Annotated in this window: 61 protein-coding genes (1 of these 61 running past the window's edge); 27 read left to right on the top strand and 34 right to left on the bottom strand. The window is 63.2% G+C overall.

From position 1 onward, the window contains the following. A protein-coding gene (gene sufA, locus FJ946_RS24410; RefSeq protein WP_006206001.1) for a Fe-S cluster assembly scaffold SufA crosses the window boundary here: on the top strand, window positions 1-148 show its 3' end. Its footprint begins 233 nt before the window's first position; the window shows 148 of its 381 coding nt (coding positions 234-381); its start codon lies beyond the left edge, outside the window; its stop codon occupies window positions 146-148. A 161-nt stretch (window positions 149-309) separates the two neighbouring features. Here sufA and FJ946_RS24405 read toward each other — a convergent pair whose 3' ends face one another. Next, the gene (locus FJ946_RS24405; RefSeq protein WP_140493869.1) at window positions 310-807 is read right to left on the bottom strand and encodes a GFA family protein; all 498 of its coding nucleotides are present in this window, start codon (window positions 805-807) and stop codon (window positions 310-312) included. A 91-nt stretch (window positions 808-898) separates the two neighbouring features. Between FJ946_RS24405 and FJ946_RS24400 the strand changes: the two genes are divergently transcribed. After that, window positions 899-1222, top strand: a complete 324-nt coding sequence (locus FJ946_RS24400) for a TfoX/Sxy family protein (protein ID WP_140560978.1) — start codon at window positions 899-901, stop codon at window positions 1220-1222. A 126-nt stretch (window positions 1223-1348) separates the two neighbouring features. Here the strand turns inward: FJ946_RS24400 and FJ946_RS24395 are convergent, their stop codons facing one another. After that, entirely contained in the window at window positions 1349-2266 is a 918-nt protein-coding gene (locus FJ946_RS24395; RefSeq protein ID WP_140518331.1) for a pseudouridine-5'-phosphate glycosidase, read from the bottom strand. Between the two features lie 46 nt (window positions 2267-2312). Next, window positions 2313-3257 (bottom strand): carbohydrate kinase family protein, encoded by a 945-nt coding sequence (locus FJ946_RS24390; RefSeq protein WP_140518330.1) that lies wholly within the window; start codon window positions 3255-3257, stop codon window positions 2313-2315. Window positions 3258-3539: 282 nt separating this feature from the next. Here FJ946_RS24390 and recA point away from each other — a divergent pair, with 282 nt between their 5' ends. Both recA and alaS read left to right on the top strand, forming a co-directional pair. Further along, window positions 3540-4637, top strand: coding sequence for a recombinase RecA (gene recA, locus FJ946_RS24385; protein WP_010909075.1), 1098 nt, complete (start codon window positions 3540-3542; stop codon window positions 4635-4637). 303 nt (window positions 4638-4940) lie between these two features. Beyond that, the gene (gene alaS, locus FJ946_RS24380; RefSeq protein ID WP_140564705.1) at window positions 4941-7607 is read left to right on the top strand and encodes an alanine--tRNA ligase; all 2667 of its coding nucleotides are present in this window, start codon (window positions 4941-4943) and stop codon (window positions 7605-7607) included. Between the two features lie 153 nt (window positions 7608-7760). Here alaS and FJ946_RS24375 read toward each other — a convergent pair whose 3' ends face one another. After that, complete coding sequence (locus FJ946_RS24375; RefSeq protein ID WP_140564703.1) at window positions 7761-8387, bottom strand: glutathione S-transferase N-terminal domain-containing protein; 627 nt, start codon at window positions 8385-8387, stop codon at window positions 7761-7763. Between the two features lie 86 nt (window positions 8388-8473). Then, window positions 8474-9685 carry an NADP-dependent isocitrate dehydrogenase gene (locus tag FJ946_RS24370; RefSeq protein WP_140493857.1) on the bottom strand — a complete coding sequence of 404 codons (1212 nt, stop codon included), beginning with the start codon at window positions 9683-9685 and terminating at the stop codon, window positions 8474-8476. Window positions 9686-9898: 213 nt separating this feature from the next. On the opposite strand from FJ946_RS24370, the gene FJ946_RS24365 reads away from it, so the two are divergent. The 3 genes from FJ946_RS24365 to FJ946_RS24355 are packed head-to-tail and all read left to right on the top strand — an operon-like array spanning window position 9899 to window position 11848. After that, window positions 9899-10822, top strand: coding sequence for an RNA methyltransferase (locus tag FJ946_RS24365; RefSeq protein ID WP_140493855.1), 924 nt, complete (start codon window positions 9899-9901; stop codon window positions 10820-10822). Beyond that, the gene (gene murI, locus FJ946_RS24360) at window positions 10815-11603 is read left to right on the top strand and encodes a glutamate racemase (RefSeq protein ID WP_140493853.1); all 789 of its coding nucleotides are present in this window, start codon (window positions 10815-10817) and stop codon (window positions 11601-11603) included. Before FJ946_RS24365 ends, murI begins: the two co-directional genes overlap by 8 nt. Before the next feature lie 59 nt (window positions 11604-11662). Next, window positions 11663-11848, top strand: coding sequence for a DUF3008 family protein (locus FJ946_RS24355; RefSeq protein WP_140493851.1), 186 nt, complete (start codon window positions 11663-11665; stop codon window positions 11846-11848). 150 nt (window positions 11849-11998) lie between these two features. Here FJ946_RS24355 and FJ946_RS24350 read toward each other — a convergent pair whose 3' ends face one another. Next, window positions 11999-12205 (bottom strand): hypothetical protein, encoded by a 207-nt coding sequence (locus FJ946_RS24350; RefSeq protein ID WP_140522046.1) that lies wholly within the window; start codon window positions 12203-12205, stop codon window positions 11999-12001. 482 nt (window positions 12206-12687) lie between these two features. On the opposite strand from FJ946_RS24350, the gene rpsD reads away from it, so the two are divergent. The 3 genes from rpsD to FJ946_RS24335 all read left to right on the top strand — a co-directional run bounded on the left by rpsD (window position 12688) and on the right by FJ946_RS24335 (window position 15145). Further along, window positions 12688-13305: a 30S ribosomal protein S4 gene (gene rpsD, locus FJ946_RS24345; protein WP_140493847.1), complete on the top strand. Its 618-nt coding sequence runs from the start codon at window positions 12688-12690 to the stop codon at window positions 13303-13305. Window positions 13306-13434: 129 nt separating this feature from the next. Continuing rightward, a complete protein-coding gene (ttcA, locus tag FJ946_RS24340) occupies window positions 13435-14328 on the top strand; it encodes a tRNA 2-thiocytidine(32) synthetase TtcA (protein WP_140493845.1) in 894 nt (297 codons plus the stop codon). Further along, window positions 14318-15145, top strand: coding sequence for an inositol monophosphatase family protein (locus FJ946_RS24335; protein WP_140522050.1), 828 nt, complete (start codon window positions 14318-14320; stop codon window positions 15143-15145). The genes ttcA and FJ946_RS24335 overlap by 11 nt, the downstream gene beginning before the upstream one ends. 47 nt (window positions 15146-15192) lie before the next feature. Here FJ946_RS24335 and FJ946_RS24330 read toward each other — a convergent pair whose 3' ends face one another. The 6 genes from FJ946_RS24330 to FJ946_RS24305 all read right to left on the bottom strand — a co-directional run bounded on the left by FJ946_RS24330 (window position 15193) and on the right by FJ946_RS24305 (window position 21881). Next, entirely contained in the window at window positions 15193-16461 is a 1269-nt protein-coding gene (locus FJ946_RS24330; protein WP_140493841.1) for a multidrug effflux MFS transporter, read from the bottom strand. Window positions 16462-16602: 141 nt separating this feature from the next. Then, the gene (grxD, locus tag FJ946_RS24325; protein WP_013532137.1) at window positions 16603-16938 is read right to left on the bottom strand and encodes a Grx4 family monothiol glutaredoxin; all 336 of its coding nucleotides are present in this window, start codon (window positions 16936-16938) and stop codon (window positions 16603-16605) included. A gap of 153 nt (window positions 16939-17091) precedes the next feature. After that, entirely contained in the window at window positions 17092-17325 is a 234-nt protein-coding gene (locus tag FJ946_RS24320; protein WP_140493839.1) for a BolA family transcriptional regulator, read from the bottom strand. Window positions 17326-17447: 122 nt separating this feature from the next. Continuing rightward, window positions 17448-17981: a hypothetical protein gene (locus FJ946_RS24315; RefSeq protein ID WP_140558548.1), complete on the bottom strand. Its 534-nt coding sequence runs from the start codon at window positions 17979-17981 to the stop codon at window positions 17448-17450. Window positions 17982-18028: 47 nt separating this feature from the next. Next, on the bottom strand, window positions 18029-20260 hold the full coding sequence (gene purL / locus FJ946_RS24310; RefSeq protein ID WP_140564701.1) for a phosphoribosylformylglycinamidine synthase subunit PurL: 2232 nt from the start codon (window positions 20258-20260) through the stop codon (window positions 18029-18031). Between the two features lie 214 nt (window positions 20261-20474). Further along, the gene (locus FJ946_RS24305; RefSeq protein WP_140564699.1) at window positions 20475-21881 is read right to left on the bottom strand and encodes a PLP-dependent aminotransferase family protein; all 1407 of its coding nucleotides are present in this window, start codon (window positions 21879-21881) and stop codon (window positions 20475-20477) included. Between the two features lie 93 nt (window positions 21882-21974). Here FJ946_RS24305 and FJ946_RS24300 point away from each other — a divergent pair, with 93 nt between their 5' ends. Further along, window positions 21975-22220, top strand: a complete 246-nt coding sequence (locus tag FJ946_RS24300) for a DUF1127 domain-containing protein (RefSeq protein ID WP_140493830.1) — start codon at window positions 21975-21977, stop codon at window positions 22218-22220. A gap of 18 nt (window positions 22221-22238) precedes the next feature. Here FJ946_RS24300 and FJ946_RS24295 read toward each other — a convergent pair whose 3' ends face one another. From FJ946_RS24295 to purC, 5 genes are all read right to left on the bottom strand, one after another. Then, on the bottom strand, window positions 22239-22895 hold the full coding sequence (locus tag FJ946_RS24295; RefSeq protein WP_140522058.1) for a Pr6Pr family membrane protein: 657 nt from the start codon (window positions 22893-22895) through the stop codon (window positions 22239-22241). 1 nt (window position 22896) lies between these two features. Then, window positions 22897-23307 (bottom strand): hypothetical protein, encoded by a 411-nt coding sequence (locus FJ946_RS24290; protein WP_140564697.1) that lies wholly within the window; start codon window positions 23305-23307, stop codon window positions 22897-22899. Between the two features lie 41 nt (window positions 23308-23348). Then, on the bottom strand, window positions 23349-24017 hold the full coding sequence (gene purQ / locus FJ946_RS24285) for a phosphoribosylformylglycinamidine synthase subunit PurQ (RefSeq protein ID WP_140564695.1): 669 nt from the start codon (window positions 24015-24017) through the stop codon (window positions 23349-23351). A gap of 60 nt (window positions 24018-24077) precedes the next feature. Beyond that, complete coding sequence (gene purS, locus FJ946_RS24280; protein ID WP_140517697.1) at window positions 24078-24317, bottom strand: phosphoribosylformylglycinamidine synthase subunit PurS; 240 nt, start codon at window positions 24315-24317, stop codon at window positions 24078-24080. Between the two features lie 69 nt (window positions 24318-24386). After that, on the bottom strand, window positions 24387-25181 hold the full coding sequence (purC, locus tag FJ946_RS24275; protein WP_140732271.1) for a phosphoribosylaminoimidazolesuccinocarboxamide synthase: 795 nt from the start codon (window positions 25179-25181) through the stop codon (window positions 24387-24389). A gap of 275 nt (window positions 25182-25456) precedes the next feature. On the opposite strand from purC, the gene FJ946_RS24270 reads away from it, so the two are divergent. Next, window positions 25457-25777, top strand: coding sequence for a DUF1476 domain-containing protein (locus FJ946_RS24270; protein WP_140493820.1), 321 nt, complete (start codon window positions 25457-25459; stop codon window positions 25775-25777). 163 nt (window positions 25778-25940) lie between these two features. Then, window positions 25941-26714: an HpcH/HpaI aldolase/citrate lyase family protein gene (locus FJ946_RS24265; RefSeq protein WP_140564693.1), complete on the top strand. Its 774-nt coding sequence runs from the start codon at window positions 25941-25943 to the stop codon at window positions 26712-26714. Between the two features lie 23 nt (window positions 26715-26737). Here FJ946_RS24265 and FJ946_RS24260 read toward each other — a convergent pair whose 3' ends face one another. Continuing rightward, the gene (locus tag FJ946_RS24260) at window positions 26738-27292 is read right to left on the bottom strand and encodes an alpha/beta hydrolase (RefSeq protein WP_140564691.1); all 555 of its coding nucleotides are present in this window, start codon (window positions 27290-27292) and stop codon (window positions 26738-26740) included. 244 nt (window positions 27293-27536) lie between these two features. On the opposite strand from FJ946_RS24260, the gene FJ946_RS24255 reads away from it, so the two are divergent. Next, complete coding sequence (locus FJ946_RS24255) at window positions 27537-28349, top strand: VOC family protein (protein ID WP_140493814.1); 813 nt, start codon at window positions 27537-27539, stop codon at window positions 28347-28349. 58 nt (window positions 28350-28407) lie between these two features. On the opposite strand, the gene purB is transcribed toward FJ946_RS24255, so the two are convergent. Genes purB through FJ946_RS24240 form a run of 3 tightly spaced genes read right to left on the bottom strand, consistent with a single transcriptional unit; the run spans window position 28408 to window position 31021 of the window. Further along, on the bottom strand, window positions 28408-29715 hold the full coding sequence (purB, locus tag FJ946_RS24250; protein ID WP_140564689.1) for an adenylosuccinate lyase: 1308 nt from the start codon (window positions 29713-29715) through the stop codon (window positions 28408-28410). A gap of 59 nt (window positions 29716-29774) precedes the next feature. Continuing rightward, complete coding sequence (locus tag FJ946_RS24245) at window positions 29775-30299, bottom strand: hypothetical protein (RefSeq protein ID WP_246672573.1); 525 nt, start codon at window positions 30297-30299, stop codon at window positions 29775-29777. Next, window positions 30296-31021 (bottom strand): DUF2259 domain-containing protein, encoded by a 726-nt coding sequence (locus FJ946_RS24240; RefSeq protein ID WP_140493810.1) that lies wholly within the window; start codon window positions 31019-31021, stop codon window positions 30296-30298. Before FJ946_RS24240 ends, FJ946_RS24245 begins: the two co-directional genes overlap by 4 nt. A 138-nt stretch (window positions 31022-31159) precedes the next feature. On the opposite strand from FJ946_RS24240, the gene FJ946_RS24235 reads away from it, so the two are divergent. Continuing rightward, window positions 31160-31414: a DUF2171 domain-containing protein gene (locus FJ946_RS24235; protein ID WP_140564687.1), complete on the top strand. Its 255-nt coding sequence runs from the start codon at window positions 31160-31162 to the stop codon at window positions 31412-31414. Between the two features lie 11 nt (window positions 31415-31425). On the opposite strand, the gene FJ946_RS24230 is transcribed toward FJ946_RS24235, so the two are convergent. Together FJ946_RS24230 and FJ946_RS24225 are read right to left on the bottom strand one after the other, a co-directional pair. Beyond that, on the bottom strand, window positions 31426-32445 hold the full coding sequence (locus tag FJ946_RS24230; RefSeq protein WP_140493806.1) for a P1 family peptidase: 1020 nt from the start codon (window positions 32443-32445) through the stop codon (window positions 31426-31428). Continuing rightward, window positions 32445-33518 (bottom strand): branched-chain amino acid ABC transporter substrate-binding protein, encoded by a 1074-nt coding sequence (locus tag FJ946_RS24225; protein WP_140564685.1) that lies wholly within the window; start codon window positions 33516-33518, stop codon window positions 32445-32447. Before FJ946_RS24225 ends, FJ946_RS24230 begins: the two co-directional genes overlap by 1 nt. 180 nt (window positions 33519-33698) lie before the next feature. On the opposite strand from FJ946_RS24225, the gene FJ946_RS24220 reads away from it, so the two are divergent. The 7 genes from FJ946_RS24220 to FJ946_RS24190 all read left to right on the top strand — a co-directional run bounded on the left by FJ946_RS24220 (window position 33699) and on the right by FJ946_RS24190 (window position 40126). Next, window positions 33699-34226 (top strand): flavin reductase, encoded by a 528-nt coding sequence (locus FJ946_RS24220; protein ID WP_140493802.1) that lies wholly within the window; start codon window positions 33699-33701, stop codon window positions 34224-34226. Continuing rightward, window positions 34223-35152 (top strand): MoxR family ATPase, encoded by a 930-nt coding sequence (locus FJ946_RS24215; protein ID WP_140493800.1) that lies wholly within the window; start codon window positions 34223-34225, stop codon window positions 35150-35152. The genes FJ946_RS24220 and FJ946_RS24215 overlap by 4 nt, the downstream gene beginning before the upstream one ends. 5 nt (window positions 35153-35157) lie before the next feature. Continuing rightward, window positions 35158-36408 (top strand): VWA domain-containing protein, encoded by a 1251-nt coding sequence (locus FJ946_RS24210; protein WP_181167568.1) that lies wholly within the window; start codon window positions 35158-35160, stop codon window positions 36406-36408. Between the two features lie 57 nt (window positions 36409-36465). Continuing rightward, entirely contained in the window at window positions 36466-36804 is a 339-nt protein-coding gene (locus tag FJ946_RS24205; RefSeq protein ID WP_140493798.1) for an XdhC family protein, read from the top strand. A gap of 6 nt (window positions 36805-36810) precedes the next feature. Continuing rightward, window positions 36811-37515: an XdhC family protein gene (locus FJ946_RS24200; protein ID WP_140517689.1), complete on the top strand. Its 705-nt coding sequence runs from the start codon at window positions 36811-36813 to the stop codon at window positions 37513-37515. Continuing rightward, window positions 37512-39122, top strand: a complete 1611-nt coding sequence (locus FJ946_RS24195) for a molybdopterin-binding/glycosyltransferase family 2 protein (protein ID WP_140564683.1) — start codon at window positions 37512-37514, stop codon at window positions 39120-39122. The genes FJ946_RS24200 and FJ946_RS24195 overlap by 4 nt, the downstream gene beginning before the upstream one ends. A 161-nt stretch (window positions 39123-39283) precedes the next feature. Beyond that, on the top strand, window positions 39284-40126 hold the full coding sequence (locus FJ946_RS24190; protein ID WP_140564733.1) for an alpha/beta fold hydrolase: 843 nt from the start codon (window positions 39284-39286) through the stop codon (window positions 40124-40126). A gap of 16 nt (window positions 40127-40142) precedes the next feature. Here the strand turns inward: FJ946_RS24190 and FJ946_RS24185 are convergent, their stop codons facing one another. Next, the gene (locus FJ946_RS24185; RefSeq protein WP_140564682.1) at window positions 40143-41180 is read right to left on the bottom strand and encodes a DUF1176 domain-containing protein; all 1038 of its coding nucleotides are present in this window, start codon (window positions 41178-41180) and stop codon (window positions 40143-40145) included. A gap of 142 nt (window positions 41181-41322) precedes the next feature. Between FJ946_RS24185 and FJ946_RS24180 the strand changes: the two genes are divergently transcribed. Beyond that, complete coding sequence (locus FJ946_RS24180) at window positions 41323-41829, top strand: DUF1993 family protein (RefSeq protein WP_140564680.1); 507 nt, start codon at window positions 41323-41325, stop codon at window positions 41827-41829. Between the two features lie 58 nt (window positions 41830-41887). Here the strand turns inward: FJ946_RS24180 and FJ946_RS30845 are convergent, their stop codons facing one another. Beyond that, a complete protein-coding gene (locus FJ946_RS30845; RefSeq protein WP_181173419.1) occupies window positions 41888-42142 on the bottom strand; it encodes a hypothetical protein in 255 nt (84 codons plus the stop codon). 142 nt (window positions 42143-42284) lie between these two features. Between FJ946_RS30845 and FJ946_RS24170 the strand changes: the two genes are divergently transcribed. Further along, window positions 42285-42752: a hypothetical protein gene (locus FJ946_RS24170; RefSeq protein ID WP_140564677.1), complete on the top strand. Its 468-nt coding sequence runs from the start codon at window positions 42285-42287 to the stop codon at window positions 42750-42752. A 121-nt stretch (window positions 42753-42873) separates the two neighbouring features. Further along, window positions 42874-43941: an aldo/keto reductase gene (locus FJ946_RS24165; RefSeq protein ID WP_140517684.1), complete on the top strand. Its 1068-nt coding sequence runs from the start codon at window positions 42874-42876 to the stop codon at window positions 43939-43941. 133 nt (window positions 43942-44074) lie between these two features. On the opposite strand, the gene FJ946_RS24155 is transcribed toward FJ946_RS24165, so the two are convergent. From FJ946_RS24155 to FJ946_RS24110, 9 genes are all read right to left on the bottom strand, one after another. Further along, the gene (locus FJ946_RS24155; RefSeq protein ID WP_140564675.1) at window positions 44075-45103 is read right to left on the bottom strand and encodes a histone deacetylase family protein; all 1029 of its coding nucleotides are present in this window, start codon (window positions 45101-45103) and stop codon (window positions 44075-44077) included. Next, window positions 45100-45606 (bottom strand): GNAT family N-acetyltransferase, encoded by a 507-nt coding sequence (locus FJ946_RS24150; protein ID WP_140564673.1) that lies wholly within the window; start codon window positions 45604-45606, stop codon window positions 45100-45102. The genes FJ946_RS24155 and FJ946_RS24150 overlap by 4 nt, the downstream gene beginning before the upstream one ends. Before the next feature lie 197 nt (window positions 45607-45803). Continuing rightward, window positions 45804-46733: a 3-keto-5-aminohexanoate cleavage protein gene (locus FJ946_RS24140; RefSeq protein ID WP_140564671.1), complete on the bottom strand. Its 930-nt coding sequence runs from the start codon at window positions 46731-46733 to the stop codon at window positions 45804-45806. Window positions 46734-46737: 4 nt separating this feature from the next. Continuing rightward, the gene (locus FJ946_RS24135) at window positions 46738-48123 is read right to left on the bottom strand and encodes an aspartate aminotransferase family protein (protein WP_140564670.1); all 1386 of its coding nucleotides are present in this window, start codon (window positions 48121-48123) and stop codon (window positions 46738-46740) included. A gap of 1 nt (window position 48124) precedes the next feature. Next, window positions 48125-49765: a N,N-dimethylformamidase beta subunit family domain-containing protein gene (locus FJ946_RS24130; protein ID WP_140564668.1), complete on the bottom strand. Its 1641-nt coding sequence runs from the start codon at window positions 49763-49765 to the stop codon at window positions 48125-48127. An 8-nt stretch (window positions 49766-49773) separates the two neighbouring features. Continuing rightward, window positions 49774-50538, bottom strand: a complete 765-nt coding sequence (locus FJ946_RS24125) for an amino acid ABC transporter ATP-binding protein (protein ID WP_140560999.1) — start codon at window positions 50536-50538, stop codon at window positions 49774-49776. Then, window positions 50535-51194 (bottom strand): amino acid ABC transporter permease, encoded by a 660-nt coding sequence (locus FJ946_RS24120; RefSeq protein ID WP_140561000.1) that lies wholly within the window; start codon window positions 51192-51194, stop codon window positions 50535-50537. Before FJ946_RS24120 ends, FJ946_RS24125 begins: the two co-directional genes overlap by 4 nt. An 11-nt stretch (window positions 51195-51205) precedes the next feature. After that, a complete protein-coding gene (locus tag FJ946_RS24115; RefSeq protein WP_140564666.1) occupies window positions 51206-51853 on the bottom strand; it encodes an amino acid ABC transporter permease in 648 nt (215 codons plus the stop codon). A 62-nt stretch (window positions 51854-51915) separates the two neighbouring features. Continuing rightward, window positions 51916-52698, bottom strand: a complete 783-nt coding sequence (locus tag FJ946_RS24110; RefSeq protein WP_140564664.1) for an ABC transporter substrate-binding protein — start codon at window positions 52696-52698, stop codon at window positions 51916-51918. 135 nt (window positions 52699-52833) lie between these two features. On the opposite strand from FJ946_RS24110, the gene FJ946_RS24105 reads away from it, so the two are divergent. After that, a complete protein-coding gene (locus tag FJ946_RS24105; protein ID WP_140564662.1) occupies window positions 52834-53793 on the top strand; it encodes a LysR family transcriptional regulator in 960 nt (319 codons plus the stop codon). Between the two features lie 128 nt (window positions 53794-53921). Further along, window positions 53922-54170 carry a ParB N-terminal domain-containing protein gene (locus tag FJ946_RS24100; RefSeq protein WP_006206067.1) on the top strand — a complete coding sequence of 83 codons (249 nt, stop codon included), beginning with the start codon at window positions 53922-53924 and terminating at the stop codon, window positions 54168-54170. The last annotated feature ends 120 nt before the right edge of the window (window positions 54171-54290 follow it).

Below are 54290 nucleotides of genomic sequence, written 5' to 3'. Positions count from 1 at the left end.
CACCGAGATGGATTTCGAGCAGACGACGCTGCGCACCGGCTTCACCTTCCGCAACCCGAACCAGAGCTCGGCCTGCGGCTGCGGCGAATCCGTCGAACTGAAGCCGGCCGACCTCAAGGCGCTGGCAGAAGCACGCGCCTCCGCCTGACCTTCCTTCGTCCCGTTTACGGGGAGAAGGTGTCCCCCAGGGTCGGATGAGGGGCAGCGATAGCCCCGCTGCCGGCGTTCGTCATTCGAAAAGCCGCGCAATTGGCTTCCCGCCTGCTGCGCAGACCACTCCTCACCTCCCTTAGAACGCAGCGAAGACACTCACTCCACCCACGTCCCGGTCCGCTTATGCCAGTCGGCGATCGATTCCTCGGGATAGACGTCGAACACCTTGTCGCTCGGCCCGACATCGGGCTCGACCCAGTTGGCCTTGTATTTCAGCATCAGATGCACCTTGCTCGGCGGTTTCGGCAGGTCGCTGTCGATCGCCGAGGCGAAGGGATGGACGAGTTCCGGCCAGGTCGGGTCGTAGAGCCACAGCGCCGATCCGCATTTGCGGCAGAAATTGCGCTCTCCGGTCGAGATCTCGCAATGCGGATGTTCGTCGTCCTCGATCTCGGCCCGATAGACGCCGAGGCTCCTCTTGCCGCGGATGGTCATCGTCTCGTAGTTGGCGCCGAGATTGATGGCAAAACCGCCGCCGCCCTGCTGCTTGCGGCAGATCGAGCAGTAGCACAGCATGAACGGCACGGGCGTGTGGCTTTCCACCTCGAAACGAACGGCATTGCAGCGGCAGGACCCCTTGAGCAGGACAGGCATGGCGGGAACTCCGATCGATCCCCTTTCAATCTGTCAGCATGGTTTTGGTTGCGCCGATGACAAGGCCGAATCGCGGTGACATGATCCGCGCATGGACAATGAACGCATAGAAGAACTCTTCCAGAGCCTGGGCCCGGTCAGCATCCGGAAACTGTTCGGCGGCAAGGGCATCTATGCCGACGGCGTCATCGTCGCCATCGTGCTGCGCGGCGAATTGATGCTGAAAGCGGACGAGCAAAGCGCGCCCGATTTCGAGGCCGCCGGCTGCACGCAGTGGACCTACACCGGGTCCCGGCACGGCAAGCTGGTGGCGATGCCCTATTGGAGCATTCCCGATAGTGCCTTCGACGACCCCGACGAGATAGCGGTCTGGGCGCGGCGGGCCTATGAGGCGGGGCGGCGGGCGGGAAAATAACGCTAGGACCTCGGGGCGATGAGGCAGTGCAGACTTTTTCGGAGACGTCCAGCAGGACAGAGGAGGGCGTGACGGAACTCGGTGGTCGCGAGTAGCCGTGGTGCCGCCGCTCGTATTTCCGGCGTCCTACAGCGCCCCGGCAATTCGCGCTGCCAGCCGAGCATTGTTTTCGACCAGCGCGATGTTGGTCTTCAGGCTCCGGCCGCCGGTGAGTTCGAGGATTTTGGAGAGCAGGAACGGCGTCACCGCCTTGCCGGTAACGTTGAGCGCCTCGGCGGCCTTCTGGGCGGCCTCGATGTAGCCGGCCATCTCGCCGGCCGGGATTTCGTGATCCTCCGGCACCGGATTGGCGATCAGCATGCCGCCGCTCAGGCCCAGCGCCTGTCGCGTCTTGTAAAAATGCGCGATCTCTTCCGGCGCGTGCAAGGTCAGCGGCGCGCGGAACGGCGACTGCCGCGACCAGAAGGCCGGCATGGTCTCGCAGCCATGGCCGATCACGGGCACGCCGCGGGTCTCCAGCACCTCCAGCGTCTTTTCGATGTCGAGGATGGCCTTGGCCCCAGCCGAGACGACGATGACGGGCGTGCGCGCCAGCTCATCGAGGTCGGCGGAAATGTCGAAGCTTTTTTCGGCGCCCTTGTGCACGCCGCCGATGCCGCCGGTGGCGAACACCTTTATCCCAACCATATGCGCGGCGATCATTGTGGCGGCAACCGTGGTGCCGCCGGTGCGCCCTTGCGCGACGGCGAAGCCGAGATCTGCGCGCGAGAGCTTCATGGCGTCGCCGGTCATGGCGAGCGATTCGCGTTCTCCGTCGGAGAGGCCGATCTTGATGCGGCCCGCCACCACGGCGATCGTCGCCGGCACCGCGCCGCCGTCCGCAATGATCCTTTCCACGTCGGCCGCCATGGCGCCATTGTCGGGGTAGGGCATGCCGTGGGTTATGATGGTGCTTTCCAGCGCCACCACGGGCTTCCCGGCGGCCAAGGCTTGCGCCACCGGCGCGTGGACATCGATGAAGGCGCGGGCGGTGTCTGGGGTCATCTGGATCTCCAATCCGAAGTGCGGCGCATCCTTTCGGATGCCGGTCTCATGCCATTTTCTGCTCTTCGGGCACAAGAGCCAGCGCTTGCGCGAAAGTCGCCGTGGTGAAATCGGGAACGGCGCTCGCGCTTTCAATAGCCAGCGTCGCGGCGGCGACGCCCTCGCGCAACGCCGCGCGCAAGGGCATGCCGCGCAGTAGGGCGGCGACCGTCGCGCCGGCAAGCGCATCGCCGGCGCCGGTGACGTCCACGACCTTTCTTGGAGGGGGCGGGACGACGGCAAAGCTGCCGTCGCGGTCGAAGCCCAGCACCGGGCCGCCGCCCGCCGTGACCACCGCGCTGTCGAGGCCGGCGCTTCTCAGCCCGTCGAGGATAGTTTTTTGAGAGGCGGCATCGTCAAGTCCGGCAAGCGCCACCGCCTCGCGCCTGTTCATGAAGGCGACGGCCAGGCCGCCGAGCACCGGAGTCAAGCGCACGACCTTGGCCGGTGAAATGGCAATGGCGAACACGGGCTTGCCGGCGGCAAGCGACACCAGCCGCTCCAGAGCCGCCGATGGCAGATTGGCGTCGCACAGGACGGCATCTGCGGCGGCGATCTCCTCCCTCACCCTGGAGCGGCGGATCTGCTTTGCAAATGCCAGTTCATAAAGCGCCATGTCGGCAAAGCCGACGAGCAGTTCGCCCTCGCGGTCGATCAGCGCCGTATAGCTCGGCGTCGTGCGGTCGAGGAACACCGCGGACAGGTCGGCAATGCCTGCTTCGGCGATGGCGCGCGAAACCGTGTCGGCGGCGGCATCACCGCCGCGCACCGACAGCAACGAGCCCGAGACGCCTCGCCGCACCGTGCTGCGCAATGCGTTGAAGACGCCGCCGCCAACGTCCTCGCGCATCGTGCCCGGGTTGGAGGCAGCCGGCACGTAAGCGCCGGACACCTGGCCGCGCCTGTCGATATGGGCGCCGCCCACCGCCAGGACTCTTGGAGATCTCACCATGCGCCGATATGACCTTTGTTGGCGGTCACGCACAAGCGCCATGCTGTGCGACGGAGCTTCGCAGGCAACAACCAGCGATTCGTGAGATCGGCACGGCGAACCAGCCTGGCCCAATATTCGGACCATGTTGGAGCCGAATCGTGAGACAAAAAAAGAACAAATCAGGATGTTGCTTATTTTTCAGATGCTTGATCCCTCTTGCCAAATGAGAACAAAAAAGGTACAAATAACCAAGGATTACGGATTGTCCGGCCTTCATTGACGACTACGGGGTGATGTATCATGGCTCAGAACAGCTTGCGGCTTGTAGAGGATAAGGCAGTGGACAAATCAAAGGCTCTGGATGCGGCGCTGTCGCAAATCGAGCGGGCTTTCGGCAAGGGCTCGATCATGCGGCTCGGCGCGAACGAGCAGGTCGTCGAGATCGAAACCGTGCCAACCGGCTCGCTCGGCCTCGACATCGCGCTTGGCGTCGGCGGCCTGCCGCGCGGCCGCATCATCGAGATCTACGGGCCGGAAAGCTCGGGTAAGACGACGCTGGCGCTGCACACGGTGGCGGAAGCCCAGAAGAAGGGCGGCATCTGCGCCTTCGTCGATGCCGAGCATGCGCTCGATCCGGTCTATGCCCGCAAGCTCGGCGTCGATCTCGAAAACCTCCTGATCTCGCAGCCTGACACTGGCGAGCAGGCGCTTGAGATCTGCGATACGCTGGTGCGCTCCGGCGCCATCGATGTGCTGGTGGTCGATTCGGTCGCGGCGCTGACGCCGCGCGCCGAAATCGAGGGCGAGATGGGCGATTCGCTGCCCGGCCTGCAGGCCCGCCTGATGAGCCAGGCGCTGCGCAAGCTGACCGCCTCGATCTCGCGCTCCAACACCATGGTCATCTTCATCAACCAGATCCGCATGAAGATCGGCGTCATGTTCGGCTCGCCCGAAACCACCACCGGCGGCAATGCGCTGAAATTCTACGCCTCGGTGCGTCTCGATATCCGCCGCATCGGCTCGGTCAAGGACCGCGACGAGGTCGTCGGCAACCAGACCCGCGTCAAGGTGGTCAAGAACAAGCTGGCGCCGCCCTTCAAGGTGGTCGAGTTCGACATCATGTACGGCGAAGGCGTGTCGAAGACCGGCGAGCTGGTCGATCTCGGCGTCAAGGCGGGCGTGGTCGAGAAATCGGGCGCCTGGTTCTCCTACAATTCGCAGCGTCTCGGCCAGGGCCGCGAGAACGCGAAGCTGTTCCTGCGCGACAATCCCGATACGGCGCGCGAGATCGAACTTGCGCTCAGGCAGAACGCCGGACTGATCGCCGAAAAATTCCTCGAGAATGGCGGCTCCGAAGGTGGCGATGATGGCTTCGAGGATGAAGCCGGCGCGATGTAAGCGCTCGTCGGCACGATCTAGCGTTCGCTGGCGCGATCTAGCGTTCGGTTTGCGGCCCGAGTTCGGCCATAATCCCGGTTCATCAATTTGAGCTTATGTAATCGAGTTCTGTAGTATTGCGTTTCGAACCGCCGGCCCCGTGCCGGCGGTTTGCGTTTTGAGCGGCTGGCGAACCGCGAATTGGCCAGCTTGCGTGTTTCTGGACAGGGTGCCAAGCGGCGGCTAAAAGGCCAGCTCCATCTTCTAAAGCAGAGCCCATTTTCCGCCGGTCCGGCCGGCGGCTCTCTCGAAAAGGCAGCATTCATGAGTGGCGTGAACGAGATCCGGTCGACATTTCTCGACTATTTCCGCAAGGAGGGTCACGAGGTCGTGGCGTCGAGCCCGCTTGTGCCGCGCAACGATCCGACGCTGATGTTCACCAATGCCGGCATGGTGCAGTTCAAGAACGTCTTCACCGGCCTGGAGAAGCGGCCCTATTCGCGTGCCACGACCGCCCAGAAAAGCGTTCGCGCCGGCGGCAAGCACAACGACCTCGACAATGTCGGCTACACCGCGCGCCACCTGACCTTCTTCGAGATGCTCGGCAATTTCTCCTTCGGCGACTATTTCAAGGAGCGCGCCATCGAGTTAGCCTGGAACCTCATTACCAGGGAGTTCGGGCTTAAGAAGGACAAGCTGCTCGTCACCGTCTACCACACCGACGACGAGGCGGCCGGCTTCTGGAAGAAGATCGCCGGCTTTTCCGATGATCGCATCATCCGCATCCCGACCTCCGACAATTTCTGGGCGATGGGCGACACCGGGCCATGCGGGCCATGCTCGGAAATCTTCATCGACCGTGGCGAGCACATCTGGGGCGGCCCGCCCGGCACCCCGGAGGAGGATGGCGACCGGTTCCTGGAATTCTGGAACCTGGTGTTCATGCAGTACGAGCAGGTGACGAAGGACGAGCGGATCGACCTGCCGCGCCCGTCGATCGACACCGGCATGGGCCTGGAGCGCATGGCCTCCATCCTGCAAGGCGTGGAAAGCGTCTTTGAGACCGATCTGTTTCGGCACTTGATCGATGCGGCGTCGTCCGCGCTCGGTCGCGGTCCCGACGCCGAGACCGTCGCATCCTATCGCGTCATAGCCGATCACCTGCGCTCGTCGTCGTTCCTGGTCGCAGACGGCGTGCTGCCATCGAATGAAGGCCGCGGCTATGTGCTGCGCCGCATCATGCGCCGCGCCATGCGCCATGCACAGCTGCTCGGTGCGAACGAGCCGCTGGTGTGGAAGCTGGTGCCGGCGCTGGTTCGCGAGATGGGTCAGGCCTATCCGGAACTGGTGCGCGGCGAACAGCTGATCACCGAGACGCTGAAGCTTGAGGAGACCAGGTTCCGCAAGACACTGGTGCGTGGCCTCGGTTTGCTGTCGGAGGCGACGGAAAAGCTCGGCGCCGGCGACATGCTGGACGGCGAGACGGCCTTCAAGCTTTACGACACCTATGGCTTCCCGCTCGACCTGACGCAGGATGCGCTGCGCCAGCGCAACATCTCGGTCGATCTTGCCGGCTTCACCAATGCGATGGAGCAGCAGAAGGCCGAGGCGCGTAAGCACTGGGCAGGTTCCGGCGAGGCGGCGACGGAAGCGGTCTGGTTCCCGGTGCGCGAAAAAGCCGGTGCCACCGAATTCCTCGGCTACGAGACCGAGCAGGCGGAAGGCATCATCCAGGCGGTTGTCCGCGACGGCAAGACCGTCGACAGCGCCGGCAAGGGCGAAGCGGTAGCCGTGGTCGTCAACCAGACGCCGTTCTATGCCGAATCCGGCGGCCAGATGGGCGACACCGGAACCATTTCAGGCGAAGGCTTCTCGATCGAGATTTCCGATACGCAGAAGAAGGCCGACGGGCTGTTCGTGCATCTCGGCAAGGTGGTCAGCGGCACTGCCAGGACGGGTGCCGCCGTCGAGCTGAAGGTTGACCATGCGAGGCGCTCCAGGCTGCGCGCGAACCATTCCGCGACGCATCTGATCCATGAGGCGCTGCGCGAGGTGCTGGGCACCCATGTGGCACAGAAGGGCTCGCTGGTCGCGCCCGAGCGCCTGCGCTTCGACATCTCGCACAACAAGCCCATCTCGCCCTCGGAACTCGAGGAGGTCGAGCGCATGGCCAATGAGATCGTGGTGCAGAACAGCCCGGTGATCACGCGCCTGATGTCGGTCGACGATGCCATTGCCGAAGGCGCCATGGCGCTGTTCGGCGAGAAATACGGCGATGAGGTGCGCGTCGTGTCTATGGGCACGGGCCTACATGGCGCCAAGGCCAATCGCCCCTATTCGGTCGAGCTTTGCGGCGGCACGCATGTCAGGGCAACCGGTGACATCGGCCTGGTGCGCGTCGTGTCCGACAGCGCCGTCGCCTCAGGCGTGCGCCGTATCGAGGCGCTGACGGGCGAGGCCGCGCGCAAGCATCTCGATGAACAGGACCGGCGGCTGAAGGCGGCCGCCGCAACACTGAAAATCTCGCCGGCCGACGTGCCGGCGCGTGTTGAAGCCCTGCTCGAAGAGCGCAAGAAGCTCGAGAAGGAGCTCACCGAAGCGCGCAAGAAGCTGGCGCTGGGCGGCGGGTCGCCCGCTGACGCGCCGGCCGCCAACGAGACCGTCGCGGGCGTCGGCTTCCTCGGCAAGTCGGTTTCCGGTGTCTCGCCGAAGGATCTGAAGCCGCTCGCCGATGCCGGCAAAAGCTCGCTCGGCTCCGGCGTGGTCGTGTTTGTCGGTGCGGGCGAGGACAACAAGGCGAGCGTCGTGGTCGCTGTCACCGATGATCTCGTCGGCCGCTTCAGCGCCGTCGACCTGGTGCGCGTCGCCTCCGCGGTACTCGGCGGGCAGGGCGGCGGCGGCCGGCCCGACATGGCGCAGGCCGGTGGCCCCGATGCCTCGAAGGCCGACGACGCGATTGCTGCGGTGAGGGCGGCGCTGGAGGCGGCGTGATTCATTGCAGAATTGGCAGGCAACGCTCCAGGCCGGTTGCTTCCCTTCGAGGTTCGCGCCGCCCGCTCATGAGGGGCGACGCTGACATCAATGATCGGTTGTCCGCGAAATCATTGACCTGAATCGAATGTCGCTGTGCTGCGCTGTCGCAGATCAGCTGGCCTTTTCAGTCCTGGCAAAGCTTGTCTGTTTAGCAATACAATCCCACCAGTCCTGTATGTCGGCAAAGCGAGCCAGCAGTTTGCGCCCTTCCGCCACCCTGACGAAATAGCCGATGATCGGTGCCGCATGCAGGTCGGCGAGCGTCAGTTGATTGCCGAGCAACCACGGCCCCGGGGATCTCAATGATGAGAGCACCTGAAGGACCGCTCCTGCTTGTCGTAATCCGCTGACAATCAGCGCTTCGTCAGGCGACGCCTTCTCCAGCCGCTCCACGGCGACGTCCCAGACCATGGCCCGATAGCCATAAGCGTCGAGCATGCCGATGATCTGGTTCATCCGCGCGCGGCCGCGCGGATCGTTCGGCTGCAAGGGCGGTCCGTCGAAAGCTTCATCGACATAGCGCGTGATCGCGCTGGCCTCGAACAGGCGAAAACCGTCATGCTCGAAGGCCGGGATGCGGCCGAACGGGTGGTGCTCGAAATACCAGCCGGGGATGCCCTCGGCGGCAAAGACATCGACCGGCACAAGCTCATAGTCGACGCCCTTCTCCTCCAGCGCCATGCGCGCTATGCGCACGTAAACGCTGTAGTCCGCGCCGTAGAGGACCGGTTTGGCCATGTTGCCAGTCCTTTGCTTTCGATTTCGTTGGCCCAAAAAAGCGAAGGCTCCTTCCGGAGCCTTCGGCGTGTTGAACCCGCGGGTGCCTACGCCATCGCCTTCTGCAAATTCTCGTCGATCTTGTCGAGAAATCCGGTGGTCGACAGCCAAGGCTGGTCGGGGCCGATCAGCAGCGACAGGTCCTTGGTCATGAAGCCGGATTCGACCGTCTGGATGCAGACCTTTTCCAGCGTTTCGGCAAAACGCTTCAATTCGGCATTGTCGTCGAGCTTGGCGCGGTGGGCCAGCCCTCGGGTCCAGGCGAAGATCGAGGCGATCGAATTGGTCGAGGTTTCCTCGCCCTTCTGGTGCTGGCGATAGTGGCGCGTCACGGTGCCGTGCGCGGCTTCCGCTTCCACCGTCTTGCCGTCCGGCGTCATCAGCACCGACGTCATCAGGCCAAGCGAGCCGAACCCCTGCGCCACCGTGTCGGACTGTACGTCGCCGTCATAGTTCTTGCAGGCCCAGACATAGCCGCCCGACCATTTCAGGCTGGAGGCCACCATGTCGTCAATCAGGCGGTGCTCGTACCACAGCTTCTTGGACTTGAACTCGGCCTCGAACTCAGCCTCGTAGACCTCCTGGAAAATATCCTTGAAGCGGCCGTCATAGGCCTTGAGGATGGTGTTCTTGGTCGAGAGATAGACCGGGTAGTTGCGCAGCAGGCCGTAGTTCAGCGAAGCGCGGGCGAATTCGCGGATCGACTCGTCGAGATTGTACATGGCCATGGCGACGCCGGCGCCGGGCGCGTCGAACACGTCGTGCTCGATCACCTGGCCATCCTCGCCGACGAACTTGATCGTCAGCTTGCCCTTGCCGGGAAAACGGAAATCGGTGGCGCGGTACTGGTCGCCATAGGCGTGGCGGCCGACGATGATCGGCTTGGTCCAGCCGGGCACCAGCCGCGGCACGTTCTTCATGATGATCGGCTCGCGGAAGATGGTGCCGCCGAGGATGTTGCGAATGGTGCCGTTCGGCGATTTCCACATCTTCTTCAGCTTGAATTCCTCGACGCGCTGCTCGTCGGGCGTGATGGTCGCGCATTTCACGCCGACGCCGTATTTTTTGATGGCGTTGGCCGAATCGACGGTCACCTGGTCGTTGGTGGCGTCGCGATGCTCGATGCCGAGGTCGTAATATTCAAGCTTGAGGTCGAGATAAGGGTGGATCAGCTTGTCCTTGATGAACTGCCAGATGATGCGGGTCATCTCGTCGCCGTCGAGTTCGACGACCGGGTTCGCCACCTTGATCTTCGCCATGGAAAGAATGCCTCGTTGCTGGGAAATGGGACGGCCTTGCCCGCGTGGCGTTCGGCCGGGGATGCGCCCCTATATCAAAGCGTTTTTGGCCGCGCAAACGACGATCGGTCACGAAAGCGAAGCGATCGCCCCGCCATTTGCGAATGGTTCATTTTCGCGGCCGAATATGGCAGGGGACGCTGAAATGCCGCAAACAGCAGTTCATTGACAATCATGCCCGTCACCAAAGATTCCGATACCGCTTCAGTCGCCAGCCCCGCCATCATCCTCGTGGAGCCGCAGCTCGGCGAGAATATCGGCATGGTTGCGCGCGCCATGGCCAATTTCGGCCTGGTCGAACTTCGCCTCGTCAACCCGCGCGACGGCTGGCCGAACGAGAAGGCGCGGGCGGCGGCCAGCCGCGCCGACCATGTCATCGACGCCGTCAAGGTTTTCGACGATCTCGCCACGGCGATGGCCGACCTGAATTTCGTTTTCGCGACCACCGCAAGGCAACGCGACGGCTTCAAGCCCGTGCGCGGGCCGGTCGAGGCGGGCAGGGTGCTCCGGGCTCGCCATGGCATGGGTCAGCGAACCGGCATCCTGTTCGGCCGCGAGCGTTTCGGCCTCTATAATGACGAGGTTGGCCTCGCCGACGAGATCGTCACTTTTCCGGTCGATCCCGATTTTTCCTCGCTCAACATCGCCCAGGCCGCGCTTCTCATGTCCTACGAGTGGATGAAATCCGGCCTCGAGGACGAGACCAAGACCAACTTTACGGGTCCGGACATGAAGCCGGCCAGCAAGGAAGAACTGCACGGCCTGTTCGCCTATCTCGAAGGCGCACTCGAAGCGCGCGGCTATTTCCGGCCGGCGCCGAAGAAGCCGAAGATGGTTGACAATCTGCGCGCCGTATTGACCCGGGCGGGATTTGCCGAGCCGGAGCTCAAGGTGCTGCGCGGCATCATCTCGTCGCTGGACAGGTTCTCGCCGGCGATGCCGCGCGGCGACGGCTCTCCGGGAGATGATCCAAGGCGGCTTCCGGCAGCGGCGCGCGCCGGCGGTCCCGGCCGCAAGACCAATGCGGATCGTCAGGTGGCCGATGACGACGACAACGCCGCGCCGCCGCTCGGCGGCAAGGGAACCGACAATGACTGATCAGCCGATCCTGATGTTCGATTCCGGCATTGGCGGGCTGACTGTGCTGCGCGAGGCGCGCGTGCTGATGCCCGACCGCCGCTTCGTCTACATCGCCGACGATGCCGCCTTCCCCTTTGGCGCCTGGGAGGAACCGGCGCTGCGGGTCCATATTCTCGACCTGTTCGGCAAATTGCTCGACCGGTTCGCCCCGGCCATCTCGGTCATCGCCTGCAACACCGCCTCGACGCTGGTGATCGATGCGTTGCGCGAGAGATTTCCCGGCCATCCCTTTGTCGGCACCGTGCCTGCGATCAAGCCGGCGGCGGAGCGTACCCGCTCCGGCCTCGTCTCCGTGCTGGCGACGCCGGGCACGGTGAAACGGCAATACACGCGCGACCTGATCAGCAAATGGGCGCAGAAGTGCCATGTCCGGCTGGTCGGTAGCGACCGCCTGGCGGGGCTGGCCGAAGCCTATATGCGCGAAGGGTTCGTCGACGAGGAAGCCGTGCGCGCCGAGATCTCCCCGTGTTTCATCGAGCGCGATGGCATGCGCACCGACATCGCCGTGCTCGCCTGTACGCACTATCCTTTTCTGGTCAACCGCATGCGCAAGACCGCACCCTGGCCGGTCGACTGGATCGATCCTGCCGAAGCGATCGCCCGGCGGGCGATGTCGCTGCTGTCGCCGGTCAATGGGCCGTTGCCGCATGGTGAGCCGGACATCGCGGTCTTCACGTCCGGCAAGGCGGATTTTGCCACCAGCCGTTTGATGCAGGGCTTTGGACTGGCGGTCGCCTGATTTCCGGAACATTGGCGAGGCCGTTTCGTTTTCTCCCAGGCAATGAAGGGAGAAAAACCATGCCTGCCACCTCGAAAGCCCAGCAGAAGGCCGCCGGCGCCGCATTGTCGGCCAAGCGCGGCGAGACCAAGAAGAGCGAGCTCAAAGGCGCTTCCAAAGGGATGTACGAATCCATGAGCGAAAAGCAGCTCGAGGAATTCGCCGAAACCAAGCGCAAGGATCTGCCGGAGAAAAAGAAGCACTGAGGGAAGCGCTATTTGGCAACGACCTTCTTGAAGGGTTCGTCCAATGGCAAGAAATAGGCCGGCGACGGGGTCGCAGGCCTTGATGTTATTGTCGGGTCAATGGCCGACGTAATCAGCGCCAGTGGCGGCTGTTAGCGCCAGTGGCAGCTGTTAGCGCCAGTGGCAACGTCGCACTTTTTGGCGAATGACATGGCGGTGACCATGGCTCCAGACGACGCGCTTCCTGACCACAATCCGGCATACCTGATGAGGCCGGTGGCCTTGCCAATGCCTTGCCATCGCCGGCTCAGGCGTGATGACGGCCATCGATCCGGCCAACACCGTCGCACCAGTCAGGCTTAGAAAGAACTTCTTCATCCGAATTCAGGCTCCTCTGCTCAAGTCCCTTCCTGGAGCGGTTCAGCTTCGGGGAATCGCCGCCCCGCTCCGGTTTTTTACACAATCCCGGGTAGAAACCGCTAGCGCTTTCCGGGAATTGTTCTAATACCGCGGGCGCGACAACCTCCCGCCGGATGCGACACCGCATTGAACAACAACACTGAAAATCGTAGATGGTCGCGGGGCGGCGCCAGTTGGAACCTTGACAGCGGTTAAATCTCTGTTTAACAGCGCTCCCAACACCGGGCCGCAACGCCCGGTGGTTTGTTTTGCATGCGCAAGACCTCGACGGAAACCAGTCTGTTTTCCAAGGTCTTGTTTGAACTGACGTGTCCCGTGGGTTTTTCGCCGCGTTGCGTGGAAAAACCCTGTCAGGTCTCGAAAACGGAGGCCAGAGGAGGGCGCGTTTCCTTCACCCGGACCATGAGGCTCCGGGTTATGTTGTTTTGAAAGGGAATGCGATGAGCAAGCGCGAATCCGCGAAGTACAAGATCGACCGCCGTCTCGGCGAAAACATCTGGGGCCGCCCGAAGTCCCCGGTCAACAAGCGTGAATACGGCCCCGGCCAGCACGGCCAGCGCCGCAAGGGCAAGCTTTCCGATTTCGGCCTGCAGCTGCGCGCCAAGCAGAAGCTGAAAGGCCACTATGGCGACGTTTCGGAAAAGCAGTTCCGCAAGGTCTATGAAGAGGCCGATCGCCGCAAGGGCGACACCTCGGAGAACCTGATCGGCCTGCTCGAGTCGCGTCTGGACGCGGTCGTCTATCGCGCCAAGTTCGTTCCGACCATTTTCGCCGCCCGCCAGTTCGTCAACCACGGCCATGTCAACGTCAACGGCAAGCGCGTCAACATCGGCTCGTACCGCTGCAAGCCGGGCGACGTCGTCGAAGTGCGTGAAAAGTCGAAGCAGCTGGTGATCGTCCTGGAATCGGTCGGCCTCGCCGAGCGCGACGTGCCGGACTACATCGAAGCCGATCACAACAAGATGACCGCGACCTTCTCGCGCATCCCGGGCCTGGCGGACGTTCCGTTCGCCGTCCAGATGGAACCGAACCTCGTCGTCGAATTCTATTCGCGTTAAGCGAAGGCTTTTTGCGAGACCGGAAGGGGCCGCCCATCGAGGCGGCCTTTTCTTTGTCGGCCATGTCCGCTAATCCGGGCGGCAACGAAGCTCCGAACGTTCGTTGCTCCAGGATTTGGAACCGACGCCATGAACATGCTGCCAGACGCTCAATCGCTTGAGCAGGCCGCCGACATCGAAGGCGGTTTTCACCCGCTGTTCGCCGATGTGCCGTCTTCGGTCGAGTTCAACAAATTGCGCAAGCGGCTGCTGCGGCTGACCCGCCAGGCGATCGAGGATTTTTCGATGGTCAGGCCAGGCGAGCGCTGGCTGGTGGCCCTGTCGGGCGGCAAGGATTCCTACGGCCTGCTTGCCATGCTGCTGGACCTCAAATGGCGCGGCCTGCTGCCGGTGGAGCTGCTGGCCTGCAATCTCGACCAGGGCCAGCCGAACTTTCCCAAGCACATCCTGCCCGATTACCTCAATGCCCACGGCATTGCACACCGCATCGAATACCAGGACACCTACTCCGTCGTCACCGACAAGCTGCCGCAGGGCAGCACCTATTGCTCGCTCTGTTCACGCCTGCGGCGTGGTCATCTCTATCGCGTAGCCCGAGAGGAGGGGTGCTCGGCGCTGGTGCTCGGCCATCATCGCGAGGACATTCTCGAAACCTTCTTCATGAACCTGTTCCACGGCGGCCGTCTCGCCGCCATGCCGCCAAAGCTGCTCAACGACGAGGGCGACGTCATGGTGCTGCGGCCGCTGAGCTATTGCGCCGAAATCGATCTGGAAAAGCTCGCCGCGGCGATGCGGTTCCCGATCATCCCTTGCGATCTCTGCGGCAGCCAGGAAGGTCTCCAGCGCAACGCCATGAAGGCCATGCTCGACGATATCGAAAAGCGCATGCCCGGGCGCAAGGACACGATGCTGCGTGCGTTGTCCAACACCAGGCCGTCGCATCTGCTCGACAGGAAACTGTTCGATTTCGCCGCACTCGATGAAACGCTCTCCAGCAGGCAAGACATTTCCGATGACATTTGACGATACCGCGATCGACTGGCTGGCCAGCACCCTGGCCGAAGCAGCCGAAGCCGAAATCATGCCGCGCTTTCGCCGGTTGGGCGGCGGCGACGTCCGCCAGAAGACGTCGGCCGCCGACCTGGTGACGGAAGCCGACGTCAGTGCCGAGCGGCTGATCACCGCCAAGCTGCGTGAGCGCTACCCAACGGCCATGATTGTCGGCGAGGAAGCCTGTTCCGACAATCCGGCGCTGCTCGACGGTCTTGGCGATGCCGATCTGGCTTTCACCATCGATCCGGTGGACGGCACTTTCAATTTCGCTTCCGGCGTGCCGTTGTTCGGCGTCATGCTGGGTGTCGTGGTCCGGGGTGAGACCGTCGCAGGCATCATCCACGATCCGGTCGGCAAGGACTGGCTGATCGGCGCCAGGGGCGCCGGCAGCCATATCAGGCACGCGCATGGCAACCTGGAAAAAGTGCGTGTCGCGGCGCCCGTGCCGATCTCGGGAATGACCGGCTCCGTCTCCTGGCAGTACATGGCCGAACCAGAGCGGTCGCGGCTGGCGCGCAACCAGACGAAAATCCTGTCGCAATTCGCCTATCGCTGCGCCGCGCATGAATATCGCCTGCTGGCCAGCGGCCATGCCCATTTCGTCGTCTACAACAAGCTGATGCCGTGGGACCATCTGCCCGGTGTCCTGATTCATGCCGAGGCCGGCGGCCACGCCGCGCGTTTCGACGCCAGTGCCTACCTACCGTCGCATGTCGGCGGCGGCCTGCTTGTCGCACCCGACCGGGAAAGCTGGCGCGAGTTGCGCAGCGAACTCTGGGCGCAATAGCCGGCTGCCAATTCGATTACCCAGCCGAGCGCCGCAAAGGCGACAATTCAATGCAGATCGGCAATGTGCCCCGAGACGGGTTGATTCTGCGGCTGGAACATCTTGCCGCGTTCGGCGATGAAGATCATCAGCAGGGCTGCGACCGAGACGCTGCAGAAGCCGGCGGCCAATGGCGTCACCGTGCCGTTGAAAGCCTGGCCGATCAGCGTGCCGAGAATGCCGCCGAGAAACGTCTGCATGAAGCCCAGGATGGACGAGGCCGTGCCGGCCAGCTGACCAAGCGGCTCCATAGCCAAGGCATTGAAATTCGCGCCGAGCGCACCGAAAGGGAGCATGGCGCAGGCAAAGAAGGTGACGAACAGCCAGAGCGGCATCTTCATTTCCAGCGAAACGACCAGCCAGGCCAGGCTGATGACCAGAAACAACAGCAGCGCGCTCTGCGACAGGCGGCGCATGCCGATGCGGCCGACAAGACGCGAGTTCAGATAGTTGGAGAAGGCGAGCACGCCGGCAACGCCGGCAAAGATGACCGGAAACAATTCGCCGACATTGAATATGTCGACATAAATCTGCTGCGCCGAGGCGATGAAGCCGAACATGGCGCCGAAGATGAACGTACTGGCGAAGGCATAGCAGATCGCGACGCGGTTGGTCAGCACGATGCGGAACCCGCCGACAATGGCATTGACGGTCAATGGCCGGCGATATTCCGGATGTAGCGTCTCGGGCAGGCGCAGCAGCGACCAGGCCGAGACGACAAGCGCGCCGACGGCCATGGTGACGAAGATCAAATGCCAGGTCGCGAACAGCATGATGAACTGGCCGATGCCGGGAGCAATCACCGGGATCGCCATGAACACCATGAAGATCAGCGACATCACCTCGGCCATGCGCCGGCCATCGAACGTGTCGCGCACGATCGAGACGGCGATGACGCGGGTCGCGGCCGCACCGATGCCTTGCACGGCCCGGCAAAGTAGAAGCGTTTCAAAGCTTGGCGATATGGCGGCCGCGGCGGCCGCCGCCACATAAATGATCAGGCCGGCGACAAGCGGCGCACGGCGCCCGAATCGGTCCGAGAGCGGTCCGAAAAACAGCTGTCCGCCGCCAAAACCCAGAATATAGGCGGTGATGACATATTGCCGGTGGTTTTCGTTCTCGACGCCAAGCGAGGCGCCGATCTGCTGCAGCGCCGGCAGCATGATGTCGATGGCCAACGAATTGAGCGCCATCAGCGCTGCGCACAGCGCGATGAACTCCCAGCGCGGAATGGGCAATTTGCTTGCCGATTGCGGTGCTGACGTCTGCTGGTCCACGGCAAGTCCGATCTCTCAAACGAAAACGCGCCGGTGGCCCGGCGCATTGGCTCGTCCTGGTCCGGGTCCCGGACGCAAAATTGCCGAGGCGGGGCTGCCCCGGTGCTCAGGGCATGTCGACGGCGACATGCCCAACCGAAATCAGGCGGCGCCTTTGACGCTCACGCCCTTCTCGACAAGGAATGTCTGCAACTCGCCCGCCTGGAACATTTCGCGCACGATGTCGCAGCCACCGACGAATTCGCCCTTGACGTAGAGCTGAGGGATCGTCGGCCAGTTGGAGTATTCCTTGATGCCCTGGCGCAGCTCGGCCGAATCCAGCACGTTCACGCCTTTGTAGTCGGCGCCGATATAGTCGAGGATCTGGACAACCTGGCCGGAAAATCCGCATTGCGGGAAACCGGGCGTGCCCTTCATGAAAAGCACGACGTCGTTGCCCTTCACCTCGTTGTCAATGTAGTCGTTGATGCCGCTCATGGAATATCCTTTCCCGCCTGTGGGAGTCAGGCTCGAAGCTTTTCCATCAGATAAACCCATAGGTTGCCCGAAACAAGACTTTAGCCGCGTGGTGGCCTGAATGGCGCAAAAGATGCGGCGTTTTGGGCCAAGCGACTTTGGCGTTGGAAGCCCCTAGTCCGGCACGCTGGTCTGCAGCGCCAGCGCGTGCAGCACGCCGCCCATATTGCCCTTCAGCGCGTCATAGACCATCTGGTGCTGCTGCACGCGGCTTTTTCCGCGAAAGCTCTCGGCCACGACTTCGGCCGCATAGTGATCGCCGTCGCCGGCAAGGTCACGGATGGTCACCCTGGCATCCGGGATGCCCTCCTTGATCAGTTTTTCGATGTCGCGGGCATCCATTGCCATGGCAAGTTCCTGTTTTCGGGCGGGCTGCGGCATGGCTGCCCGTGCGATGAGAGTCGGAGTGAACCTAAAGCCTTTCCGGCCGGGATTGAAGCCGTTCCGTCCAGCCCCAGCGCGATTGTGGCTCACGACGCGTCCTCGCTCTGACCGCCGGCGTCGTCTGCGGGGTCGTCCTCGGGCGTCGAGAAGGTCCGCCCAAGGCTGAAGGTCAGCACATAGAGGGGAAGGTTGATCGCCAGGTTGGCAATCGGCAGGTAGGCGGTCATCCGCCAGACGGGCGAGAAGAACGGCTGGCCGTAGCCATCGCAGGCCAGCGATGAGCCATACTCCCACAGTGCCCCCAATGCGGCCGCGACGGCGAAAAGTTTTATGCAGGTGAAGATGTGCCTTGTCCGTGCCCGGTCCGGCAGAAGCCGGCTCCAAAGCACCAGGCAGACAAGCGGAACTGCATAGAAAAGGTTTTGCAGGCCAAGCATCGGAAGCGTGTCGTTGGCCGCGGCGAGGAACTCCGCGCGTGTATCCAACCGGGCGCAGACCTCGCTCGATGTCGTAGACAGCAGGAAAAAGACGAACGGGCCGAGAAACCAGAAGAAGAACAGCGATGGCCAGAAGACGACTGCAAGCAGTGCCCGGACGGCCAGTTTCCTGTGGTTGAGCATGATTTTTCCGAAAAAATCGTTTCCCACTTTTCGGGATCACGCTCTGCTCAAATGGCCTGATCCATGAAGCGCGGGAACCAGCCTTCGTGCGCGGCGGTCAATTCGCCGAGCGGGATCGCCCGTGCCTCGCCGAGTTTCAGCGTGTTGCCGCCGGTCGAGCCGATCCAGGGCGCGAAAATGGCGAGTTCGCTTTGCTGTTTGCGGATCGCGTCCCAGTCCTCACTGTCTGGATCGATTGACAGCGTGAGGAGATAGCGGCCCTGGTCCTCGCCGAACCAGACCGGAATAGGATCGGTGCCGGCCAGTCCGGGGACCGTCGCGCCGATGCCTGATGCCATCGCCATCTCGGCCAGCGCGACCGCAATGCCGCCGTCGGAAACGTCGTGAGCCGCGGTGACGATGCCGGACGCGATGAGGGCGCGCACATGGTCGCCGACACGCTTTTCATGGTCGAGGTCGACCGGCGGCGGCGGGCCGTCGCTGCGGCCGTGGATGTCGCGCAAGTAGACCGATTGGCCGAGATGCGTGCCCCATGAGGCCGGCGCGCCGACCAGCAGGATCATCTGGCCTTGCTCAGCGAAGCCGGCCCGCACCATCTTCGACCAGTCGGCGATCAGCCCGACGCCGCCGATGGTCGGCGTCGGCAGGATGCCCTGGCCATTGGTTTCGTTGTAGAGCGAGACATTGCCCGAAACGATCGGGAAGCCGAGCGCGCGGCAGGCATCGCCAATGCCCTTCACCGCGCCGACCAACTGACCCATGATCTCCGGCCGTTCCGGATTGCCGAAATTGAGATTGTCGGTGGCGGCCAGCGGCAGCGCGCCGGTGGCGGTCAGGTTGCGCCAGCATTCGGCCACCGCCTGCTTGCCGCCCTCATAGGGATCGGCCTCGCAATAGCGCGGCGTCACGTCCGACGAGAAAGCCAGCGCTTTGGTCGGATGGCCTTCGACCCGCACCACGCCGGCATCGCCACCGGGAAGCTGCAGCGAATTGCCCTGGATCAGCGTGTCGTACTGTTCCCACACCCACCGGCGCGACGACAGGTCAGGGCCGCCGAGCAGCTTCAGCAGTGCTTCGGCGACATCGGCCTGCGGAATGTCATTGGCCGCAAGCGGCGCCGGCTTCTTCGGCTCGACCCACGGACGGTCATATTCCGGTGCCTTGTCGCCGAGATCCTTGATCGGCAGGTCCGCAACCTGATCACCCTGATGCAGGACGCGAAAGCGCAGATCGTCGGTCGTCTTGCCGACAATGGCGAAGTCGAGCCCCCATTTGTGGAAGATCGCCTCGGCCTCCTTTTCCTTTTCGGGGCGCAGCACCATCAGCATGCGCTCCTGGCTTTCCGACAGCATCATCTCGTAGGCGCTCATGCGCTCCTCGCGCACCGGAACCTTGTCGAGCTCGAGCTCGATGCCGAGATCCCCCTTGGCGCCCATCTCGACCGCCGAGCAGGTAAGGCCGGCAGCACCCATGTCCTGGATAGCGATGACCGCACCGGACGCCATCAGTTCGAGACATGCTTCAAGCAGGCACTTTTCGGTGAAGGGATCGCCGACCTGCACGGTCGGGCGCTTCTCGTCGATCTTGTCGTCGAATTCGGCCGAGGCCATGGTGGCGCCGCCGACGCCGTCGCGACCGGTCTTGGCGCCGAGATAGACGACCGGCAGGCCGACGCCCTTGGCCTCCGACAGGAAAATCGCGTCCGTCTTGGCAAGACCCGCGGCAAAAGCGTTGACCAGGATATTGCCGTTGTAGCGGGCGTCGAAATTGACCTCGCCGCCGACCGTCGGCACGCCGAAGGAGTTGCCGTAGCCGCCGACGCCGGAAACCACTCCCGCCACCAGGTGCCTGGTCTTGGGATGATCGGGAGCACCGAAGCGCAAGGCGTTCATCGCCGCGATCGGCCGCGCGCCCATGGTGAAGACATCGCGCAATATGCCGCCGACCCCTGTCGCCGCCCCTTGGTAGGGCTCGATAAAGGAGGGGTGGTTGTGGCTCTCCATCTTGAAGACGACGCAGTCGCCGTCGCCGATATCGACCACGCCGGCATTCTCGCCCGGTCCCTGGATGACCCGCGGGCCGGTCGTCGGCAGCGTGCGCAGCCATTTCTTCGAGGATTTATACGAGCAATGCTCGTTCCACATCGCCGAGAAGATGCCAAGTTCGGTGAAGCTCGGCTCGCGCCCGACGAGGTCGAGGATGCGCTGGTATTCGTCTGGCTTCAGCCCGTGCGCGGCAATGAGCTCGGGCGTGATCGGCACGGAATTGGAAATGGTCATGGGCGGCGGTTTTTATCCGTGGGAGCTTGGGATTTTGAGTCTCCTCTTATCGCAAGCTTTGCGGCCGATACACCCATGGACCGACGAAAAGTGGCTGAATCCGGAGAAAGCCACGGCGCCTTGAACGCGCGTCCCACCGGACCGGACTCAACCGATGCGCCTCGGGTCTTGCCTGGAGGCATCCTGAACCGCCGGCGCTCCAAGGCGATGCGGATCAGGAAAAACTGTCGTAGCCGGCGCGGCCTTCGTCGAGGAGCCTCCGGATCGCCGCAACGCCGTCCGCGATGTCCTTGCGCTGCCTCGGCTGCGAAATGCCGAAGCGCACACCGTGGAAGACCTGCTCGGAACGGCCCGCCTTGAACTCGTCTTCGTCGTCGATCAGCACGCCGTGCTCGAGGCAGGCGTTCTTGAACGTGCCGGAAAGCCAGGGGTCGGGCAAGGTCAGCCAGACAAAGGGTATATTGTCCCGCGACTTGAATTCGAAGCCGGCCAAAGTCTCGCACACAATGGCGGTGCGGGCGTTGATTTCGGCGATGGCGCGTTTGCGTATGTCCGCGGCCTGGCCCGACAGCACCAGCCGGGCATTCACCTCGGCCAGCAGGAAAGGCATGCCGCCGGTCATCATCTTATGGGCAACACGGATGCGATGGCGATAAGCAGGCGGGCAGGAAAGCCAGCCGCCGCGAACGCCGGCCGCTACCGATTTCGACAGGCCGCCTGCGACGATGGTGCGCTCGGGTGCATAGTCGGCCAGCATTGGCGTCGGATCTTCGGTCAGGCCGCCGTAAAGATCGTCCTCTATAAGAACGACATTGTATTCACGCGCGATCCGCGCGATTGCCTCACGTCGCGCTGCCGGCAGGATCGCCAGCGTCGGATTCTGCACCGTAGGCATCAGAAAGATCATCTTCGGATGCTTTTGCGCGCAGACACGCTCGAAATCGTCGGGGTCGAGACCCTGATGGTCCGATGCCACCAGCGCCGTGCGACGACCGATCAGGCCGGCGCTGCGCGAAATCTGCGAATAGGTCAGGTGCTCGAAGGCGACGTAATCGCCGGGCGTGGTCAGTGCGGCGATCGCCGCCATGACAGCGGCATGGGTACCGAGCGTCGGCACGATCGTATCGGCGCTCGGTCGAAACGAGTTGCGCGACAGCCAACTGGCGCCGGCCTCGAACCAGCGCTCGGGAAAATCCCGCGTGTAGCTCGAAATCTCATGCGCATGATCCGAAGCCGTGCGCGACAGCACTTCGGTGACGATGGCGCCCTGGCCGACATCGGGCGCCGCGGTGCTGTCGAAGCGCAGCTTGCCGCGCGGCGCATCGATGTCGCGCGTGCCTTGCGCGTCCGGCGCTATGAAGTCGGGCTTCGCGTTCTGCCGGCCGAGGACATAGGTGCCGCGCCCGACCTCGCCGCTGACCAGCCCGCGCTCGCGCAGCAATTGATAGGCCCTGCCGACCGTGCCGACGGTTGCGCCGATGTCATAGGCGAGATCCCGCTGCGGTGGCAGCTTTGCCCCGGCGTCGATCACGCCGCGGTCGATATCTGACTCAATGCTGTCAGCAAGGCGCTGATAAAGCGGGCCGGAGCTGGCCGTGAGGTCGGGAAGCCAATTTGTCATGGTGACAATTTTGTATATTGCGTCGAACGATGAGTCAATTCACATGCGTTGTGTGGAATAAAGAGTGCAATTTGCAGCTTTGGTAGAGCGAAGATGGATACAATCGAGACAATCAGCCAGACAACCGCAGGATTGTTCGCCGCGCGACCTGTGGACCGCGGCGGCTTTGTCAGCCGCATCGTGCGTATGGTCAAATCGCTGGGGCGCTGGATCGACGGCCTGCTGGAGCGCAGGCGCAGCCGGCTCGCCTTGCTGGACATGACCGACGACCAGTTGAAGGACATCGGCATTTCCCGCTGCGACGCCCATCGCGAAGGGATCAGGCCATTCTGGGAATGAACAGGCGCGATGCAATGTTCAATCCTGCTTGCGTGGCTGCACAACTGGCGCCCTGATCCGCGACAGGCCGCGGTCCGCAAGCACGGCGCCAACGCATAGCGCCAGGAAAAGGGCGGTGATGGCCAGCGAGGCGATGGCGACGCTGGCGATGCCGTTCCTGGCGGCATCGAGGAACGGGTAGGGCACTTCGCCTGTTATGGACGCCCGCGCCAGCGCATAGGCCAGATAGGCGAGCGGATAAAGCATCCACCAGGAAACGTCTTGCCATCGCGTCTTGCCGTCGGCACCGGCGGCCAGCCACCACAGCACGAACAGTGCAGGCGTCACATAGTGCAGCAGCACGTCGCACAGCAGGAACAGGCCCTGCGGCTGCCAGAGGCGTGCCAGCACGGTGGCGTAGACCATGAAGACCACGGTGATGGCGACGGCGACGCCTGCCCGCATCCGCGCTCCGGCAAAGGCCGGAAACCAGGCATGGCCGGCGGGCGACAGCAGCGACGCATGGACGAGCACCGCACCGATATTGGTCAGGATGGTAAAGAAGCTGAAGTAGAAGACGACCGAACCGATCAGGCCGCGGCCGGCTTCCATCGAGGCCGGAACGGTGATCGAGAACTGCAGGAAAAGACCGGCCAGCCCTGCGACCAGACCCGCGACCTGCAGCAGCCGGCCCATCTTACGCGGCGGCGGCGCAGGCCGGATTGCCGGCTTGCCAGCGGGCGATGTCGGAGCCGATGCGCGCGCCGAGCGGCTCGGCCATCAGCGGACCGAACACGTCTACACGGCTCGAATTGCCTTGCGCCTGCACCACCAGCAGCGGCTTGCCGCCATAATGCTTGGCCGGCACCAGCAGGAAGCGCGGCGTGCCGCTGAACGAATTCAGCTCATTGGCCATCTGGTAGGATTTGAAGGCCGGGTCCTTGCTGGCGATCCAGCATTTATGGGCGGAGATCGCCACCTGTTCCATGGCCAGCAGCGCCGCGCTCTTGCCGGAAGGCGGCGGAGCGCTCTTCGGACCCGACTGGCAGGATGCCAGCGCAAGGCCGGCGGCAGCCAGGAGAGCAAAGCGAGTAATCGTCAGTCTCATCGTCAGGCCGCCCCCAGGTTCTGAAAGAATTTCGGAAGATATCAGGCGGCGATGCCGAGCGCGCCTTCGAACAACGCCCGCCCGTCATTGCCGCCATGTGCCGCTTCGATCAGGTTCTCGGGATGAGGCATCAGGCCCAGCACATTGCCCCGGCTGCTGATGATGCCGGCGATGTCGTTGATCGAGCCGTTGGGATTGGTGCCGTCCGCATAGCGGAACACCACCTGGCCTTCGCCTTCCAGGCGTGCAAGCGTCTCGGCATCGGCGAAGTAGTTGCCGTCGTGATGCGCCACCGGCGAGCGGATGATCTGGCCCGGCTGGTAGCGGCGGGTGAACATGGTGTTGGCGTTGGCGATCTCGAGCTTCACCTGCCGGCAGACGAATTTGAGCGAGGAGTTGCGCATGAGCGCTCCCGGCAGCAGGCCGGCCTCGACCAGGATCTGGAAACCGTTGCAGACGCCGATGACCATGACGCCCTTGGCCGCCTTTTCAGCGACCGCCCGCATCACCGGCATGCGCGCCGCGATCGCGCCGCAGCGCAGATAGTCGCCGAAGGAGAAGCCGCCGGGAATGGCGATCAGGTCGACATCCGGGATTTCGGTGTCGGTTTGCCAGACCGTGGCTGGCGCTTTGCCGGAAATCTTGGTCAGCGCCGCGATCATATCGCGGTCGCGGTTAAGGCCAGGCAGGAGGACGACGGCTGATTTCATTTTGGTTCGTAAGGCCTCTGGGTTTCGGCAAGTTGGGGCATCCGTGCCTCCGGCACAACCTCAGGTAAGCGTCACACTATAGTTCTCAATCACCGTGTTCGCCAGCAGTCTGTCGCACATGGCCTTGAGATCGGCCTCGGCCTTGGCCTTGTCGGTCCCGGCGAGCTCGACGTCGAACACCTTGCCTTGCCGCACCGAGCCGATGCCGTCAAAACCTAGCCCCGACAGCGCATGCTCGATCGCCTTGCCTTGCGGGTCCAGCACGCCGTTTTTGAGGGTTACGGTGATACGGGCTTTCATCGATGCTCCTGAATGATCGGTATCGGTCTGCGCCGGACCTGCCGTTTCCGGCAAGCCCGTTGCTGGCAATTAGTGCTTCATGCCCTTCGGCGGCTCGCTCGACGCGACGAGCACCGGTCCGGTTGGACGCGGCGGCTCGTTCTCGTTCATGATACCGAGACGGCGGGCGATTTCCTGGTAGGCCTCCACGAGGCCGCCCATGTCGCGGCGGAAACGGTCCTTGTCGAGCTTGTCCTGCGTCGCCACGTCCCACAGCCGGCAGGAATCGGGCGAGATCTCGTCGGCTACGACGATGCGCATCATGTCGCCCTCGAACAGGCGTCCGCATTCGATCTTGAAATCGACGAGCTGGATGCCGACGCCCATGAACAGGCCGGACAGGAAGTCGTTGACGCGAATGGCCAGCGCCATGACGTCGTCGATTTCCTGCGGGCTCGCCCAGCCGAAGGCAGTGATGTGCTCTTCAGAGACCATCGGGTCGTCGAGCGCATCGGCCTTGTAATAGAATTCGATGATCGAGCGGGGCAGGACCGTGCCTTCCTCGATGCCAAGGCGCTTGGACAGCGAACCGGCGGCGACATTGCGCACCACCACTTCGAGCGGGATGATCTCGACCTCCTTGATCAGCTGCTCGCGCATGTTGAGCCGGCGGATGAAGTGGGTCGGAATGCCCATCCGGTTGAGATGATTGAAGATGTGCTCGGAAATGCGATTGTTAAGCACGCCCTTGCCATCGACGACTTCGTGTTTTTTCTTGTTGAACGCGGTTGCGTCATCCTTGAAGAACTGGATCAGCGTCCCGGGCTCAGGGCCTTCATAAAGTATCTTGGCCTTGCCTTCATAAATGCGGCGGCGATTTTTCATTTGATTTTTCTCTGGATTTGCGGGCAGGCGGCAAGCGACCAGTTCCTGTCCGTCTGCCTAAATTAGTGTGGCGACGGTGGCGTTCAATGCCGGTGTCTATCGTAATCGCCTTGTTTGCTCAATCGGCAAATCCTTTCAATCAACTGCTTTCGGGACCGAAATGCCGCAGCGCAGCAAGCCACGAAGCGTATTGACCGGCCGCCAGCCTTTTGGTTTGTGCTTCGCCATCACATATTCATCAATGCCAGCGAATCGATTTCCATCGGAGGGACGCCATGAGCAACATGAAGGATCGCGAAGAGGGTTTTGAGCGCAAATTCGTGTTCGACGAGGAGCTTCGGTTCAAGGCGTCGGCGCGCCGCAACAAGGCTCTCGGCCTGTGGGCCGCGGAAAAGCTCGGGAAATCCGGCGCCGAGGCCGATGCCTACGCCAAGGAAGTGGTTGTTTCCGATATCGAGGAAGCCGGCGATCACGACGTCTTCCGCAAGATCCGCAAGGATTTCGACGCTGCCGGCGTCAGCCAGTCGGACCATCAGATCCGCCGCACCATGGACGAATTGATGGCGCAGGCCATCGAGCAGATCAAGAACACCTGATCCGGCCGAAGCAGGTTCCGCAAAAATGTCCCACAATTTTGCGACGGAACCTGCGGCAAAAGAATGACTGGACCAATCGACCGCCCGGCCCAGCCGGGCGGTTTTTCTTTGCGTTTCCCGTCGTTTCCGGCTGAAACTGCGATCCTTAGCGAGGAAACAGCCGATGTCCCTAAAATCCCGCCTTGCGGCCGATGAAACGCTGGTCACCGCATGGTCAGGCGTGCCGGACGCGCTGACCGTCGAAATCCTTGCCAGGCAGGGCTTCGATGCGGTCACGCTCGACATGCAGCATGGCGGCCATCATGAAGACAGCGTGTTGCGCGGCCTGGCGCCCGTGCTTGCCACCGGCAAGCCGGCATTGGTGCGTATTCCCGTCGGCCGTTTCGACATGGCCAGCCGGGCGCTCGATTTCGGCGCCGAGGCGGTGATCGCGCCGATGGTCAACTCGGTGGCGGATGCAAAACTGTTCGCTGCGGCGATGAAATACCCGCCGGTGGGCGAGCGCTCCTGGGGCCCCACCTATGCCTTCCCACGCCATGGCAAGGGTGATCATGCCGAATGGCTGCGCGACAGCAACCAGCGCACAATGGCCTTCGCCATGGTCGAGACGCGGGCGGCGCTCGATGCGCTGGACGGCATCCTCGATACACCCGGTATCGACGGCATTTTCCTGGGGCCATCGGACTTCTCGATTGCCTGGTCGAACGGCACGACCGTCAATTCGACGCTCGAAAGCATGATGGAAACGGTGGTTTCGATCGCCGAGCGTACCCGCAAGGCCGGCAAGCATGCGGCGATCTACGTCATCGAACCGGCCATCGCGGGCCGCGTCGTGGCGATGGGCTACCGCCTGCTGGCCACAGGGTCCGAGCACGCGCTGATTTCACTAGGGGCGAAGACGCTGTTGAAAGGCATCAAGGATTCGATCGGCGGCTGAGAGCCGCGATCCGGTCGGGGTCGTCAGGCCTTCAGTTCGGTGAGAAATTTGGCGAAGGTCATCGAACCTTCGGGCCATGGGCCGAAGCCTGAATCGGCGTTGAGGTGACCGGCTTCACCGGCATCGATGAACAGAGATCCCCAGGCGCCGGCAATGTCCTCGGCGACGTCGAAGGCGCAGAACGGATCGTTGCGGCTGGCAATCACCATGGACGGGAAGGGCAACGGCTCGCGCGAGTAGGGGCCGAACGTCATCAGGTGCCTTGGCCGTACCTCCGGATTGGCGACATCGGGCGGCGCCACGAAGAATGCGCCGGCGACCGGCTTGCGAAACTGCGGGATGGCTTGCACCGCCGCGGCAACGCCAAGGGAATGCGCGACGAGGACGACGGGCTTCTCGGCTTCGTTGACCGCTTTAGCCACGCTCGCCGTCCAGTCCTCGCGCACGGGCTTCGACCATTCCGCCTGCTCGACGCGCCGCGCGGTCGACAGCTTTGACTGCCAGCGGGTCTGCCAGTGCTCGGGTCCGGAGTTAGTGTAGCCCGGGATGATGAGAATATCTGCGTCTTTGACTTTCATGGCGCTGAGATAGCGAGCGTGATTGCCTCATGCAACCGCCGATGGGTGCGCTCCTGCTTGCAATGGTGAACACCATGTTCGCTTTTCGCTGTCTTGTGTGAACGATCACGATCGCCGATTTGTCCTCTGGAAAGAAACAGCCGTGAAGGACCGCATTTGGTGCTGACACGATGTACAATGATGGCCGGCGCCGGGCTCCTGACCTCGGGGTTTATGCCAAAGCGTCGCCGCAACGGAGACAATCATGAGCGAACTGCCCTTTGCCGCCACCACGCCGGTGAGCGTTGCCCGGGTCGGGCTGAAGGCGCGCGACGCCGAAAGCCTAGCGGCCTACTATCGCGCTGTTGTCGGCTTGCAGGAATTGAGCCGCGCCGATGGCGCGATCACCCTGGGCGCCGCCAACCGTCCGCTGTTGGTGCTGGAGCCGGACGCCTCGGCCAAGCCTGACGATCCGCGCAGCGCCGGCCTGTTCCACACGGCTTTCCTGCTGCCCAGCCGTGCCGATCTCGGCCGCTGGATCAACCACGCCATATCAGACAAGATCGCCATAGAGGGCGCTTCGGACCATCTGGTCAGCGAAGCGCTGTACCTCACCGATCCCGAGGGCAACGGGATCGAGATCTATGCCGATCGCCGTCCGCAGGACTGGACGTGGAACGGCGACAAGATCGCGATGGCGACCGAACGGCTGAACATTCCTTCGGTCGTCGCCGAAGTGCCGGCGGGCGACGCGGGCTGGCAGGGAGCGCCTGAAAACAGCATTGTCGGCCACGTCCACCTGCGCGTCGGCCGGCCGGAAGAGGCGGAAGCCTGGTGGAACCAGGAATTCGGCTTCGACACGGTGGCGAAGTATGGCGGCCAGGCTGTGTTCCTGTCGTCAGGCCACTACCATCATCATATCGGCGCCAATGCGTGGCAGAGCGCCGGCGCCGGCCGCCGCGATCCGACCCGGTCAGGCCTTGCCTGGGTCGAGATGCGGTCCGACAACGTGGCCAGTGAAACGACCCGCGAAGATCCGTGGGGCACGGTGATCAGGACCGTTCCCGGCAAAGCGTGATCGGCAGTTACGTCCTGCGGTACCTTCTCCTCGTAGCGACGGGGAGAAGGAAAGCCCCTCAGGCCTCTCCGAACACCCGCCGGAAGATCGTGTCGACATGCTTGGTGTGGTAGCCCAGGTCGAATTTCTCGCGGATCTCGGCTTCCGGCAAGACGGCGGTGACGTCATTGTCGGCCAGTAGTTGTTCAAGAAAATCAGCGCCTTGCTCCCACACCTTCATGGCATTGCGCTGCACCAGCCGGTAGGCATCCTCACGGGAGACGCCGGCTTGCGTCAATGCCAGCAGCACGCGCTGTGAATGCACCAGGCCGCGGAACTTGTTCATGTTCTTCAGCATGTTGCCGGGATAGACGAGCAGTTTGTCGATGACGCTGGTCAGCCGCGCCAGCGCGAAATCCAGCGTCACCGTCGCATCCGGCCCGATCATGCGCTCGACGGAGGAATGCGAAATGTCGCGCTCGTGCCAGAGCGCCACATTCTCCATCGCCGGCAGCGCGAAGGAGCGCACCATGCGGGCAAGGCCGGTTAGGTTCTCGGTCAACACCGGGTTGCGCTTGTGCGGCATCGCCGACGAACCTTTCTGGCCAGGCGAAAAATACTCTTCGGCTTCCAGCACCTCGGTGCGCTGCAGATGCCGGATCTCGATCGCCAGCCGCTCCACCGACGATGCGATGACGCCGAGCGTGGCAAAGAACATGGCATGGCGGTCGCGCGGGATCACCTGCGTCGATACCGGCTCCGGCTTCAACCCGAGCTTTGCCGCGACATGCTCTTCGACATAAGGCTCGATATTGGCGAAGGTGCCGACCGCTCCCGAAATGGCGCAGGTGGCTATGTCCTCGCGAGCATGCACGAGCCGCTCGCGGCAGCGCGAAAATTCGGCATAGGCTTGCGCCAGCTTGACGCCGAAGGTGGTCGGCTCGGCATGGATGCCGTGGCTGCGGCCGATGGTGACGGTATCCTTGTGCTCGAAGGCGCGGCGCTTCAGCGCCGCAAGCAGCGCGTCGATGTCGGCCAGCAGCATGTCGCTGGCACGCGTGAGCTGCACCGCGAAACACGTGTCGAGAACGTCCGAGGATGTCATGCCCTGATGGATGAAGCGGGCGTCGGGTCCGACGAATTCGGCGAGATGGGTGAGAAAAGCGATGACGTCGTGCTTGGTGACACGCTCGATCTCGTCGATCGCATCGACGTCGAACTTCGCGGCATTGCCTTTTTCCCAGATGGTCTTCGCCGCCTGTTTCGGGATGACGCCGAGTTCGGCCAGCGCGTCGCAGGCATGAGCCTCGATCTCGAACCAGATGCGGAACCGGGTTTCGGGCGACCATATGGCCACCATTTCCGGCCGGGAGTAGCGAGGGATCATCGGTCAGTCCTGACGTGTCGAGAAATTTGCCCGCGTCCTAACAGAGGCGGACAAAATGCTCAACGCCGCCGCCGCGCAAACCAGAGGCTGGCGGCAAACAAGGCGAGGAACCCGATCGGGAAATAGAGCCTGATGCCCAGCACCACGAACTGGTAGAGCGCCACCGCCATCGTGAAGACGAACTGGAGCCCCCAGGTGAGGGTGAAGGTAGGTGCATGCCATGCGGCATAGTAGGACCGGTATTGCAAGGCATACAGCCCGGCGGTCAGGCCGATCGTCGCGGCGGCGAGACCCACGAATGCCGCCGCGAAGGCGACTTCCCAGCTCCTTCCGCGCGAGACCAGCCGTGCCGCGAACAGGCCAACAGGAAAGGCCAGAGCGCCGCCGCCTGCAAACAGCAGCGTCACGGTGCGGATTTTATCTGGCGTCAGCCAACTTTCCAGCAACAGGTTGAGGAGCGCGCTGGCGCCCATCGTGGCGGCCCAAAGCAGCGCGCCGAGCAGCGCCGTGCCCGGCGTTGGTATGGCGCCGCGGAGGCGGCCCAGGGCGCGATGACGCCTGGCGGGGTGGACGAGCGGTGTCACAGGCGGCCGGTCACCGCGATCCAGCGATAGTCCGGGCCTTCGAAGCCATATTGGCGCACCGCGATCAGCACCGCATAGGCGCTGGGATTGTCCATCGAAAATGTCTGCACGGCTCCGATGCGGTAGCCGTTCGGGCAACCCCGGCTCTTGGGGATCGATTTGTCCTCGTGCAACAGCTTCGTCGTACCGCCGGCTTGCGCCTCGACGCGCAGCAGCCGAAAGCCATTGATCTCACCCTGGCTCTCGCAGCCCTTAGTCTCGTTCATGCCGATCTCGTCCAGCCGGAACTCGAGCGGCTGGTCGACTGGCGAGAAGATCGGACGCGGATTGACCGCCATCCGATGCGGGTCGGCGGACATCTCCGTTACCGGGTTGAAGCCTGCGGTGATGCCCTTGTTCGCGGCCAACTCCGCCTGGCTGACGACCGCTTCGCCCTTCTCGCGGGCCTGAATACGAGCCGCCGTCAACGTGGCGTTCTCGTCGTCGAGCCGGACGCGAATAGGCGTTCCCTGGAGAAAGCTGTCGTTGCTGGTGTCGATATAATAGCGATTGGCGTAGGGAAATCCCGATCCATCCTGCACGCCATATTCTTCGAACGCGAAGATGCCGCCGTCCTTGGTGAAGCCCAGGATTTCAAGCTCGGCGACATCCCCGGCCCGGGCGGCGACGACTGCGCAAAACTGCGCAAGCAGGCAAACGGCAAACAGAAGAAGGTTTTGCATGAGGTTTTCCGCCGGCCAACGATATCGCCATTCCCTATCACGACAAGATACCGGCGTCGCGCTGCCCGATAAAGCAAGCGCCATGCATCCAATCGCGGCCTCGTCTGTTATTGTCGGCAGTCCCAATGGAGAACCACCATGACCGACACCAGCAAAATTCGTGAGCATATGGAAGTGATCGGTGCCGATGGCGTTCATGTCGGCACGGTCGACAAAGTCGAGGGGCAGCGGATCAAGCTGACCAAGTCCGACAGCGGCATGGGCACGCATAAGGGGCACCATCATTTCATTCCCCTGAGCCTTGTCGCGGAGGTCGAGGGAAAGAAGGTCTGGCTGTCGGCGAATTCCGACGTCGCGGTCACTTTCGAGCAAGAAAAGTCCGACCCCACCTGATCGCGTATAAGTCAGCGCGAAGACCAGACCGGAAACAGATCGCCCTCGGCGGGCGTCGCGGCGAAAACGCCGCGCGTGATGGCGCGCGCCATCGTGGCGCCTGCCGCGGCATAAAGGTCGATTGCCGCGTCGGCTTCGAGCCGGATACCGCTCCTGCCGGTCGCCAGCGCGAAGACCAGATCGCCATCGGCCGGCGTGTGCGTCGGCCATATGGCCCGCACGAAACCGTCATGCGCTGACATGGCCAGGCGCTTTGCGGCGGCCTTGGTGAGAACGGCATCGGTGGCGATAACGGCGATGGTGGTGTTGCCGCCGGCATCCGCCTTGCCCGTGAACGTCTTGTCGCGAAACTTCAAGAGGATGCTTTTGGCGTCGTCCGGCATTGGCGAGGGATAGCCAAGCCCGCCGAATTCATCGCCGATCTCGAACGGAGCCGCCCAGAAATGGCGGCTTCGGCTGATGGTCACCGAGCCGATCGGATTGACCGCCGCCAGCGCGCCGATGGTGACGCCATTGTCAAGCAGCGTCGAAGCCGAGCCAAGCCCGCTCTTGAGACCGGAGGTCAGCGCGCCGGTGCCGGCGCCGGTCGTGCCGATCTGGAAATCCGAACCGGCGGCCTGCACCGTCTCGTAGCCGAGGTCGCGGTATGGCGGATAGCGGCCCCAGTCCTTGTCGCCGCCATTGCGCAGGTCGAACAGGATCGCCGCCGGCACGATCGGCACGCGAAAGCCGCCGACCTCGAAGCCGATGCCACGCTCGCGCAGTGCTGCCTGTACGCCGGACGCTGCGTCGAGGCCGAAAGCCGACCCGCCCGACAGCACCACGGCATGGACCGTCTCAACCGAATTGTGGGGTTCGAGCAGGTCCGTCTCGCGCGTGCCCGGCGCACCGCCCAGGATCTGGACGCCGGCTACGGCCGGTTCGTCGCAAAGGACCGTCGTCACGCCGGATTTCAGTCGGGCATCGGAGGCATTGCCGACGCTGAGACCGGCGACATCGGTGATCAGGTTGCGCGGGCCGGTGCGAAACATCAGTTGCTTTCCAACGGTACGAAGCGGGCGCCATCGAACCGAAAGACGCGGTACGGATTCCGGCTGAGGTCGCCCTTCGCATCAAAGAGCACCGGCCCGATCGCCGTGGTGAAATCATGCCCGATGAGCGCTTCCGCAAGCGGCCTGCCGGAGCTTGCGGCTTCCGCCATCGCCGCCTTGGCGGTTTCTACCGCCGCATAGGCCGGCAGCGTGTAGCCGTCCGGCACGATCTTCTGCGAGGCAAACACCTCGAGCACCTTGGGATTGGCGACATCGGCCCATTCCGGGGGAGCGATCATCAGCGTTCCCGTGGCATAGGGCACTGCGCCGGGCGGAGTGCGCAGGTTCTCGCCGCCGGCGAATACGATGCCGGCGTCGAGTTGCGCGGCGTCGCGACCCATGATGGCGATGTCGTCGCCGTCGCCACCGGCAAAGACATGGGTTGCGCCGGCCTTCTTCAGCCGGCCAATCAGACCGATCTGGTTGTCGAGCTGCGGCCGGAACGTATCGACGAACACCGGCTTCAGCGCCGCCTGTTCGGCCGCCGCCCGCAACGTCTCGGCGATCTCACGGCCGTAGATGGTGCCGTCATCGATGACGGCGAACAGTTCGTTCTGCCAAAGCCGGGTAAGGGTGTTGGCGACGGCATTGCGCTCGTCGTCGCCCCTCGGTCCGAGCCGGTAGACCGGCCAGCCGGTCTTGGGACGACGGTCAGTCAGGCTTTCGGTTCGCACGCCAACGGTGATGACGGCGATGCCTGCGTCCTTCAAGATCGGCATCGCCGCCTCGATCGCTTCCGTACAGAGAAATCCCACGACGACATTGACCTTGGCGGTCGCGAATTCCCGGGCTGCCGCGGCACCCCCATCGGCCGTGCAGGCATCGTCGATGGTCTTGAGCTCGATGCCGTTCGCCTGGGCCGCCACTTCGGCGCCGGCTTCGATCTGCCTGCCAAGGATCGCCGAGGATCCGGAGAGCGGCGCGGCAACACCGACGAGCAGCGTCTGGGCGTTGGCGGCGCCGGTCAGCAGCAGCCAGGCCAGCGCGGCAGATATCGTTGCCCCGGGTCGCATCCTGTCGAAGACTTCCTCCAAGCGAGCCCGGATGGTCCCGGCGCCACTCCCGCCAAGACCTAAAGGCTGCCCGGTCTTGGCGCAACACGCGAATTTCGGGATATGGGCCAAGCACTTCGCTTGTGGCTTGTCATATCTAGCCATATATAGCGATAGGGTTCAGGCTATGGAAAATCTCCGGTGTTGAAGAAGAACGACATAGGACCGCAGGCCTATCGCGACGCGATGAGCCATTTTGCCGGTCACGTCCATGTGGTGACCACCGACGGGCCGGCCGGCAAGCGCGGCGCGACGGTCATCGCCGCCTGTTCGGTTTCCGATACGCCGCCGACCATTTTGGTCTGCCTGAACCGTGAAAATCCCAAGAACGAGCCGTTCGTGAAAAACGGCAGGTTTGCCTTGAACACGCTTGCCTCGCACCAGGAGCCGCTGTCGATCGGCTTTTCCGGCATCACCGGCCTGCCGGTCGAGGAACGTTTCGCGCTCGGCGAGTGGGATGTGATCTCCACCGGCGCGCCGACCTTGAAGGGCGCGCTCGCCGTATTCGACTGCGAACTGATCGACACCAAGGACCTGGCCACCCATCGTGTGCTTTTTGGCAAGGTGACAGGCCTGCGCATGGGCGATAATTTGCGGCCGCTGATCTATCACGCCCGCGGCTACCACGTTCTGGAAAGCGGGGCAGAGGCGTCCACGGAGAAGGAATGACCGAGCTAAAACCGCGCCCCGTGCCGCGGACGATCGACGAGACGCTCGATCTCCTGACCGGCGCGGACTATGTGGCGGACCGGTCGTTGGCCACCGTGCTTTTCCTGTCGCTGCGCATGAAGCGGCCGCTGTTCCTCGAGGGCGAGGCCGGCGTCGGCAAAACCGAGATCGCCAAGGTGCTGGCCGAGGCGCTCGGCCGCCGGCTGATCCGTCTGCAATGCTATGAAGGTCTCGACGTCTCGTCCGCCGTCTATGAGTGGAACTATGCCGCGCAGATGATCGAGATCCGCATGGAGGAGGCGGCCGGCAAGGTCGACCGCTCCGACATGGAGCGCAACGTTTTCTCGGAAAAATACCTGATACGCCGTCCGGTGCTCGATGCGCTGACCGGCAAGGCCGGCGCCGCCCCGGTTTTCCTGATTGACGAGCTCGACCGTACCGACGAGGCGTTCGAGGCCTTCCTGCTCGAGATCCTTTCCGATTTCCAGGTGACGGTGCCCGAACTCGGCACGATCAGGGCGGAGGAGCCGCCGATCGTCATAATCACCACCAACCGCACCCGCGAAATCCATGACGCGCTGAAGCGGCGCTGCCTCTATCACTGGGTCGATTATCCCAGCGCCGAGCGGGAGTTGGAGATCGTGCGCCGCAAGGTGCCGCAGGCCAACAGCCGGCTTTCGGCCGAGGTGGTCTCCTTCATCCAGAAGCTGCGCCAGATCGAATTGTTCAAGATGCCGGGCGTTGCCGAGACCATCGACTGGGCCGGCGCGTTGACCGAACTCGACAAGGTCGCGCTCGACCCGGAAACCGTCTCCGACACGATCGGCGTGCTGCTGAAATACCAGGACGACATTGCCCGCATCGGCGAGGGCGAAGGCCGGCGTATCCTCGACGAGGTGAAGGCCGAGCTTTCGGCGGCGGAGTAGGGCTCATGGCCATGCCTCGCGCGGAACCCAAGGAGGCGACTGTCGACGGCCACATCGCCGACAACATCGTCTATTTCGCCCGTGTCTTGCGCAAATCAGGCATGCGCGTCGGTCCGGCCTCGGTCAAGGATGCCATCGAGGCGGTACTTGCCACCGGCATCGGCGCGCGCGACGATTTCTACTGGACGCTGCATGCCGTGCTGGTGTCGCGGCATGAGGACCATGCCATCTTTGACGAGGCCTTCCGGCTATTCTGGAAGTCGCGTGAGCTGATCGAAAAGATGCTGGCGATGCTTTCGCCGGTGGCGCCCGATACCAGGGAGAAGCAGAAGCCACGCGCGGCCGAAAGCCGTGTCAGCCAGGCCATGTTCGCAGGCCACAGCAGGAACCAGCCGGCGCAGGAAATCCCCGAGATCGAGGTCGACGCGCGCTTTACTTTCTCCGGCAACGAGGTGCTGAGGGCCAAGGATTTCGCTCAGATGAATGCCGCCGAGATGGCCGACGCCAGGAAAGCGATCGCCGAACTGCGGTTGCCCTTCGATATGGTGCGGACGCGCCGTTTCAAGGCCGATTCGCACGGTCGCCGCATCGATCCGCGTGCCATGATGCGCTCGGCCGCACGCACTGGGGGCGAACTGATCCTGCCGAAATTCCGCTCGCTCCGCGAAGTGTATCCGCCGTTGGTCGTGCTTGCCGACATTTCCGGTTCGATGAGCCAGTACACGCGCATCTTCCTGCATTTCCTGCATGCTCTGACGGAAAAGCGCCGGCGCGTGCACACTTTCGTTTTCGGCACCAGGCTCACCAATCTGAGCCGACAGATGCGCCATCGCGATCCCGACGCCGCCCTGGCCGACTGTTCCACCGCGGTCAAGGACTGGTCGGGCGGCACGCGCATCGGCGACACGCTGGCCGAGTTCAACCTGATATGGTCGCGGCGCGTGCTAGGACAGGGCGCGGTGGTGCTTTTGATCACCGACGGGCTGGAGCGAGACGAGGTCGACGGCCTGTCGGAGGAAATGGAGCGTCTGCACAAATCCTGCCGGCGGCTGATCTGGCTGAACCCCTTGCTGCGCTTCGACGGTTTCCAGGCGCGCGCCCGCGGCGTCAGGGCGATGCTGCCGCATGTCGATGAATTCCGTGCCGTGCACAATCTCGACGCGCTTGCCGATCTCTGCGCTTCGCTGGACCGGAAGCCTGGATATGCCGTCGATCCGCGGCGATGGATGGAGGGTGGCGCGAGGCGCGCCGCGTAGCCATATGCTGCTGAAGACACATATTTCCGGGAAAAACAGACCCTGAGAGAAGCAACGATGAGCGACAGCATTTATCTCGACGAGGCCCGTGACCCGCTGATCATCGCGGAAGGCTGGATGAAGGACGGCAAGGATGTCGCCATCGCGACCGTTGTCGAGACCTGGGGTTCCGCGCCACGCCCGGCCGGCAGCCATCTGGTCATCGACGCCGACGGCAATTTCCACGGCTCGGTTTCGGGCGGCTGTGTCGAAGGCGCCGTGGTGACGGATGCCATGGACGTCATCGGCACCGGCAAGCCCAGAATGCTGGAATTCGGCGTCGCCGACGAGACCGCCTGGCAGGTGGGCCTTTCCTGCGGCGGCCGCATCAAAGTGTATGTGGAAAGGCTAGGCTGATCTTCGATGGATCCCTATGCGCTGAAAACACTCAACGCCGAGCGCCGCGCGCGCCGCGCCGCGATCCTGGTCACCGATCTTGGTGACGGCCGCGACCGTGTCGTGCGCGAGGGCGATCCGGTCGCCGGCGATCTCGGTGCCGCGATCAGCAAGGCGTTCCGCACCGGGAATTCCGGCTCGGTCGAAGCGGAAGGGCGGACCTTTTTTCTCAACGCGCATCTGCCGCATCCTCGCCTGGTGGTGATCGGTGCCGTGCATATCAGCCAGGCGCTGGCGCCAATGGCCAGGATCGCCGGCTATCCAGTCGAGATCATCGATCCGCGCACGGCTTTTGCCACGTCGGACCGCTTTCCCGATGTCGCTTTGCACGCCGAATGGCCTGAGGAGGTCCTGCAACGACAGCCACTCGACAGCTACACGGCAGTCGCTGCCATCACCCACGATCCCAAGATCGACGATTTCGCGCTGAAGGCGGCGCTCGACGCCAGGTGCTTCTATGTCGGGGCACTCGGCAGCAGGAAAACCCATGCCAAGCGTGTCGAGCGCCTGTTGGCGCTGGGCGCCAGTTCCGAGCAGATCGGTCGCATCCAGGCGCCGATCGGTCTCGATATCGGCGCGGCCAGCCCCGCCGAGATCGCCGTCGCCGTGCTGGCGCAGGTCATTCACGCGTTTCGCTCGCGCGGCCTTGAAGCCAGGGAAGCCGCAGCGTGAAATTCGGCCCGGTTCCTATCGAACAGGCCGAAGGCGCCGTGCTTGCGCACGCGACGACGGTCGGCGAGCGACGTTTCCGCAAAGCGCATCGGCTGAGTGCAGAGGATGTCGGGGTGCTGAAAGCGGCGGGCATCAGCGAAGTCGTCGCGGCCGTGCTTTCTCCCGGCGATCTGGGCGAAGACGCCGCCGCCGAACGGATCGCGACCGGTATGCGCCACCGCAATGTCGCGGCCAAGCCTGCCGCGACGGGGCGGGTCAACCTCCATGCCGAAGCCGCTGGCGTCTTCACCGTCAACAGCGCGATGATCGACGCCATCAATGCCGTCGATCCAACCATCACCATCGCCACGCTTGGCCAGCATGCGCCGGTCGAAAAGGGCCAGATGGTGGCAACCGTGAAGATCATTCCCTTCGCCGTCGGGTCGGCGCTGGTCGATGCCGTACTGGAAATCTGCGCCGGCGGCGAGATCTTTGCCGTCAATGCCTATCGGCCCATTCGTGTCGGTGTCATCCAGACCGTCTTGCCGGGCGTCAAGCCGAGCGTGCTCGATAAGACGTTGCGCGTCACCGAGGCACGGCTGGCGCGTTCGGGCGGGCGGCTGACGGCCGAGCGCCGCACGCCGCACGAGGTTGCGCCGGTTGCCGAGGCGGCCGCCTCGCTGGCGCGCGATAACGACATGGTCGTGATCTTCGGCGCTTCGGCCATGAGCGATTTCGCCGACGTCGTTCCGGCCGCGATCGAGGAAGCGGGCGGTACTGTCATCCGCGCCGGCATGCCGGTCGACCCCGGCAATCTACTGGTGCTCGGCAGGCTCGCCGGCAAGCAGATCATCGGCGCGCCGGGCTGCGCCCGCAGCCCCAAGGAGAACGGCTTCGACTGGGTGCTCGACCGGCTGATCGCCGGCCTCGACGTAACGGCGACCGACATCGCCGGCATGGGCGTCGGCGGCCTGCTGATGGAAATCCCGACACGCCCGCAGCCGCGCGAACCGCTGCCGGCCGTAAGCCGGCTCAAGGTCGGGATCGTGCTTTTGGCGGCAGGCCGTTCGAGCCGCATGGGCGGGCCGAACAAACTTATGGCGCTTTTCGACGGCCAACCGTTGGTCCGCCGTACAGCAGAGCGTGCGCTCGCCTCGAAAGCTTCGGGCACGATCGTCGTTACCGGCCACCAGCGTGAGCGGGTGCGCGGCGCGTTATCGGGCCTGGACGTGACTTTCGCCGACAATCCCGATTTTGCCGATGGGCTCTCCACCTCCCTGAAAGCCGGTATGGCCTATCTGCCGGGAGATGCCGCCGGTGCGATGATCGTTCTCGGAGACATGCCGGGTGTCTCGACCGGCGATCTCGACCGGCTGATCGATGCGTTTCGCGGGGCGGGAGGCAATTTGGTCGTCCGCGCCTCGCACCTTGGCAAACGCGGCAACCCGGTACTTCTGCCGCGCTCGCTGTTCCCGGCTGTCGCCCATCTCGAAGGTGATACCGGCGCACGCCATCTGGTCGAGGCCGGAGGACTTGACGTCGTCGATGTAGAGATCGGCGAGGGCGCGTCCGTCGATGTCGACACTCGCGAGGCGCTGGAAGGCGCCGGCGGCGTGCTGCAGGATTGACAAACCCGGGCCGAATTACGCAAGCCTGCGGTATGGCTTCCGGTTTCATTTCGTTAATGTCAACGCTTCTACCCCCCTCTGGCCTGCCGGCCATCTCCCCCTCAAAGGGGGAGATTGGACATCAGAGGGGGGTGCTCACGCTCTCTGCCTTTCTGATTTCGATATTTTTCCTGTTTTCTGCTGCCCAGGCCTCTGCTCTCCAACTAAAACCCTTCAAGGACGATCTGTTCGCCTATCCCGCGACGCTCTCGTCAGACGGCGCCTACACGGTGATCGACTACCGCGAGATGCGCGACATCAACCAGCGCGACGAGGTGCCGGAAAAGCGCGTGCATGCACAGTATACCGATACCGGTGTGCGCAAGGTGCAGCAGGATTTGCTGTTGAAAACCGATGCCGGCGACGTCCGGCACATCGCCGTAGGCAAGACGCAAGGGGCTTCCGTCATCGTGCTCTACCTGCACGGGCAGGGCGGCAGCCGCAAGCAAGGTGTCGATGACTTCACTTTCGGCGGCAATTTCAACCGCATCAAAAACCTGATGGCAGGCAATGGCGGCCTTTATCTCAGCCCTGACTTCCCCGATTTCGGCGACAAGGGCGCGGCACAGGTCGCGGCGCTGATCGATCACTATGCGCAACAGTCGCCGGGCGCGAAGATCGTCGTCGCCTGCGGCTCGATGGGCGGCGCATTGTGCTGGAAGCTTGCCGCCCGCACGGACACGGGCAGGCAAATCGGTGGGCTTTTGCTGCTTGGCTCGCTGTGGGACGAGAGTTTCTTCTCCAGCCCTGCCTTCAGGCGCCACGTGCCGGTTTTCTTCGGTCAGGGCAGCCATGACGTGGTCTTTCCCGTGGCAAACCAGGAAGCCTTCTTCCGGTCCATCATCGCCAAGTCGAAAGCCTATCCGACCCGCTTCGTGCGCTTCGAGACGGGCACGCACGGCACCCCCATCCGCATGGTCGACTGGCGCGGCGCGTTGAACTGGATGCTGTCGAAGGCGCCCTGATCGGACGCCGCACGGCTCAAGGAGCGGTGTTGTAGTCGACAACCGTCTGCGGGTTCTCCTCGCCGTCGTAGGAAGCGTCGACGTCGTACTGGACGAGCGAAAAATCGCCGTTGCGGAACAGATAGGTGCCTGCTGACGAGGCATCGCCGGCGCCGCGCCACTTGTTGAAGGTGGTGATCGTGTGGGCGTCCTGGTCGTAGCTGGAATTGGTCGCCCAGCCAGTGGTCCGGAAGCCGAGGATGTGCATGGATTCGACCCTGCCTTCGCTGTCGTTGTTCACGTAGCGGATGTCCATCTCCGGTTCGGTGAACTGCAATTGCCTGACGCCGTTCGCCTCGTCGGTCATGTAGTAGATCGAGCTTTCATTGTAGGCGGCCGCCGAGCAGGAAAAATGGAACAGGCGCGTTTCCTTGTCGGGATCGCCGGCCGCCGCATCCTTGTCCCTGTATTTGATGGAAAAAATCTCCGGCTCCTTGGCCGCGAGATCCTTGTCGCATTGGTCGCTATAGCTGGCCAGGAAAGCCTTCTTGGCCTGCTCCAGCGCTGCATCCCTCTTCGGAGGTGGCGGGCCGTCGCCACAGCTAGCGGGCACAGCCTGCTCGAAATCCGCGCTCGACGGCTTCAGCGCTCCGCTGTCGATGAAGATCGGCTGGAATGGCGGCGCCTGAATCTGGGCATTGACCTGGCGCAGCGTGTAGCAGCCGGCAAAGACCTTCGCCTCGCCCTTCTTGTCGGTTGCCTGGATGGCGACCGGAACGCTGTAGTAGATGCTGCCTGCCGCGCCCTCGTTGGATACGGCGCCGGTCCTGACATCCACCTTGTCGGTACCGTCATAGCCCTTGACGAAGCTGTCGAAGTCCTTGGCCGGCTTGGTATCGCCATAGTAACCCCAGGCACGTGCGAATTCATGCCGGTTGATGGCACTGTAGAGCGAGCGGACAACTGCCTCGGCGCTCGACCTGTCATCGACGTAGGGCGCCTCGTCGGCAGGTGCCGACTGGGCGATCGAGGCAAGGGAGAACAAGGCAGTCGCTGCGAGAAAAGCGTGTCTCATCGGGAATCTCCACGCGGTAACGGAGATTCTACCACGGTGATTGCGGCGACGTGGTGACGCCTTGCGGGTATCGCTTGAAGAATCGCCCGGGAAGGCGCTAGTTCGCGCTCGCGGCGCTTCAACTGCCCCGGGAGATAATTGCGTGACCCTATCCATGTATGAAGTATCGGTGGCTGTGTTTTCGGCCCGGTTGAAAGCGCTGTCCAGCGTGCTGTCCACGGCCGAACAGAACGCCGGCGAGCGCAAGATCGACCCGCAGGTGTTCCTGACGGCGCGGCTGGCGCCCGACATGTTCGCGTTGACCAGGCAGGTGCAGATCGCCACCGACCATGCCAAGGGAGCCCCATCGCGGCTCGCCGGCCGGGAGGTTCCCAAATACGAGGACAGCGAGGCGAGCTTTGCCGAATTGCAGGCGCGCATCGCCAAGACCCTTGACCATCTGGCGACGTTCTCCGCGGCCGATCTGGAAAGTTCGGACGAGCGGATTGTCGAGGTAAGGCTCGGCGGGCGCGAGGTCTCGATGGCCGGTTTGCAGTATCTCCTGCATCTGGCCATGCCCAACTTCTATTTCCACCTCACCACCGCCTACGACATTCTTCGCCATAATGGCGTGCCGCTGGGCAAGGCAACGTTCCTGGGCTCGCGTTGACGGATCACGCCTTCAAGGCGGTGCCCGGCCGGAGCCGGAATATCCCTGGCTGGCCGAACTAGCGAACGGACATTTCGCGGGCGACGCGCGGGAAATCGGCGGGCTTGATGCCGATGTCGGCGCGGTCCGCATTGCTCATGGAATGCAGCAGCGCGAGCGCGGCACGATAACGCAGATGTTCCTGCGGCCGTGGCCGTGCGAACATTTCAGTGAAGAACCCCATAAATCCAGGCCCCTGTTGGACCTCCCAGTGTTTGAATATACGAGATTTGGGACAATTGTGCAGTGCAGCATTTGCATGCCTGCCATGCATGGTCCAGTCTCGTCAACGCTTTCAATTGTTAAAATCAGCGGTATGCATTTTTAACGAGCGGACCCTAAGGTGGATGTCTCGAAGACACCGTGAGACTGGGGAGGCTGACATCGTTACCAGCGCCAAGCGGGATTTCGCTTCGTTGCTCGATGATCTCTTCGTCGCCTCCGAGACGGACGGGGGAGGCGAAGAGGCGGCCACTCGCCCGTCGATTCCGTTTGACTATCTTTCCGTCGCCGACGAGCTCCATTCCGGCCGTATCAAAGTTTCTGGCAGCGGATTTGCCACGGAATATCGCGAGGCAGGCGCGGATCTCGCCGCAGAGTTCGCGGCCCTGCTCGATCATGCGAAGCTGGCACTTGCGGGCGAAGAGATAAGGCCCGAAGAAAAACTGCCTCCGATCGATCCCGAATCGATTGCCGTGGAATTGGGATTGGACACGCCTAAGGCTGTCGCCGACTTTGGTCGCATGCGCCGCAGTTTCGCCTTTTCCAACCATCCCGATCGCGTCGCGCCGCACCTGCGCCAGCGCGCCATGATCCGCATGCAGGTGGCCAACATGCTGATCGACGAGGCCAAGCGGCGCGCCCTGGCAGGGGCTCGCCGCTAGCGCAGTCTGGTTCAAGCAAAAGTCGGCTTGCCGAGGCTTGGAGAGCGCCTCTGCTTTCTTGTAGGATGAAACTTCCTTCCCCGCGCAGCCGCGCAAATTTTTCCCGCCGGAGCACACTTCCATGCACAAACGCCGTCTCGGTCGGACCGATCTTCTTGTCACCCAGATCTGCCTCGGTTCGATGACTTGGGGCCAGCAGAACACCGAAGCCGACGGCCACGCCCAGATGGACCTGGCCTTTTCGCGCGGGGTGAATTTCATCGACACTGCCGAGCTCTACCCGATCCCGCCCAAGGCGGAGACGCAAGGGCGGACCGAGAAGATCATCGGCAGCTGGATGAAGGCAAAGGGCAACCGCGACAAGGTGATACTCGCCTCCAAGGTCGTCGGTCGCACCGCAAACAGCTGGTTTCGCGGCGACAGGCCGTCGCAGCTGGTGCGCGCCGATATCTTCGATGCCGTCGACAAGTCCCTGGCCAGGCTCGGCACGGACTATGTCGATCTCTACCAGATCCACTGGCCGGAGCGGGACATACCCTGGGGCGCCAATCCGACGCGCGTCGGGGCCGTGGCGCGCCGCGCTGATTCCGTCGGGGCGCCGACCGGAGAAACGCCGATCGCGGAGACGCTTGCCGTCTTCGATGACCTGGTGAAGGCCGGAAAGATCCGCCATTTCGGCCTGTCCAACGAGAGTTCCTGGGGCGTCATGCGCTTCATTGCAGAGGCTGACAAAGCTATTGGTCCACGGGTCGCCTCGATCCAGAACGCCTATAATCTGGTCAACCGGACCTTCGAGGTGAACCTCGCCGAAGTCTGCGATCGCGAAGAGGTCTCGCTGCTTGCCTATTCGCCGCTCGCGCAGGGCTATCTCTCGGGCAAATACGATCACGGCGCGCGCCCGCAGGGGTCGCGCTCGCAGCTCTTCAACCGCGGCCAGCGTTACGAGACCCCCAATGCCGCCGAGGCGCAGCTTGAATACAACGAGCTGGCGCGCTCCTTCGGCCTGGAGCCGGCGCTGTTCGCCAACGCCTATGTATCGAGCCGGCCCTTTGTCACCTCGAACATCATTGGTGCCACGACCATTTCGCAGCTGGAAATGGCGCTGTCTTCAGTGGAGGTTGTCTGGACCGAAGAGATGCAGAAGGCAGTGGACGCCATTCATCAGCGGGTCGGCAATCCCTGTCCTTGATCGACTCGGAAGTTGAATTGTCTGGGAATAACAGCGGGATGGAGACGATGGTGGATTTTCCGATCGAAACATTGCGTGGAAAATTTCCCGCTCTCGCTCTGGCCGATGGAGGTCTCAGGCGCAGCTCGACCTGTCAGCGTGCCTTGGTGCCGAACCCGGTCAGGAAAGCGGTGAGGTTGTCACAGAGTTCGTCGCAGAGATAGCCGCCTTCCTGGACGATTGCCGTCGGCAGGCCGAGCTTGGCGATGGCTTCGCCGATGCGCGAGAAACCTGGCGTCGTCACCGAAAGCCCGCCGAACGGATCACCCTCGAACGCGTCGAGCCCGAGCGCCACGACCAGCGCGTCGGGCGCGAAGGCGCGGATGCGCTGGAACGCCACCTCAAGCGCTTCCAGAAACGCCGCGTCGGCGGATTTGCGTGGCAAGGGCAGGTTGAAATTATAGCCGAGACCGGGGCCTTCGCCGCGCTCGTCGGCATGTCCCCAGAAGAACGGATAGAAGCGCACCGGGTCGGCATGCAGCGACACGGTGAGCACGTCGGGCCGCGCATAGAAGATGCCTTGCGTGCCGTTGCCGTGATGCAGATCGACATCGAGGATCGCAACCCGTGCCGCTTGGCGGCGCAGTACCTGTGCTGCGACGGCCGAATTGTTGATGAAGCAGAAGCCGCCGGCGACGTCGGCGAACGCATGGTGACCGGGGGGGCGGCAAAGCGCATAGGTGGCCGGCGCGCCCGCCATCACCGCTTCCGCCGCCTCGACCGCGCTCCAGGCGCTCCACAGCGCGCTTTGCCAGGTCTCGCCAGAGATCGGGCAGGCCGTGTCGGCCATGTGGTACCCAGCCTGGCCGACCGCGGAGGCCGGATAGGAGCCGTTGCGCGCGATCGGGTGAATGTTGGGGATCACTTCAGCCGAGGCACCCTCAATGCGTTGCCAACGCGTGTAGATATGCTCCAGGAAATCGAGATATTCGGGCGTGTGCACCGCCGCGACCGGACCAAGTCCGTGATTGCGCGGCCGCTCGATCGTGCAGCCGGCCGATTTTGCGCCTGCTAACAATCTCTCGACGCGCTCCGGCTTTTCGGGATTGGGCTGCGGGGCGCCGCTGGAAAGGAAAGCCTTGGGGTCGTGGCGCTTCTGCTCCTGCGCGTAGAAGGCTTTCATTCTTTTTCCTCCGGCGCGTCGACAAAGGCGAAGAAAGCGTCGCCGATGATCTTCTGCGTCTGCTCGTAGCTCGACCAGGCGATGCCCAGCCTTTCATAAAAGGCCTTTGCGCTCTCATTGTCGGTATCGACGGACAATCTGAGATAAGCGCCGCCTTGCTTGCGGCACTCGGCCGCGACGCGCCGCAGCAGGCGCTCGCCGATCCTGCGACCGCGAAACCGGTCCTCGACATAGAGGTCCTGCACATAGACGCCGGGCCGCCCCATCCAGGTCGAGAAGATCGGGAAATAGAGGCACAGTCCGGCGAATTCGCCATCGACTTCGGCGATCAGGGTCGAGAAGGCAGGTCTTTCGCCAAAGCCCCAGGTCCTGAGATCGTCTGGCGTTGAGACGATTTCTTCGGGCGCGCCGATATGGGTGCCGAGCTTCAGAATTGCGGCATGGATGGTTTCGACGTCTTCGATTCGTCCGGGGCGGAGGAGGATTTTTTCCGGGGTTGTCATGGCAGGCAGGGAGCCAAGGCACCCCCCTCTGTCCTGCCGGACATCTCCCCCGCAAGGGGGGACATTGGCAGCTTTGGCGCTGCCGCCCATTCTGCAACATCGAAAATTAGCAAAGGCGGAAAACACATCCGATCTCGGAGATGGCCGGCAGGCCAGAAGGGGGTGTGACGGAGCGCTATCATCTCAAGCCAGTCGCATTAAAACGCTACCCTGTCGCCACCCTTCAGCGCCAGCATGTCGCGTGCTTCGGCCGGGGTGGCAACCTCCAGCGACAGTCCATTGAGAATGCCACGGATACGGCGCACCTGATCGGCATTGGATTTCGCCAGCTGGCGGCCGTCGTAGAGACTGTCTTCGAGCCCGACACGGACATTGCCGCCCATCGCCGCGGCGATCGAGATCAGCGGCATCTGGTGGCGGCCTGCGGCCAGCACCGAGAACTGGTAGCTGTCGCCGAACAGCTTGTCGGCGATGCGCTTCATGTGGATGAGATTGTCCGGGTCGGCGCCGATGCCGCCAAGAATGCCCAGCACGAATTGGATGAACAGCGGCCCCGACACCAGCCCACGGTCGCGGAAATGCGCGAGCGAATAGAGATGGCCGACATCGTAGCACTCGAATTCGAAACGCGTGCCGCAGCCCTTGCCCAGTCTCTCGAGAACGCCCTCCATATCGGCGAAGGTATTCTTGAAGATCGTGTCGCGTGTGGCTTCCAGCAGCTTCGGTTCCCATTCGTGTTGCCATTCCCTTGGCTTGTCGAGCATCGGGAACAGCGCGAAATTCATCGAGCCCATGTTGAGCGAACACATTTCGGGCTCGGCCCGCAAAGGTGCCGCCAGCCGCTGGTCCAGCGTCATCAGGGAGGAGCCGCCGGTTGTGATGTTGATCACCGCCGACGTCGCCTGCTTGATGCGCGGCAGGAACTGCATGAACACGTCCGGATCGGCCGTAGGCCGTCCGTCTTTTGGGTCGCGGGCATGCAAGTGCAGGATCGAGGCGCCGGCCTCGGCCGCGGCGATGGCATCCGCCGCGATCTGGTCCGGCGTTACCGGCAGATAAGGCGACATGGACGGTGTATGCACCGAGCCGGTGACGGCGCAGGTGATGATGACCTTTCTCAGCGCCATTGTTTTATCCCCGGCCTTCGACCGGAAGGTCGAGCTCGGCAGCCAGGACTTCGAGCGAGTCGCCGATGATGGAGATGATCTCGCCGACCTGCTCGCTGGTGACGATCATCGGTGGTGCGACCATGAAATTGTCGCCGTCGACACCGCCCTTGACCTTGCGGCCATAGATGATCAGCCCGCGCTCATAGGCGAGGTCGAGGAGGCGCTGCGTGGCCTTTTTGCCCTGGTCTATCGGCCGCAGCGTTTCGGGGTCGGCAACCATCTCGGCACCGGTGAGCAGGCCCTTGCCGCGCACGTCGGCGATGAACGGGAAGCGCTTGGCTAGCTCCCGCAATCCCTCCATCAGCACATCGCCCATGGCGGCCGCATTGGCGATCAGGTCGAGCCGGTCCATTTCGCCGAGCACCGCCAGCCCTGCGGCACAGGCGAGCGGATTGCCGGCATAGGTGTGGCCGTGCTGGAAGCCGCCGGAGGCGAGCAGCGGCTGCACCAGCCGCATCGGCGCCGCCAGCGCGCCGAGCGGCGCGTAACCCGATCCCAGGCCTTTTGACAGTGCGACGATGTCCGGCTTGCAGTTCCAATGGTCGCCGCCGAGGAATTTTCCCGTGCGGCCGGCGCCGCTCATCACTTCGTCATGGATGAGCAGGATGCCGTAGCGGTCGCAGATTTCGCGGATGCGCCCATAATAACTGTCCGGCGCGACAAGCGCCGCTGTCGCCGCGCCGCCGATCGGTTCCATGATGAAGGCGACCACGCTCTCCGGCCCCTCGGCCAGGATCTTCTCCTCCAGCATGTCGGCATAGCGGAGACCGCGCTGTTCCATCGAGAGATTGTCGCGGTCGCGCCAGGCCGCCGGTGCCGGCACGGTCGGCATCACCCGCATCATTGGCGTGAAGGTCTCGGCCAGCGCGTCGTCGCCGGTGATCGACAGTGAACCCAGCGTGCCGCCGTGATAGGAGGGGAAGCGCGTGATCACCTTCCAGCGGCTGGCCTGGCCGGTGGCCACCGCCCACTGCCGCGCCAGCTTGATGCAGGATTCGGTCGCTTCCGAGCCGCCTGAGACGAAGAAGATGCGATCCATGCCTTCGGGCAGCTTGCCGGCCAGCTCACGCGCCAGCTCTTCTGCCGGTTCGTTCTCGAAATGCAGCCGGTAGGCGAAGGTGGCGCGGTCCATCTGCCGCTTCATGGCGTCGAGCACATTGCGGTTGGAATGACCGATATTGGCGACCATCGGGCCGCTCGATCCGTCGATGAAACGGCGGCCGTCCTGCGTCCACATATAAATGCCCTCGGCACGGTCGATCAGCGGCCGGCGCAGGCTGGAGAGGTAGAACAGATGCGATTGGCGCCGGGCGTCAATGTCCGGGGCGGCGGTCTGGGCTTTCGACATGTCAGGACTTTCCGAGATAACGATCGAGGACATTTTGGGTAACGCGTTCGACCATCGGGTCCTGCCTCAGCAGGCCGGCGACCCATTCGCAGCTTCCGGCGTGGAAGACCTCGCCCTTGCCGCGCGGGAAATTGACGATCATGCCGTTGCCGCGTTTGACTTTTTCCAGATTGGCGTCGCTCCGATCGCCGAACAGCGTCTCGGCGCTGAAGCGACCATCCTCGTCGGTGAGAAACTGATCCTCGATCGGGATATCGCCGCTTTCCTCGACCTGGCTGGCCATGCCGACGGCGAGAACCTGCAAGCCGTCCGGTGCGCCGCTGGTCGCGGTCGGGTAGGGAAGGCCGCCGCGGATTTCGAAATCCAGCCCGTCGACCTCATAGCCATAGACATGGCTGTCGGCGCCAAGCAGGTCGCCATAGTAGATGCCGGTTCCGGCAAAGGCCCAGTGCTCGGGCCGATACACGGGAAAGCCGCGCACGCCGCGTGGCGCGCAGCCGCCCCATCCGGCATAGAGGCCGCGTGTGGCGTTGAGCCCGAAGGTCGCCGAACCCGGCCGGCCGATCTCGGGCGCCTCCCAGGAATTGGTGGCGCGGGTGACGTCGCCGCCGCGATAGGCGGGGTCCTCGGCTCGGGCGCGGTATTTGTAGCAGACCTGCCGCCGGCCTTCATCCTCCAGCCGCGTCTGCCACATGAAGTTGCCGGCGAAGCGCGCCGCATGGCCGCCACGTTCGACGTAGCTGTCGACCGCATCGCGCATTTCCCAGGTCCAGTACTCGTCATGGCCGACAAAGACGGCGCAGTCGTAGCCATCGAGAATGTCGGGCGAGAAATGCAGATCGTGCTGGCTGGCGAGATCGACGGCGTAGCCCGCCCGTTCGGCGAAGCGGAAGAAGTGGCTGTCATAGCTCGCCCAGCCCGACGATGCGTATTTCTTCGAATGGCCGGTGGCGAGCGCCCATTCCATGTGTGGATAGCGCGGCACTGTCTTCGGCGGCACCGCGACCTCCAGCGGCACACGCGGCGCCTCCTTGGGGAGCACGACGAAGCCGCGGCACCAGGGGCGCTGCGTCGAGACGATCGGAGAATATTCGTTACGGTCCGGCCCGGTGATGCCCTGGTAGTGATTGGAGCCGCCCCAGGTGTTGTAGGCGAGCCAGGTGCCTGTCGCCGCCACCTGCAGCACACGGCCTGGCTTCTTGCCGGGCAGGGGCGCGACGATGAAAAGATGATGGGATTGGATCGGCTTGCCGTCGCGGCCTTCAGCAGTCAGCGTCACCCGGTAAGCGCCGGACGGCCAGTCGCTGCCGACGCTGAATTCGAACGAGGCTTCCCAGCCGCAGCCTTCGGCCGAGCACTGGTCTGGACTTTCCTGCCAACGCGCCGCAATGCCGGACTTCTCGAACACCTTTGTCTCGGTGCCGCCGTCGCGGACGATCGTCATGCTGAAGGACGGAGCCGTCGAGCTGACATGCAGCGTCACTGTCTCGCCGGCGCGGTAGGAAAAGCGGTCGCTGTAGCACCAGATTTCGCCGCGCTCGCCATCCATGCCCGGCCACTCATAATAGTGGCCGCGCACCGCGTGCCGGCGCTGCTCCGGCGTCAGTCCGAAATCGGGGAATTCAGTGGTCAATCTGGTCATCGTCGTACTCAGGCGGAAAGGTATTTTTTGAGGAAAGTGCGGGTGCGTTCCTTTTGCGGGGCGCGGAAGATGTCGCCCGGCGGGCCTTCTTCCACTACCACGCCGCCATCCATGAACAGCACCCTGTCGGCCACTTCGCCGGCAAAGCGCATTTCGTGCGTTACGATGAGCATGGTCATGTGCTCGGCGGCAAGCTGCTTCATCACCGCGTTGACCTCATCGACCAGCTCCGGATCGAGCGCCGAGGTGGCCTCGTCGAACAGCATCACCTTGGGCTGCATGGCCAGCGCGCGGGCAATCGCCACACGCTGCTTCTGCCCGCCCGAAAGACGCGAGGGATAGGCGTCGATCTTGTCGGAGAGCCCGACCTTGGACAACAGTTCAAGCGCCAGCGCACGAGCTTCGGCTTTCGGCATGCTTTTCAGGATCACCGGCCCCATCGTGATGTTCTCGATCACGGTCAAATGCGGGAACAGGTTAAAGTGCTGGAACACCATGCCCATCTGCTGGCGCACCTTGTTGATGTGCCTTTCGAACGCCTGGCCATGCAGCTTCTGGTTCACTTGCAGGCCGTCCAGCCAGACCTCACCGCTGTTCAAACCCTCGAGATGGTTGATGGAACGCAGCAGCGTGCTCTTGCCGGAGCCGCTCGGGCCGATGATGGCGACGATCTGCCCACGTTCGACCGACAGGTCGATACCTCTGAGGACCTCGACGGCGCCAAACGATTTGCGTGCGCCGCGGACCTCGACCATTGGCCGCTGCGTGCTCATCGGGAAACCTCCACATGTCTTTCGAACCGATGCAGGGCCGCTTCGAGCACGAGGTTGAGAATGTAGTAGAGCGCGGCGGCAGTGATGTAGAATTCGAAAGGGCGAAACGTTTCGCTGATCGCCAGTTGCGCCGAGTGAACCAGTTCGGCAATGCCGATGACCGAGACGATGGAGGATTCCTTCAACAGCGCGATCAAATTGCTGCCGATCGGTGGCGCCGTGTTGCGGATGGCTTGCGGTATCACGACGTGGCGCAGCGTCTGCCACTTGCCGAAGCCGATGCTGCGCGCGCCTTCCGTCTGGCCGACATCGACGGCCACGATGCCCGCGCGGATGACATCGGCATTGTAGACGGCAAAATGCAGTCCAAGGCCGACAATGCCGGCCGCAAGCGCAGGGATGTCGATGCCGACCTGCACCAGGCCAAAATAGATCAGGAAGAGCTGCAATAGCAGCGGCGTGCCCATGAATACCCACATGAAGGCGCGTACGGGGTAGGCCAGGATTGCCGGCGCGTAAAGTACGATCACGGCAAAGAAGATGCCGCCGACGAAGCTGAGCGCTCCCGCCGAGACCGTCAGCACTGATGTCCACCAGGCGCCGGTCAGCAGAAGATCCCAGTAGGGCGCGATGACTGTGAAATCCAGGCCTTGCATCGTGTTCTGCCTCAGACGATCGCGAAGCGTTTGTCGAGCATGTCGACTATGCGGGCGACGGCATAGACCATGATCATGTAGAGCAGGGCCGCGACGCCGAAGATTTCGAACGGCTTGTAGGTGGAGCCGATGAAGCGCTGCGCGGTGTAGGTCAATTCCACGACCGAGATGGTGGACACCAGGGCCGAGCCTTTCAACAGCGCGACCGTGTTGACGCCAAGCGGGCGGATCATCAGCCGGGCGGCTTGCGGCAGCACGACCTTGCGCAAGGTCTGGAACCGGCCGAATCCGATTGTGCGGGCCGCCTCCGTCTGGCCCCGGTCGACCGCAACCACCGCGCCTCGGATTGACTCCGCCATATAGGCGCCGATGTTGAGGCCGAGGCCGATCACGCCGGCCGCGAACGGATCCAGATTGATGCCGATCTGCGGACCGCCGAAATAGAGCACGAAGAGCTGGATCAGGCACGGTGTGCCACGGAACAGGCTCACATAGAGCGTGCCGATGGCCCGCAGGACCGCCGATCTCGACATTCTTGCGGTCGCGGCCAGTGCTGCCACGGCCAGCCCCAGAACCAGGGCCAGCGCTGTCAGTTCCAGCGTCACCAAGGCGGCTTCCACGAAGAACGGGAAGACGCGCTGCATCAAGGAGAAATCCATGGAATGGCCCGGCGCAGTGGCTTTCGGCTTCAGGCGGCCTGGACCGCCGAAGCCTGGCGAAGTTAGCGGATGTCGCTGCCGACCCAGTGCATCGATATCTTCTCGTAGGTACCATCGGCCATCATGCCGTCCAGCGCCTTCTGCATGGCGGCCTTGAGCTCGGGATTGTCCTTGCGGATGGCGATGCCGATGGCGACGCTGCCGCCTTCGATACCCGGCGTGTCGAGCTTGCGTACCTTCTCGCCGGTCTCCTTGACGGCGACCATGACCGGAATGTTGTCGACGACGATGGCGTCGACGCGGCCCGCCTTCAGCTCAAGCAGCAATTCCGGCAGCCCCTTATAGGTGCGGATGTCCCAGCCGCCCTGTTGGCGCGCCCATTTCTCATGTGTTTCGCCGAGCGTCACGCCAAGGGTCTTGCCCTTGAGTTCGTCGAGGCTCTGCACCTTGGAATCCTGGTTGACGAAAACCGCACGGCCGGCGTGATAGTAGGGGCCGACGAAATCGACCACCTTCTCACGCTCCGGCGTGATCGTCATCGAGCCGACCACGGTGTCGTATTTGTTGGCGAGCAGGCCGGCGATGATGCCGTCCCAGGCGGTCGTGATGATGGTGCCCTTGACGCCGATACGCTCGGCGATGGCCTTGCCGATATCGGCGTCGAAGCCGACGACCTCGTTCTGGTCGTTGACGAAGTTGAAGGGGGGATACTGCCCGCTCATGGAAATCTTCAATTCGTCCGCCGCCTTGACCTTCTCGAGGTCATCGGCCCTGGCCGAGACGTTAGCGAAGGAAGACGCAAACAGCAGCGCCGCGACGGCAATGCCGGAAAATACCTTGTTCATTTGAAACCTGTCCTCTGGATGGAGCGCGAAGGCTTGTTCTTGGGAGGCGTTGGGGCGCACTCCTGACGGCAATGATTGCCTTTGCGGTAGCATTGCGCAAATAGATAATGGAAATAGGGAGCATAGATATCAGGAATGGCATTGCCGCGCCCCGAACGGCTGGTCTGGGATCTGGACTGGAACCTTTTGCGGACATTCGTCGTCATCGCGGAGGTGAAGAGCATAACGCGTGCCGCCGAGAGGCTGAACCTCAAGCAGCCAAGCGTCAGCAATGCGCTGCGGCGGCTGGAAGACCGGGTCGGCCGGCGGCTGGTCGAACGCGATGCGACGCGCTTCGAGCTCACCGAGGTTGGACGGCTTCTCTACGAGCAGAGCATCGAGGTGTTCGGCACCATATCGCAGCTGCCGCTCTTGATGCGCGGCATCAGCGACGATGTCACCGGCCACGTCATGATCGCGACCGCCAGCCATGTGGTCTCGCCGCTGTTCGATCGGGCGCTGTCGGAATTCCACCGCAACTATCCGCGCGCCAGCATCACCATTTCGGTCGCGGCAAGCACCGAAGTGGCCAAGCAGGTGAGGGAGCGCCGTGCTTCGTTTGGCGTCTGCCTGGTCAGCCAGCGCGATCCGGCGCTGCAATACGACATGGTCTATCGCGAGTTCTTCGGCTTCTTTTGCGGGCCGCGGCACAGGCTCTATGGGCAAACCGGACTGACGCTCGCCGATCTCCGCGACGAGCCGTCAGTATCGTTCCAGACCGACCATATTTCGGATGCGCTGCGGCCGGTCGCACTGTTGCGTAGCGAAGCACGGCTGAACGCCGATGTCGTGGGCGTTTCGTCCAGCCTGGAGGAGGTGCGGCGCATGATCGTCGCCGGGCTCGGCATCGGCCCGCTGCCGCTGCATGTGGCGCGGCGCGATGTGGCCGACGGCGCGCTGTGGCGGCTGCCGCCCTATGATGCGCCGCCGGCCATCGATATCTTCCTGCTGGTCAATCCGGACAAGGCGATGAACCGCGCCGAGAAGGCGTTGCTGTCAGGGCTGCAGGCGTTGATTGCCGAGACGCCGTTCGAGGACCGTATCTACAAAGGCTGATACGCAATATCGACTGCGCGGCGGCAGACAAACCCGGTTGCCTCCGCCCTATTCGTCGCCATGCCCTTGGCCCTCGTCAACAAAGCGACTATCTCAGGACAAGGCGGCGTTCCGCCCCGGGGGTCGACATGCTCAGAGTGCAGAAGGTCAAGGTCGACGACATCTACGTGCCGACGGCGCGTAAGAAGACGCTGCATCCCGAGACGGTCCGTCATCTCGCTGAGGACATTCTGGAAAATGGCATGAAGATGCCGATCCAGGTCCGTCACGACGGCAAGCGTCATATCCTGGTAGAAGGCCTGCATCGGCTGGAAGCGGCCAAGTGGCTCGGCGAGACCGAGATTGATGCCTATCTGGTGCAAGCCAAGCGCCACTGACGCGTCCTCGATTTCGCCGTTGATCCCCATCCACGGGAAAGCCCCGGAATTTCTCCTTGATGATGTCGGTTTGCATTTCGCTGGTTCGTCCTTGGGACGGAAGCCGGTCAGACCAATATT

Origin of the sequence: Mesorhizobium sp. B2-4-7 (assembly GCF_006442685.1) — a bacterium.
In the GTDB taxonomy this organism is placed as follows: domain Bacteria; phylum Pseudomonadota; class Alphaproteobacteria; order Rhizobiales; family Rhizobiaceae; genus Mesorhizobium.
This window is presented reverse-complemented; position numbering and strand designations above follow the sequence as displayed.

What these genes read in the sequence shown, in the direction of transcription:
- FJ946_RS24405 (WP_140493869.1), bottom strand. Translation starts at nt 807, where the DNA reads ATGCCTGTCCTGCTCAAGGGGTCCTGCCGCTGCAATGCCGTTCGTTTC.
- FJ946_RS24400 (WP_140560978.1), top strand. Translation starts at nt 899, where the DNA reads ATGGACAATGAACGCATAGAAGAACTCTTCCAGAGCCTGGGCCCGGTC.
- FJ946_RS24395 (WP_140518331.1), bottom strand. Translation starts at nt 2,266, where the DNA reads ATGACCCCAGACACCGCCCGCGCCTTCATCGATGTCCACGCGCCGGTG.
- FJ946_RS24390 (WP_140518330.1), bottom strand. Translation starts at nt 3,257, where the DNA reads ATGGTGAGATCTCCAAGAGTCCTGGCGGTGGGCGGCGCCCATATCGAC.
- recA (WP_010909075.1), top strand. Translation starts at nt 3,540, where the DNA reads ATGGCTCAGAACAGCTTGCGGCTTGTAGAGGATAAGGCAGTGGACAAA.
- alaS (WP_140564705.1), top strand. Translation starts at nt 4,941, where the DNA reads ATGAGTGGCGTGAACGAGATCCGGTCGACATTTCTCGACTATTTCCGC.
- FJ946_RS24375 (WP_140564703.1), bottom strand. Translation starts at nt 8,387, where the DNA reads ATGGCCAAACCGGTCCTCTACGGCGCGGACTACAGCGTTTACGTGCGC.
- FJ946_RS24370 (WP_140493857.1), bottom strand. Translation starts at nt 9,685, where the DNA reads ATGGCGAAGATCAAGGTGGCGAACCCGGTCGTCGAACTCGACGGCGAC.
- FJ946_RS24365 (WP_140493855.1), top strand. Translation starts at nt 9,899, where the DNA reads ATGCCCGTCACCAAAGATTCCGATACCGCTTCAGTCGCCAGCCCCGCC.
- murI (WP_140493853.1), top strand. Translation starts at nt 10,815, where the DNA reads ATGACTGATCAGCCGATCCTGATGTTCGATTCCGGCATTGGCGGGCTG.
- FJ946_RS24355 (WP_140493851.1), top strand. Translation starts at nt 11,663, where the DNA reads ATGCCTGCCACCTCGAAAGCCCAGCAGAAGGCCGCCGGCGCCGCATTG.
- FJ946_RS24350 (WP_140522046.1), bottom strand. Translation starts at nt 12,205, where the DNA reads ATGAAGAAGTTCTTTCTAAGCCTGACTGGTGCGACGGTGTTGGCCGGA.
- rpsD (WP_140493847.1), top strand. Translation starts at nt 12,688, where the DNA reads ATGAGCAAGCGCGAATCCGCGAAGTACAAGATCGACCGCCGTCTCGGC.
- ttcA (WP_140493845.1), top strand. Translation starts at nt 13,435, where the DNA reads ATGAACATGCTGCCAGACGCTCAATCGCTTGAGCAGGCCGCCGACATC.
- FJ946_RS24335 (WP_140522050.1), top strand. Translation starts at nt 14,318, where the DNA reads ATGACATTTGACGATACCGCGATCGACTGGCTGGCCAGCACCCTGGCC.
- grxD (WP_013532137.1), bottom strand. Translation starts at nt 16,938, where the DNA reads ATGAGCGGCATCAACGACTACATTGACAACGAGGTGAAGGGCAACGAC.
- FJ946_RS24320 (WP_140493839.1), bottom strand. Translation starts at nt 17,325, where the DNA reads ATGGCAATGGATGCCCGCGACATCGAAAAACTGATCAAGGAGGGCATC.
- FJ946_RS24315 (WP_140558548.1), bottom strand. Translation starts at nt 17,981, where the DNA reads ATGCTCAACCACAGGAAACTGGCCGTCCGGGCACTGCTTGCAGTCGTC.
- purL (WP_140564701.1), bottom strand. Translation starts at nt 20,260, where the DNA reads ATGACCATTTCCAATTCCGTGCCGATCACGCCCGAGCTCATTGCCGCG.
- FJ946_RS24305 (WP_140564699.1), bottom strand. Translation starts at nt 21,881, where the DNA reads ATGACAAATTGGCTTCCCGACCTCACGGCCAGCTCCGGCCCGCTTTAT.
- FJ946_RS24300 (WP_140493830.1), top strand. Translation starts at nt 21,975, where the DNA reads ATGGATACAATCGAGACAATCAGCCAGACAACCGCAGGATTGTTCGCC.
- FJ946_RS24295 (WP_140522058.1), bottom strand. Translation starts at nt 22,895, where the DNA reads ATGGGCCGGCTGCTGCAGGTCGCGGGTCTGGTCGCAGGGCTGGCCGGT.
- FJ946_RS24290 (WP_140564697.1), bottom strand. Translation starts at nt 23,307, where the DNA reads ATGAGACTGACGATTACTCGCTTTGCTCTCCTGGCTGCCGCCGGCCTT.
- purQ (WP_140564695.1), bottom strand. Translation starts at nt 24,017, where the DNA reads ATGAAATCAGCCGTCGTCCTCCTGCCTGGCCTTAACCGCGACCGCGAT.
- purS (WP_140517697.1), bottom strand. Translation starts at nt 24,317, where the DNA reads ATGAAAGCCCGTATCACCGTAACCCTCAAAAACGGCGTGCTGGACCCG.
- purC (WP_140732271.1), bottom strand. Translation starts at nt 25,181, where the DNA reads ATGAAAAATCGCCGCCGCATTTATGAAGGCAAGGCCAAGATACTTTAT.
- FJ946_RS24270 (WP_140493820.1), top strand. Translation starts at nt 25,457, where the DNA reads ATGAGCAACATGAAGGATCGCGAAGAGGGTTTTGAGCGCAAATTCGTG.
- FJ946_RS24265 (WP_140564693.1), top strand. Translation starts at nt 25,941, where the DNA reads ATGTCCCTAAAATCCCGCCTTGCGGCCGATGAAACGCTGGTCACCGCA.
- FJ946_RS24260 (WP_140564691.1), bottom strand. Translation starts at nt 27,292, where the DNA reads ATGAAAGTCAAAGACGCAGATATTCTCATCATCCCGGGCTACACTAAC.
- FJ946_RS24255 (WP_140493814.1), top strand. Translation starts at nt 27,537, where the DNA reads ATGAGCGAACTGCCCTTTGCCGCCACCACGCCGGTGAGCGTTGCCCGG.
- purB (WP_140564689.1), bottom strand. Translation starts at nt 29,715, where the DNA reads ATGATCCCTCGCTACTCCCGGCCGGAAATGGTGGCCATATGGTCGCCC.
- FJ946_RS24240 (WP_140493810.1), bottom strand. Translation starts at nt 31,021, where the DNA reads ATGCAAAACCTTCTTCTGTTTGCCGTTTGCCTGCTTGCGCAGTTTTGC.
- FJ946_RS24235 (WP_140564687.1), top strand. Translation starts at nt 31,160, where the DNA reads ATGACCGACACCAGCAAAATTCGTGAGCATATGGAAGTGATCGGTGCC.
- FJ946_RS24230 (WP_140493806.1), bottom strand. Translation starts at nt 32,445, where the DNA reads ATGTTTCGCACCGGCCCGCGCAACCTGATCACCGATGTCGCCGGTCTC.
- FJ946_RS24225 (WP_140564685.1), bottom strand. Translation starts at nt 33,518, where the DNA reads ATGCGACCCGGGGCAACGATATCTGCCGCGCTGGCCTGGCTGCTGCTG.
- FJ946_RS24215 (WP_140493800.1), top strand. Translation starts at nt 34,223, where the DNA reads ATGACCGAGCTAAAACCGCGCCCCGTGCCGCGGACGATCGACGAGACG.
- FJ946_RS24210 (WP_181167568.1), top strand. Translation starts at nt 35,158, where the DNA reads ATGGCCATGCCTCGCGCGGAACCCAAGGAGGCGACTGTCGACGGCCAC.
- FJ946_RS24205 (WP_140493798.1), top strand. Translation starts at nt 36,466, where the DNA reads ATGAGCGACAGCATTTATCTCGACGAGGCCCGTGACCCGCTGATCATC.
- FJ946_RS24200 (WP_140517689.1), top strand. Translation starts at nt 36,811, where the DNA reads ATGGATCCCTATGCGCTGAAAACACTCAACGCCGAGCGCCGCGCGCGC.
- FJ946_RS24185 (WP_140564682.1), bottom strand. Translation starts at nt 41,180, where the DNA reads ATGAGACACGCTTTTCTCGCAGCGACTGCCTTGTTCTCCCTTGCCTCG.
- FJ946_RS30845 (WP_181173419.1), bottom strand. Translation starts at nt 42,142, where the DNA reads ATGCATGGCAGGCATGCAAATGCTGCACTGCACAATTGTCCCAAATCT.
- FJ946_RS24165 (WP_140517684.1), top strand. Translation starts at nt 42,874, where the DNA reads ATGCACAAACGCCGTCTCGGTCGGACCGATCTTCTTGTCACCCAGATC.
- FJ946_RS24155 (WP_140564675.1), bottom strand. Translation starts at nt 45,103, where the DNA reads ATGAAAGCCTTCTACGCGCAGGAGCAGAAGCGCCACGACCCCAAGGCT.
- FJ946_RS24150 (WP_140564673.1), bottom strand. Translation starts at nt 45,606, where the DNA reads ATGACAACCCCGGAAAAAATCCTCCTCCGCCCCGGACGAATCGAAGAC.
- FJ946_RS24140 (WP_140564671.1), bottom strand. Translation starts at nt 46,733, where the DNA reads ATGGCGCTGAGAAAGGTCATCATCACCTGCGCCGTCACCGGCTCGGTG.
- FJ946_RS24135 (WP_140564670.1), bottom strand. Translation starts at nt 48,123, where the DNA reads ATGTCGAAAGCCCAGACCGCCGCCCCGGACATTGACGCCCGGCGCCAA.
- FJ946_RS24130 (WP_140564668.1), bottom strand. Translation starts at nt 49,765, where the DNA reads ATGACCAGATTGACCACTGAATTCCCCGATTTCGGACTGACGCCGGAG.
- FJ946_RS24125 (WP_140560999.1), bottom strand. Translation starts at nt 50,538, where the DNA reads ATGAGCACGCAGCGGCCAATGGTCGAGGTCCGCGGCGCACGCAAATCG.
- FJ946_RS24120 (WP_140561000.1), bottom strand. Translation starts at nt 51,194, where the DNA reads ATGCAAGGCCTGGATTTCACAGTCATCGCGCCCTACTGGGATCTTCTG.
- FJ946_RS24115 (WP_140564666.1), bottom strand. Translation starts at nt 51,853, where the DNA reads ATGGATTTCTCCTTGATGCAGCGCGTCTTCCCGTTCTTCGTGGAAGCC.
- FJ946_RS24110 (WP_140564664.1), bottom strand. Translation starts at nt 52,698, where the DNA reads ATGAACAAGGTATTTTCCGGCATTGCCGTCGCGGCGCTGCTGTTTGCG.
- FJ946_RS24105 (WP_140564662.1), top strand. Translation starts at nt 52,834, where the DNA reads ATGGCATTGCCGCGCCCCGAACGGCTGGTCTGGGATCTGGACTGGAAC.
- FJ946_RS24100 (WP_006206067.1), top strand. Translation starts at nt 53,922, where the DNA reads ATGCTCAGAGTGCAGAAGGTCAAGGTCGACGACATCTACGTGCCGACG.